A 54,752-nucleotide genomic window follows, 5' to 3' on the forward strand; every position below is an offset into this window, starting at 1 on the left:
CTCGGCATCGACGCTCGCGCACTCGCCGCGCCCGGCGCGCCGCAATGCGGCCTGCGCTGGCTGTTGCACCGCAGCAGCTAAAATCGCCGATTCCGCGCTCCGGGGCCGCGCGTCATCGTGCCTCGAATTTCTGTTCTCACATGGCACTGATCGTTCACAAGTACGGCGGTACTTCGATGGGCTCGCCCGAGCGCATCAAGAGCGTCGCCAAGCGCGTCGCCAAATGGGCCCGCGCAGGCCACCAGATGGTGGTCGTCCCGTCCGCGATGAGCGGCGAAACCAATCGCCTGCTCGGGCTGGCCAAGGAAGTGCAGCCGGCGACGATCGATGCCGCCGCGATGCGCGAGCTCGACATGATCGCCTCCACCGGCGAGCAGGTGTCGGTGGGCCTGCTGGCGCTGGCGCTGCAGTCCGAGGGCATGCCGGCGGTCAGCTACACCGGCTGGCAGGTGCCGGTGAAGACCGATTCGTCGTACACCAAGGCGCGCATCGAGAGCATCGACGACGCCCGCGTGCGCGCCGAACTGGCCGAGGGCAAGGTGGTCATCATCACCGGCTTCCAGGGCATCGACGACGAAGGCTCGATCACCACGCTCGGCCGCGGCGGCTCGGACACCTCGGCGGTGGCGGTGGCCGCGGCGCTGAAGGCGGCGGAGTGCCTGATCTACACCGACGTCGACGGCGTCTACACCACCGACCCGCGCGTGGTGCCGGAAGCCCAGCGGCTGCACACCATCAGCTTCGAAGAGATGCTGGAGATGGCCAGCCTGGGCTCGAAGGTGCTGCAGATCCGCTCGGTCGAATTCGCCGGCAAGTACCGCGTGCCGCTGCGCGTGCTGTCGAGCTTCACGCCGTGGGACATCAACATCGACGAAGAGGCCAAGTCCGGCACCCTGATCACCTTTGAGGAAGACGAAAAGATGGAACAAGCCGTCGTCTCGGGCATCGCGTTCAACCGCGACGAAGCCAAGTTCACCGTGGTCGGCGTGCCCGACAAGCCGGGCATCGCCTACCAGATCCTCGGCGCCGTCGCCGAGGCCAACATCGATGTCGACGTGATCGTGCAGAACATGTCGCACGACGGCCGCACCGACTTCTCGTTCACCGTGCACCGCAACGACTACCAGCGCACGCTGGACCTGCTGAAGGGCACGGTTGCGCCATCGACCGGCGCGACGCAGGTGCTCGGCGACCCGAAGATCTGCAAGGTCTCGATCGTCGGCATCGGCATGAAGAGCCACGTCGGCGTGGCGGCGAAGATGTTCCGCACGCTGAGCGAAGAGGGGATCAATATCCAGATGATCACCACCAGCGAGATCAAGACCTCGGTGGTGATCGACGAGAAGTACATGGAGCTCGCGGTGCGCGCGCTGCACAAGTCGTTCGGTCTGGATGCGGTCGACACGTCGAGCAACTGAAGTCGCGTCGGCGCGCTGCAAAACAGCGAAAACCCGCTGCTAGAATGCGCGCTGGCTTGGAGTCGTGACCGAGTGGCCGAAGGTGCTCCCCTGCTAAGGGAGTATGTGGGCAAAACCTGCATCGAGGGTTCGAATCCCTCCGACTCCGCCAGGACGATCCCTCACTGTGGTGCATCAAGGTGCAAGACAGTGAGGGATTTTTCATTTCTGGGTCGTTGATTTGAGGTTGGCCAGCGGCGGCGGCGTGGCGGTCGTGGGGGATGCCGGCGGCGGCCACGGCCTCTGCCGGCGCGCGGGTATGCTGGCCCGATGACCGACGAGAACCCTGCTGCGCCGGCCACGCCCGGCCGACACCGTATCGAAGCGACCGACGCCGCGCAAGCGCCGCCCGCTGACGCTCGTTTTCCGCGTTACTGGTGGGAAGACTTCCCCGCCGGCCATGTGCGCGACTTCGGCCACATGCCGGTGACCCGCGAGGCCGTGCTGGCTTTCGCCCGCGAGTTCGATCCGCAGCCCTTCCACCTGGACGACGCGGCCGCCGAGGCCTCGTTGTTCGGGCGCCTGGCCGCCAGCGGCTGGCACACCTGCGCGATGACGATGCGCATGATGTGCGACGACTACCTGCTGGACGCCGCCAGCCTCGGCAGCCCCGGCATCGACAGCCTGCGCTGGCTCAAGCCCGTATTCCCCGGCGACACGTTGCGCGCGCGCCTGACGGTGCTGCAGGCGCGGCCGATGAACAGCCGGCCCGGCGTCGGCCTGGTGCAGTCGCGTTGGGAGGTGTTCAACCAGCACGGCGACGCGGTGCTGTCGATGGAAGGCTGGGGCATGTTCCGCCGCCGGCCGGTCGATGCGGCCGGATCGCCTGACTAGGCGCGGAATCGGGCCGCTGTTCTCGGGTTCGGCCGGCGCCGCGGCTGGGGACACTGATCGCCTCCTGATGAGGTGCGAACATGACCCTGGCTGCTGTGACCCACGACGATGACAACCGTGTGCGCGCGCTGCGCAGCCTGCAGCTGCTGGACTCGCCGCCCGACGAGCGCTTCGACCGCATCACCCGGCTGGCGCAGGCGCTGTTCGGCACGCCGATGGCCGCCGTCACGCTGGTCGATGCCGAGCGCGTGTGGCACAAGTCCCGCATCGGCCTGAAGGATGCGGAGTCGCCGCGCGCCACCTCGTTCTGCGGCCACGTCGTGCACGATGCCCGGCCGCTGGTCGTCGAGGACGCGCTGCAGGACCCGCGCTTCCACGACAACCCGAACGTCACCGGCGATCCGCACGTGCGCTTCTACGCCGGCCACCCCGTTCACGCGATGGGGCACCTGCTGGGCTCGTTCGGTGTCGCCGACACGCAGCCGAGAGGCTTCACCGATGCCGACCGCAGCCACCTGGCCGACCTGGCGGCGCTGGTCGAGCGCGAGCTGGCGTGCGCCGAATCGGCGACCACCGATCCCTTGACCGGCCTGCTCAACCGCCGCGGCTTCGAGCTCGTCGCCAAGCAGTGCCTGAACCACATCGAGCGCGACCGCGAGGCCGCCTGCCTGCTGTCCATCGATCTCGACGGCTTCAGGCAGATCAACGATGCGCTTGGGCGCGAGCAGGGCGACGACGCGCTGCGCCAATTCGCCGGCTGCCTGACGCAGACCTTCCGCGTCTGCGATGTCGTCGCGCGGCTCGGCGGGGACGAGTTCGTGGTGCTGCTGAGCGCTGCGGGGCTGGCGGATGTGCCGCCGGCGCTGGCGCGCTTGCAGCGGCATGTGGATGGGGTGAACCGGCGGGCTGGGGTCGCGTATGGGCTGCGGTTCAGCGCTGGTTCCAGCGTGGTCATCAGCTCGGGCGCCGTGGGGTTGCGGGAGGCGCTGCAGCAGGCGGATGAGCAGCTGGTTGCAAGGAAGCGGGAGCGGGCGTAGCGCCGCCGCTGACCGTCGACAAGTCGTCGAATCGCGACAGCAAGCGCATCGAAGTACAGTGGCGCACTGCTTTCCGGCAGGAAGTCTAGTGAGCATTCGACGCGTCAAGCCGTGGCGTCACCCGGCCGAGCAGCGCTACCGGCTGCGCGGCTGGCGGCGCTGGCTGATGTGGTGGATGTTCGCGCCGCTGCTGTTCGGCGGGCTGTGGCTGGCGGGCAGCGCCGAGGCGGGCGCGGGTGCAGCCGGGGCGGTGCTGCTGCTCGTCGCCGGCACGGCGCTGGCCGGCTGGGAATGGGTCTGGCGCCGCACGACGCTCGAGCTGTCCGCCGCCGGGCTGCGCCTGCGCCAGGTCGGCTACACCCTCGAAACACCGTGGAGCAACGTGGCCGGCTTCCATGCCGAGCGCATGCACGAAGGCTTCGTGCTCGCGCAGCCGCTCGACACGCCCAGCGCGCGGCGGCTGGGCTTCTTCAGCGGCCTGTCCGGCCTGCACGATGGCGAGCAGGCCGGCTGGATCGCCGAGTGCCGCTTCATCCCGATCGAGGCTTTCGCCTGGCACCTGCGCAAAGGCACCTTGGTGGCCGATGTGTCGGCACGGGCGCCGCATCTCGCGGCGGCGATGAGCGCGGTGAATGCGCCGGCGCCGCCCGCGCCCCCGCCGGCGCCGGCACAGCGTCGTCGGGCCCTGGCGCTGGGGCTGTTCGTCGCTGCGGTCATCGTGCTGAGCGCAGTGCTCGGCTGGACGCAGCCCGCCGGGCTGAACCGCGTGCTCCAGATCGCCTATGCGGTGGTGGCCCCGCTGGTGGCGCTGCAGGCGGGCATCGGCACGTGGCAATTCGCCCGCGGGCGGCATTGGGGCATGGCGCTGTTGATGGCGGCGGTCACGCTGATGGCGCTGGGCTGGTGCGCGGTGGCCTGGCAGGCGGTGGGATAGGGTCGGCGTCGGACCGAGCTTGTCCAGACAAGCCGGCGCGGGCGTCGCGTCGGCGACGACGGCCCAGCCTGGGAACTGCTTCAATCGGCGCATTCCACGACGAAAGGGCCGCGATGTTCGCCAACCACTCGACGAAGACGCAGGAACTGCTGCAGCGCCTGGGCGCGTTCTTCGACCAGCACATCTATCCGAACGAAGGCCGCCACCACGCCGAGCTCGACGCATACCGGCGCGCCGGCAATCCCTGGCAGGTGCTGCCGCTGATCGACGAGCTGAAGGTCGTCGCACGCGCGGCCGGCCTGTGGAACATGTTCCTGCCGCACGCCTACAAGGGGCAGGGCGGGATCTCGAACCTGGACTACGCACCGCTGTGCGAGTTGATGGGACGGGTGTCGTGGTCCTCCGAGGTCTTCAACTGCTCGGCGCCCGACACCGGCAACATGGAAACGCTGGAGCGCTACGCCACCGATGCGCAGAAGCAGCGCTGGCTCGAACCGCTGCTCGACGGGCAGATCCGCTCCGGCTTCCTGATGACCGAGCCGGCGGTCGCGTCCTCGGACGCCACCAACATCCAGTGCAGCATCCGGCGCGAGGGTGACGAATACGTCATCAACGGCCGCAAGTGGTTCAGCTCCGGCGCGGGCAACCCGCGCTGCGCGATCTTCATCGTCATGGGCAAGACCGACGCCGACGCGCCGCGCCATGCGCAGCAGTCGATGGTGCTGGTGCCGCGCGATGCCAAGGGCGTCACCGTGCTGCGCCCGCTGACCGTCTTCGGCTACGACGACGCGCCGCACGGCCACATGGAGGTGGTGCTGGACAACGTGCGCGTGCCGGTCGACAACATCCTGCTGGGCGAAGGCCGCGGCTTCGAGATCGCCCAGGGCCGGCTCGGGCCGGGCCGCATCCACCACTGCATGCGATCGATCGGTGCCGCCGAACGCGCGCTGGAGATGATGGTCGACCGGCTGCAGGCGCGCGTGGCCTTCGGCAAGCCGCTGGCGGAGCAGTCGATCTGGCATGAGCGCATCGCCGAGTCGCGCTGCATGATCGACCAGGCGCGCCTGCTGACCTTGAATGCGGCGCACATGATGGACACCGTCGGCAACAAGGCCGCGAAGGCCGAGATCGCGATGATCAAGGTCGTCGCGCCCAACATGTCGTGCAAGGTGGTCGACTGGGCCATCCAGGCGCATGGCGCCGCCGGCGTCAGCCAGGACTTCTGGCTCGCCGAAGCCTACGCGCACCAGCGCACGGTGCGCATCGTCGACGGTCCGGACGAAGTGCACCGCAACGCGATCGCGAAGATCGAGCTGGCCAAGCGCGCGGCGACCCGACGCTAGCGGGGCAGGGGCGGGTCGCGCGGCCGCCGCGGACCCGTGTGGCACCATCCCCTTCGATGCCCACGCCTGCTGCGCTCGCGCCCCTGCACAACCCGGTGTTCCGTGGGCTGTGGTTCGCCTGGCTCGCGGCGAACCTGACGATGTGGATGAACGACGTCGCGGCCGCGTGGCTGATGACGTCGCTGACGACCAACCCGGTGATGGTCGCGCTGGTGCAGACGGCGTCGACGCTGCCGGTGTTCCTGCTCGGCATTCCGAGCGGCGCGATGTCCGACATCGTCGACCGGCGGCGCTACTTCGCGTCGACGCAGCTGTGGGTGCTGTTCGTCGCGCTGCTGCTGGCGCTGCTGTCGATCCTCGGCGCATTGAACGCGCCCTTGCTGCTCGCATTGACGGCGCTCAACGGCATCGGCCTCGCGATGCGCTGGCCGGTGTTCGCGGCGATCGTGCCGCAGGTCGTCGAACGCGAGCATCTGTCGGCGGCGCTGGCGCTCAACGGCATCTCGATGAACCTGTCGCGCGTGATCGGTCCGGTGGTCGCCGGTGCGCTGATCTCGCTGGTCAACCCGGCAGCGGTCTTCGTGCTCAATGCGCTGCTCGCCGCCGTCGCGATGCTGATGATCCTGCGCTGGCGCTCGGTGCAGGAGACCAGCCCGCTGCCCGGCGAGCGCTTCGTCGGCGCGATGCGCGCGGGCCTGGCGTTCACGATGCAGTCGCCGCGGCTGAAGGTCGTGCTGCTGCGCATCTTCGTGTTCTTCGTGCAGGCCTATGGGCTGGTCGCGCTGCTGCCCTTGGTGGCGCGGCAGCTGCACGGCGGCGGGCCGGCGACGTTCACGGTGATGCTGTCCTGCGTCGGCGGTGGCGCGATCGCCGCGGCGCTGTTCTTCCCGAACCTGCGCGCGCGTTTCAGCCGCGATCAGTTCATCCTCTACGGCACCCTCGTGCATGCCGCCTTCAGCGTGCTGATCGTCGTTGTGCCCGAGATCTGGGTGGCGCTGCCGGCGATGGTCATCGTCGGCATGGCGTGGATCTCGGTGGCCAACTCGCTGACGCTGTCGGCGCAGATGGCGCTGCCGGACTGGATTCGCGCGCGCGGCATGTCGATCTACCAGACCGCGCTGATGGGCGGCTCGGCCGCCGGCGCCTTGTTGTGGGGCCAGGTGGCCGACTGGACCAGCGTGCGCACCAGCGTGATCGCGGCGGCCGTCTTCGGCGTGGTGGCCTTGCTGCTGACGCTGCGGCTGCGCATCGAGAACGGGCCGGAGCTCGACTTCACGCCGGTGCCCACGCGCACGCTGCCCGAGCCGGCGGTGCCGATCGCGCCGCACGAAGGGCCGGTGATGGTGACGCTGGAGTACGTCATCGATCCGGCGCGCGCGGCCGAATTCGCCCAGGTGATGCAGGCCACGCGGCGCGCGCGGCTGCGCCAGGGCGCGCTGTCGTGGGGCCTGTTCCGCGACTCGGCGGAGGCCGGCCGCTACATCGAGTACTTCGTCGACGAGAACTGGGTCGAGCACCAGCGGCGGCTGGTGCGCTTCAGCGCCTCGGACGCGGCGCTGCGCGCGCAACGGCTCGAATTCCACCTCGGGCCGGAGCCGCCGCTGCTGCGCCGCTACATCGCCGAGACGCTGGACACGCGCACCGAGAGTGCCGATTGAGAATCCACGCGTGAACCTCAAGCAGCTCGAATACTTCGTGCACGTGGCCGAGCTCGGCAGCTTCAGCAAGGCCGCGCTGGTGCTGAACATCGCGCAGCCGGCGCTGAGCCGGCAGGTGCGTGCGCTGGAGACCGACCTGCGCGAGACGCTGCTGCTGCGCAACGGCCGCGGCGTCGTGCTGACCGAAGCGGGCCGGCGCCTCTTCGAGCATGGCATCTCGATCCTGCAGGCGGTGGCGCAGGCGCGCGAGGACATGGGCGCGTCGCGCGACGCGCCGGTCGGGCACATCAGCGTCGGCGTGCCGCCCACGATCGGCCGCCAGCTGACGCTGCCGCTGATCGACGCCTTCAAGCGCAAGCTGCCCGGCGCACGGCTGGCGATCGTCGAAGGGCTGTCGGCGCACATCGTCGAATGGATCATCACCGGCCGCGTCGACGTCGGCCTGCTCTACAACCCCGAGGCGCAGCCGTCGCTGGAGATCACGCCGGTGCTCGACGAGCCCCTGTGCCTGGTGGCGCGCGCCAGCACGGCCGATGCGGTGCGCGGCCCGCTGCCGATGCGCGAGCTGGCCCGGCTGCCGCTGATCATGCCGGAGCGCTCGCACGTGATCCGGCGGCTGCTCGAGACGCAGGCGGCACTGATCGGGCTGAAGCTGGAGATCGCCTGGGAGGTCTCGAGCATCGCCGCGATCATCGACCTGGTCTGCGCCGGTTATGGCCACGCGGTGCTCACCGCCAGTGCCGTCGCTGCCAGCGGGCGCGCTGACGAGCTGGTCGCCCGGCCGCTGAGCGATCCGCCGCTGACCAGCGTGCTGTGCCTGGCCGTTTCCGCGCACAAGCGGCCGAGCCCGTTGATGCGGCAGACGATCAAGCTGCTGGCCGAGCTCGCGCGCAGCCTGCCGCAGGGTACCGCCGCGCATTCCCAGCCCGGCTGACTCATTGCATCCTGCGATGGCCTGGCGGCAGCGGCCATGCCGCGCTGCGATAACTGCTATGGGAGCCAACGCCTAGTGCGGCGGGGGTCCGGCGCCCAGAATCGCGGCCCATGCAAGACCCCCTCCGCGGCATTTCTTCGATGGCCACCCGTCAGGTGCTGGCCGAGCTGACTGCCGCGTTCGCGCAGCGTGGCGGCGAGCCGGTGGCGATCGAATCGGTCGGTGGCGTGGACGCGGCCAAGCGCGTGCAGGGTGGCGAGCCGTTCGATCTGGTCGTGCTGGCATCGAACGCCATCGATGCGCTGATCGCTGCCGGCTGCCTCGTCGACGGCAGCAAGGTCGACCTGGTGCATTCGGGCGTCGCGATCGCGGTTCGAGCCGGTGCGGCGCAGCCCGACGTGACCTCGGAAGACGCCGTGCGGCAGGCCGTGCTCGCGGCGCGCAGCCTCAGCTACTCCACCGGCCCCAGCGGCGTGCACCTGGCGCGGCTGTTCGAGCGCTGGGGCATCGCCGACCTGATCCGCGACCGCATCGTCCAGGCGCCGCCCGGCGTGCCCGTCGGCACGCTGGTCGCGAACGGCGAGGTCGAGCTGGGCTTCCAGCAGCTGAGCGAGCTGATGCACCTCGGCGGCATCACCGTGCTCGGGCCGCTGCCGCCTGAGATCCAGGTCTTGACGACGTTCTCCGCCGGCATCGGCGCCAGCTCGCACCGCGCGGATGCCGTGCGGCGCCTGCTTCACTTCATGGCGTCCGCGGATGCCGCAGACACCAAACGCCGCCACGGCATGGAGCCGGCGTGAAGACCCCCAGAGGAGCCATCCGATGATCATCGACGTCCACGGCCACTACACGACGGCGCCCAAGGCGCTCGAAGCCTGGCGCAACCGGCAGATCGCCGGCATCACCGATCCGGCGCTGAGGCCTTCGGTCGCCGAGCTGAAGATCAGCGACGACGAGCTGCGCGAAACGATCGAGACCAACCAGCTCGCGAAGATGCGCGAGCGCGGCAGCGACCTGACGATCTTCAGCCCGCGCGCCAGCTTCATGGCGCACCACATCGGCGACTTCGAGGTGTCGTCGACCTGGGCGGCGATCTGCAACGAGCTCTGTTACCGCGTCAGCCAGCTGTTCCCCGACCACTTCATCGGCGCTGCGATGCTGCCGCAGTCGCCCGGCGTCGATCCGAAGACCTGCATCCCCGAGCTCGAGAAATGCGTCAAGGACTACGGCTTCGTCGGCATCAACCTGAACCCCGATCCGTCGGGCGGGCACTGGACCTCGCCGCCGCTGAGCGACCGCCAGTGGTACCCGATCTACGAAAAGATGGTCGAGCTGGACATCCCCGCGATGATCCACGTCTCGACCAGCTGCAATGCCTGCTTCCACACCACCGGTGCGCACTACCTGAATGCCGACACGACGGCATTCATGCAGTGCCTGACCTCGGACCTGTTCAAGGACTTCCCGACGCTGAAGTTCCTGATCCCTCACGGCGGCGGCGCGGTGCCCTACCACTGGGGCCGCTTCCGCGGCCTGGCGCAGGAGCTGAAGAAACCGCTGCTGCAGGAGCACCTGCTGAAGAACATCTTCTTCGACACCTGCGTCTACCACCAGCCCGGCATCGACCTGCTGACGACGGTGATCCCGGTCGACAACATCCTGTTCGCCAGCGAAATGATCGGCGCGGTGCGCGGCATCGACCCCGAGACCGGCCACTACTACGACGACACCAAGCGCTACATCGAGGCCTCGACGATCCTCAGTGCCGAAGACAAGCACAAGGTCTACGAAGGCAATGCGCGCCGCGTGTTCCCGCGCCTCGATGCGGCGCTCAAAGCCAAGGGGATCTGAGATGTACGAACTGGGTGTCGTGAAGCGCAACATCGTGCGCGCCGACCGCGCGGCGGCCGACGAGCTGGCCCGCTTCGGCTCGGCCACGGTGCACGAGGCGATGGGCCGCGTCGGCCTGCTCAAGCCCTACATGCGGCCGATCTACGCCGGCGCACGCATCTCCGGCACGGCAGTGACGGTGCTGCTGCAGCCGGGCGACAACTGGATGATGCACGTCGCCGCCGAGCAGATCCGCGACGGCGACATCGTCATCGCCGCGGTCACGGCCGAGTGCTTCGACGGTTATTTCGGCGACCTGCTGGCAACGTCCTTCAAGGCCCAGGGCGCACGCGGCCTGGTGATCGACGCCGGCGTGCGCGACGTGCGCGACCTGACCGAGATGGGCTTCCCGGTGTGGAGCCGGGCCATCAGCAGCAAGGGCACGATCAAGGCGACGCTCGGCTCGGTCAACGTGCCGCTGGTCTGCGCCGGCGCACTGGTGCACCCGGGCGACGTGATCGTCGCCGACGACGATGGCGTCGTGATCGTGCCGGCGGCGATGGCGATTGCCACCGCCGAGGCTGCCGCCAAGCGCGAGGCGAACGAGGCCGACAAGCGCGCGAAGCTCGCCTCCGGCGTGCTCGGCCTGGACATGTACAAGATGCGCGAGCCGCTGGAAAAAGCCGGCCTGCGCTACATCGATTGACGACGTCGTTGGAGACAAAACACGTGAAGCTGCTGAAGTCCCTTGTTGCGTTCGGCCTGACGGCTGCCGCGCTGCTCGCCACCCCGCTCGCGCAGGCGCAGGAGTTCCCGACCAAGCCGGTGCGCATCATCACCCCGTTCCCGGCCGGTGCCGGCCCCGAGGCTGTTCTGCGCATCCTGGCCGAGAAGCTGCAGAAGGCCTGGGGCAAGCCGGTGATCGTCGAGAACCGCCCCGGTGCCAACGGCTTCATCGCGATCGACGCCTGGAAGCGCGCGGCGACCGATGGCCACGAGCTGATCCAGCTCGACAACGTGCACCTGTCGGCTTATCCGCACCTGTTCAAGAAGCTGCCTTACGACCCGGTCAAGGACTTCGATCCGCTGCTGCCGCTGTTCCGCGCCTACTTCTTCGTCGCGGTCGGTGCCGACAGCAAGTACAAGACGGTCGGCGACATCCTGGCCGAGGCCAAGGCCAAGCCGGGTGCGCTGAACTACGGCTCGTGGTCGGTCGGCAACCCTGTGCACCTGGGCTCGGCGCTGCTCGAATCGATGACCAATACGCAGATGCAGCACGTGATCTACAAGGAGACGTCGATGCTGTACACCGGCGTGGCCAACGGCGAGCTGAACTTCGCGCTCGGCACGATGGCCACCGCCGGGCCGCTGCAGCGCGGCGGCAAGCTGAAGTTCATCGGCGTCACCGCGCCGAAGCGCCATGCGGCGTTCCCGGACGTGCCGACCGTCGCCGAGTCCGGTGGCCCCGCCGGCTACGAGGTCACCGGCTGGACGACGATCGCCGCGCCCAAGGGCCTGCCGAGGGCGGTCGCCGACAAGATCCAGCGCGACATCGAGAAGGCGCTGTCCGAGCCGGACATTAAGGAGCGCTACGCGACCTTCGGCTACGAGACCTTTCCGGCGACGCGCGAGCAGTTCAACACCTTCATCCAGAGCGAGTCGGCGCGTTATGCCGACGTGGTCAAGCGGGCCAAGGCCTCGCTCGACTGACATGCCAACGCCGGGGGACATCGACATGAGCTTTCAGAAGACCGCCGGCTGGCTCGACTGGTACGCCGGTCCGGCCAAGCCGACCTTCATCGTGCCGCCGGGCAGCGTCGATGCGCATTGCCACGTCTTCGGCCCGGGCGCCGAGTTCCCGTTCGCGCCGGAGCGCAAGTACACGCCGTGCGACGCGTCGAAGCAGCAGCTGTTCGCGCTGCGCGATCAGCTCGGCTTTGCACGCAATGTGATCGTCCAGGCCACCTGCCACGGCGCCGACAACCGCGCGATGGCCGATGCCTGCCGCGCGTCCGAGGGCAAGGCGCGCGGCATTGCCACCGTCAGGCGCAGCGTCAGCGACGACGAGCTGCAAGCGCTGCACGACGCCGGCGTGCGCGGCGTGCGCTTCAACTTCGTCAAGCGGCTGGTCGACTTCACGCCGAAGGACGAGCTGCTGGAGATCGCCGGCCGCATCGCGAAGCTCGGCTGGCACGTCGTTATCTATTTCGAGGCGCAGGACCTGCCCGAGCTGTGGGACTTCTTCACCGCGCTGCCGACGACGATCGTCGTCGACCACATGGGTCGGCCCGACGTGACCAAGCCCATCGACGGGCCGGAGTTCGAGCTGTTCGTGAAGTTCATGCGCGAGCATCCGAACGTCTGGAGCAAGGTCAGCTGCCCGGAGCGGCTGTCGGTGGCCGGTCCGCCGGCGCTGAACGGCGAGCAGGCCGCCTACCGCGATGTCGTGCCCTTCGCGCGCCGCATCGTCGAGACCTTTCCCGACCGCGTGTTGTGGGGCACCGACTGGCCGCATCCGAACCTGAAGGACCACATGCCCGACGACGGCCTGCTGGTCGACTTCATCCCGCACATCGCGACGACGCCCGAGCTGCAGAAGAAGCTGCTGGTGACGAACCCGATGCGGCTGTACTGGCCCGAGGAGGTCTGAGCATGTCGCTGAACAAACCCTATCTGGATGTGCCCGGCACGACCATCTTCGATGCCGAGATGTCGCGCCTGGGCTACCACCTGAACCAGTTCTGCATGTCGCTGATGAAGGCGCCGAACCGCGAGCGCTTCAAGGCCGACGAGCGCGCCTACCTCGACGAGTGGCCGATGACCGAGCAGCAGAAGCAGGCGGTGCTGGCGCGTGATCTCAACCGCTGCATCGAGCTCGGCGGCAACATCTACTTCCTCGCCAAGATCGGCGCCACCGACGGCAAGAGCTTCCAGTACATGGCAGCGACGATGACCGGCATGTCGCAGGAAGAGTACGCCGCGATGATGCTGGCCGGCGGCCGCCCGGCCGCGGGCAACCGCTTCATCGGCGAGCAGGTCGCATCGAAAAACACCAAGGAGGGCAGCTGATGGCCCGCATCACCGCGAGCGTCTACACCTCGCACGTGCCGGCGATCGGCGCCGCACTCGATCTCGGCAAGACGGCCGACCCGTATTGGCAACCCCTCTTCAAGGGCTACGAGCCGTCGAAGCAGTGGATGCGCGACAACAAGCCGGACGTGATCTTCCTGGTCTACAACGACCACGCCAGCGCCTTCAGCCTGGAGATGATCCCGACCTTCGCGATCGGCTGCGCGGAGCAGTTCAACCCGGCCGACGAGGGCTGGGGACCGCGCCCAGTGCCCAAAGTGATCGGCCATCCGCAGCTCGCGTCGCACATTGCGCAATCGGTGATCCAGGATGATTTCGATCTGACCATCGTCAACAGGATGGACGTCGACCATGGGCTCACGGTGCCGCTGTCGCTGATGTGCGGGCAACCCGACGCCTGGCCCTGCCCGGTGATCCCGTTTGCCGTCAACGTCGTTCAGTACCCGGTGCCGTCGGGGCGGCGCTGCTGGCTGCTCGGCCAGGCGATCCGCAAGGCGATCGAGTCCTACGACGAGGACTTGAACGTGCACATCTGGGGCACCGGCGGCATGAGCCACCAGCTGCAAGGTCCGCGTGCCGGCCTGATCAACCGCGAGTTCGACAACGCGTTCCTCGACCGGCTGATCGCTGATCCTGCCGGCCAAGCCGCGGTGCCGCACATCGACTACGTGCGTGAAGCGGGCAGTGAAGGTATCGAGCTCGTGATGTGGCTGATTGCGCGCGGCGCGATGGCCGAAGGGCGGGCGCCGAAAGTGGTGCACCGCTTCTACCATGTGCCGGCGTCGAACACCGCCGTCGGTCACCTGATCCTGGAGAACACCTGATGACGACAACGAAGACGATCAAGGTGGCGCTCGCCGGCGCCGGCGCGTTCGGCATCAAGCACCTCGACGCGATCAAGCTGATCGACGGCGTCGAGGTGGTCTCGCTGGTCAGCCGCGAGCTCGACAAGACGAAGGAAGTCGCCGCCAAGTACGGCATCGGGCATTGCACCACCGAGCTCGCCGACAGCCTGGCGCTGCCCGAGGTCGATGCGGTGATCCTGTGCACGCCGACGCAGATGCACGCGGCTCAGGCGATCGCCTGCCTGAAGGCGGGCAAGCACGTTCAGGTGGAGATCCCGCTGGCCGACAGCTGGAAGGATGCGCAGGCGGTCGTCGAGCTGCAGAAGAAGACCGGGCTGGTGGCGATGTGCGGCCACACGCGGCGCTTCAATCCGAGCCACCAGTGGGTGCACCGGAAGATCGCCGCCGGTGAGCTCCAGCTGCAGCAGATGGACGTGCAGACCTACTTCTTCCGCCGCACCAACATGAACGCGCTAGGCCAGCCGCGCAGCTGGACCGACCACCTGCTGTGGCACCACGCGGCGCACACGGTCGATCTGTTCGCCTACCAGACCGGCGGCACGATCGTGCAGGCCAATGCGGTCCAGGGGCCGATCCATCCCGCGCTCGGCATCGCGATGGACATGTCGATCCAGCTGAAGAGCTCGACCGGCGCGATCTGCACGCTGTCTTTGAGCTTCAACAACGACGGACCGATCGGCACCTTCTTCCGCTACATCGGCGACACCGGCACGTACATTGCGCGTTATGACGATCTGGTCGACGGCAAGGATCAGAAGATCGACGTCTCCAAGGTCGATGTGTCGATGAACGGCATTGAGTTGCAGGACCGCGAGCTCTTCGCCGCGATCCGCGAGGGGCGCGAGCCGAACGCCAGCGTCGCGCAGGTGCTGCCGTGCTACCAGGTGCTGCACCGGCTCGAGGAACAGCTCCAGAGCGCTTGACCGGCTCATCCATTATGGTGGACACTTTCGTCCATCATGAAGGATGAATCACCCGACGACCGCGACGTCCATCGCCGCATCGCCCGCCGCGTGCGGGACCTGCGCGCCGAGCGTGGCCAATCGCTCGACGCGCTGGCCGCCCATTGCGGCGTCAGCCGCTCGATGATCTCGCTGATCGAGCGCGGCGAGGCGAGCCCGACTGCGGTGGTGCTCGAGAAGCTGGCGACGGGCCTGGGCGTGATGCTGGCCGACCTGTTCGCCGCGCCGCACGGCGAGCCGACGCCGCTGGCGCCGCGCCGCGAGCAGGCCGAGTGGCGCGATCCGCAATCGGGTTACCTGCGTCGCAATCTCTCACCGCCGGCGTTCCCGTCACCGATCCAACTGGTCGAGGTCGAGTTTCCGGCCGGGGCTCGTGTCGCCTACGAGAGCGGTCCGCGCGACGTCGCCGTTCATCAGCAGATCTGGTTGATCGCGGGTTCGCTCGAGATCACGCTCGGCGACGCGGTGCACGCGCTGGCCGTCGGCGACTGCCTGGCGATGCGCCTGGACCGCCCGATCGTCTTCGCCAATCCGGGGCGGCAGGCCGCCCGCTACCTCGTTGCCATCACCGCCGAGAACCACGCTCCGGCCACCAGGAGAACAGCATGAGCCCGCCTTCGATCAGTCGCCTCGAACCCTCGCCGGACGACACGTCGGCGATCGATCAGCTCAGCGACGTGCTGATCGATTGCGTCGAAGCCGGCGCTTCGGTGTCCTTCATGTGGCCGCTGCCGCGGGAACGGGCGCGCAGCTTCTGGCAAGGCGTATTGCGCAGCGCGGCGGCGGGCGAGCGCATCGTGCTCGTCGCGCGGGATGCCGACGGCATCATCGAAGGCACGGTGCAGGTGGTGCTGGCGCAGCCGGACAACCAGCCGCACCGCGGTGACATCGCGAAGATGCTGGTGCATCGCCGCGGGCGCAAGCGCGGGCTCGGCGCGGCGCTGATGACGGCCGCCGAACGGGCGGCGCGTGATGCAGGAAAGGAGCTGCTGGTGCTCGACACCGTCACCGGCGGCGATGCCGAGCGGCTGTACGCGCGCCTGGGATGGCAGCGGGTCGGTGAGATTCCCGCCTACGCGTTGTGGCCGCGCGGCGGGTTCTGCGGCACGACGGTGTTCTACAAGGCGCTGGGGGCGCCGGCCGTCTAGGTTCAGGCCTTGGTGGGGTTGTCAGCTTCCTTGCAGCTGGGTGAGCAGACGAATTGCGCCTTGCCGAGCAAGCGGCGCGACTTCAATGCGCTGCGCGGACGGTGCTTGCCGCAGAGAAAGCACGACATCGTCGCGGCCCCGAAGGCGCCGGCGGCGGTGAACGGAGAACCCGGGGTCTTGCTGCGGTAGCGCAGGCCGTCGGCATCGATGGAGGTCTTGGTATCGGCTTTGCTCATGAGGGTGCGGGGGCTGGGGGCGCGGCATGACTGAAGCGGGGCACTTCAAAGAAAGCAAGAACCGTCCCGGCCAGCATTGTGCCATGGCAGGCAAAATTTGACATAACGACAACCCCGCGGCCGGCCGGCCAACCGACGCGGCGCGCCACGTCAAGCGACGTAGGGCAGGTAGGGCAGGCCGGTTTCCGCAAGCCCCGCCAAGTCGATGCGCGCCGCCGCTTCACTTGTTTGCAGCGCCAACAGCGCCAGGCTGGTTGGGGACCAGTCGCCGCGGTCCAGCGACCCGACAAAGTACTGCAGCGTCGGCTCGTCGGGCGTGCCGCCGATGACGTTGCGCCACAGTTGTCCGACCAGTTCACGATGACCGCTGCCACCGGCGAGCCCGACGAAGAAGTCAGTGCCGAGCGCGAGCTCGGTGAGCGCCATCATCGACATGCCTTCGTCGAGAAATGCCAGGCCGATACCCACCAGCCCTGCATCGGCCACGTAGCTCGGCCCGAACAGCGCACCGATCAGCCGGGCGACGTCGCCCGCATGGCCGGCGAGGTCCAACGCCAGGTGCGTGTCGGCGAACGCCAGGCGCTCGACTTCGGCCACCGTGTCGGTGCCCTCGCCGCCGCTCATCGCCTTGACCTGCCATTGCCCGGCCTGCAGCGGCACGAGCTGGTAGCTCGTGCGAGCGAGCGCGAACGCCGCCAGATCGATGCCATCGGCGCCGCGCAGCGTGTCGTTGCCGGCGCCGCCGTTGAGGCGGTCGTCGCCCGCGGCGCCGTCGAGCTTGTCGTTGCCGGCACCGCCGTCGAGGCGATCGTCCCCGGTGCCGCCGCGCAGGTCGAGCGCAGCGACCGGTGCGGTGGCATTGAACTGCAGCTGCTGGGCCGTGTAGATGGTGTTGCCGGCCAGGTCCTTCACGGTGCCGGCAGCGATCTCGAGCCGATAGCTCGTGCCGGCGCGCAGGTCGGCCGTCGGATCGATGCTCAAGGTGTCGCCGTCGAAGCGCACACGGCTGCTGAACTTCACGCTGAACTGTTCGACCAGCTGGCCGTCGGCCGTGCGCAGGTTGATGAAGCCACTGCCGGCCACCACCGGCTCGCTGAAGCGAAGCGTCAGCGGCGCGGCGAGGTCCGACGTGCTGCCGCCATTCCCCGGCGTGGCACCGAGCAGCGTCGGTGTCGTGAGGTCCGGTGGCGCGCTCGTCGTGAAATTGTGGGTGACCGAGCCGGCGAAGGCATTGCCCGCGAGATCGACCACGCTGCCGGCCGGCAGCTCCAGCCGGTAGCCGGTGGAGTAGTCCAGCGGCGCGGTCGGGTCGATGGTCACGGTGTTGCCGAAGAACAGCACGCCCGCGCCGGCCCCGACGTCGAAGGCCTGCACCAGCGTACCGCTGGCGGTCCTCAGCTCAATGCGGCCGCTGCCGGCCCGCACCGATTCATTGAAGGTGATCTGCAGGTTGCTGGTGACTGCGATGCCCGTCGCCCCGGTGCTCGGCGTGGCGGCCTGCACGACCGGGGGGATGAGGTCGGGCGGCCCCAGCGTCGTGAAGTCGTAGCTGCCGATGCCGGCGTAGGCGTTGCCCGCGGTGTCGAGGATGGCGCCGAGCGGCACGTTGAGGCGATAGCCTTCACCGGAGGACAACTGTGAGCTCGGCGTGATCGTCAACGTCATGCCGGAGTAGCTCAAGGCGCTGCTCGTCGGCGCGAAGCTCTGCACGACCGTACCCTCGTCCGTCGTCAGGACGATCGCGCCGCTGCCCGCACGGACCGTCTCGTTGAAGCGCAGCACGATGGTCGTGCCGAGCGCGACATTGATCGCGCCGTCGCCTGGCGTCAGCGCCACCAGCTCCGGCGCTGTGGTGTCCTGCGGCGCTGGTGCGGGTGAGGGCGAAGGCGCGGGCGAAGGGCTGGGGGATGGTGAAGGCGATGGAGATGGCGACGGTGAGGGCGCAGGCGCCGGCGCCCCCGGCAGGCTAGGGCCCTGCGTGCTGTTGTAGCCGGAGGTGCCGCCGAGCCCGTCGCCGCCATAGATCCAGGCCAGCGCCAGCAGGTCGTAGGCCTGGAATGCACTCTTGATGGCCCCGACATGGGTGTACGACATCACCGTGTTGCCGGTGTTGTCCTCGGCGGCCGGCAAGGTGGTGGCGCCGGAGAACGGGTGGTCGAGGCCGAGCGCATGCCCGATCTCGTGCAGCAGGTATTCGTAGGCCGCATCGCCGGGATCGGGGTCGACGTTGCTCGCCCCCCACTCGACGTCGTCGAGGTAGATGTAGGCCTCGGCGCTGTAGGAGGTCAGCGTGGCGCCGCTGCTGCCGTAGCTCCAGGTGCTCTGGCACAGGCCGACGGTCGACGCACCGCTCAAGTCTGCGTTCGCGAAGTGGAAGTCGGCTTGCGTCGCATCGGTCGTCTCGACGAACTGGATGCCGGTGACGCCGGCGCAATAGGCCAGGATCGCGCGCGCGGCGCTCTGCTGGTCGGCGTTGAAGGCCAGCGGCGAGCCGTCCGGCGCATTGCCGCCGATCTGCCCACCGATCGCGAACGTGAAATAGATCGTGTTCGCTGCCGGCGTGATGTCCGGCGTGAGGTAATTCCAGTTCGCAAACGCGTGCATCAGCGCGTCCGCGCGGTAGTCGCCGGAGTACTGGACGGTGAGGGCTTCGTTGACGGTGGTCATGTGCGGCGGGGTCGGACGACGGGATTGTTCGTCGTATCGGCCCCGCCGTGGCGGACTTGAAGGTCATCGAGCGTCCGCAGCGTGGCGGACGGCCGCGACTTATGTCTCGTTCTGGATGGTCGGATCCCCGTCGATGCATTCGCCGGTCTCGCAGCGCACGACCGACACGTTGTACGAGTAGCTGCCGACTTTTCCGTCGAGATCGAGCAAGGTCGCCAGTTGCGGCTTGACGGTCCAGGAGGGGTAAGGGAAGTCGCTGCCTGGGTTGTCGACGGTGATGGCGTTGCGTTCGGCAAACGCGTAGCCGTCGGTCTTCAGCTTGAATGCGAGCAGGACGTTCGGGCCCTTGACGATGACCGGGTCGGGACTGCAGAGGATCGTGCCGCTCGAGTCGACGGTGACGGTGACGGGCTGGACAGGAACGCCGGACATGGGACCTCTTTTAAGGGTTCACCGGTCCGACGGCACCCCTTTCGCCAGCCTCTGGCGCAAGTCGATGTAGTCGGGATGCCGGTAGGTTGTTGGTTCCACTCTATCGGCCCAAGTACGCGCATCTTGAGTTGCACCGGTTCGCCACAGCGCGCGGCCCAGCAGTGCGACCGCCGGCAATTCCCCGCGTGCGGCTCCCGGCTGCAGGCGTTGCGTCGCGGACTGCCACTGCGCGTGTGCGTCATCGCGGCGTCCTTGACGCGCCAGCAGATCGCCGTAGGCGACGGCCGCGGCGGCAACGATTCGCCGCTGCTCGGCGTCCAGCGTCTTGCCGGCGGCCTCGAAGCGGTGCAAGTCGGCGAAGTACTCGGCCAGGTCTGCGCTGGCAGCGGCAGTCGCCGCCGCGTTGTCGGCCAGGCCGGCCTGCAGCAGCAGGACACGTCCTCTCAGGTTGACTTCCCATCGAGCCTTGCGATCCGGCTTGGACAGCAGGCGGATCAAGCCCTGGCGCAGCGGCCCCAGCTGCGCTCGGGCGGCGGCCGGTTGGTCGAGTGCGAGGCGCGCTTCGGCGACATAGGTGCGCGCCATGCCGAGCTGAGCCAGCCAGTCCAGGTTGTTCGTCTCGGCGGTTACCAGCACCTCGAAGGCGGCCACCGACTGCTCGGCCGACGCAGCGGCTTCGTCGTTGCGACCAAGGCTCAATTGCAGCCGCCCGATCTCGTTGTGGCCGGTGGCATGCAGATACTGCGCCGGTCGATCCTTGGCGGCGTCGGTCGAGCGCACGAGCAGCGCCAGCTTGGCCCGCTGGGCGGCGATCGCGCCGGCGTACTCGTGCAGCCCCTCACGCGCCTTCGCGATCCAGCCCAGGGTATTGGCGAACTGGCTGTTCAGCTCGGGCTGCTGTTCGACCAGGGTCTGCCAGATCGCCTGTGTGCGCTCGAAGGCCTGCAGCGCTTCGGCCGGGCGCGCGTTCTCGAGCAGCAATACGCCGATGTTCTGCCGCGCATAGGCTTCCTCGACGCGCCAATCGGGCTTCACCGGATCGAGCTTGACGAGACGCTGCGCAAGCTCGAGGTAGCGCCCGAAGGCTGCTTCCGCGTCACGCGGCAAGCCGCGTCGACGGGCGATGAAACCGACCCAGTATTCGCTCTGCGCATGATCGAAGATGCGCTGGGCGTCGTGGGGATAGCGCGTCAACAGCTCGGCCGTCGACTCGGCCGCCTGGCCGAAGCGCCGCGCCGCCTCGTCGAGCTGGCCGCGCTGCTCGGCGATCTCGCCGATCAGGTGCAGGGCGCGCGCGCGGCGGCCGAGGGAGTCGGCATCCAGCCGCCCGGCGTCTTGCGCCGCGTAATGGCCGAGCGCGCGCTCGCCGACTGCGTCGAGCACGTCGAGCCGGCCGACCGGCTGCAGCTTCTTGCGCAGGTCGCCGAGCATGAACTCGATCAGGCCCTCGGCCTGAACGCGCTGCGCCCGGGCCTGGCGCGCCTCGTTCAGCGCGACCGCCGCGGCGCCGACCAGCGCCAGCGTCGTCGCCGCACCGGCCAGCACCGCGACGCGGTTGCGGCGCAGGAACTTCACCGCCCGGTAGCGCCAGGCATCCGGCCGCGCGGCGATCGGCTGGTGATCGAGATAACGCTTCAAGTCATCGGCCAGCTCGCCGGCATTGGCGTAGCGCTCGGCCGGCGCCTTCTTCAGCGCGCGGGCGACGATGGTGTCCAGGTCGCCGCGCAGCTCGCGGGCGCGCCGCACGGCGGCCGGGCCCGCTTCGCGCAGCACCGCGTCGGACAGCCGCGGCGGCTCGAGCTCGACCAGCGCCTGCAGGCGCTGCAGCGGCGCGTCGGTCTCGTGGCCGGTCGGGTGGCGGCCGCCGAGCAGCAGGTACAGCAGCACGCCGAGCGCGTAGACGTCGGTGGCGGTCGTCACGTCGCCCGCCTGCAGCTGCTCGGGCGCCGCGTACTGCGGCGTGAAGGCGTGGCCGCCGTGCTGCGTCAGCTCGCTGGCGCCGGCCGGCTGGTCGGCAGCGTCGAGCAGTTTGGCGATGCCGAAGTCGAGCAGCTTCACGTCGCCGCCGGCGGTGACGAGGATGTTCGACGGCTTCAGGTCGCGGTGCAGGATCAGCCGGTTGTGCGCATGGCCGACCGCGTCCAGCACGTCGAGGAAGAGGCGCAGCCGCGCCGCCAGGTCGAGCGCGTGCTCGTCGCAGTGGCGGTCGATCGGCAGCCCTTCGACGTACTCGAGCACCAGGTAGGGCTGGCTCGGGCCCGGTGCCGGCAGATCGAGGTGGCCGGCATCGAGCAGGCGCGCGATGTGCGGATGCGCGAGCTTGGCGAGGATGCTGCCCTCGCGCGCGAAGCGGGCGGCGTCGCCGCGGCCGAACAGCCCGGCCTGCAGGAACTTGATCGCCACCTGGCCTTCGTAGCGGCCATCGGTGCGGCGGGCGAGCCAGACGCTGCCCATGCCGCCGCGGCCGAGCTCGCGCTCCAGCGTGTAGGCGCCGACGCGCTGGCCGGCCAGGCCTGGCGGGGGCGGCAGCGCCGGTGTTTCGAGGAAGCCGTCGTGCTCGGTGGCTTCGAGCCGGGCGAGCAGGGTGTCCAGGTCCGCGGCCAGCGCCGGATCGCTGTCGCGCAGCGCGCGCAGGCGCTCGGCCCGCGCAGTCGTGCCGAGCTCGAGCAGTTCGTCGAGCAGCGGCGACAGCTGCGGCCAGCGCGCCTTGTCGATGTCCTGAAACGCCATGCCGGCTATTTCAGCGCCAGTGACAGGAACAGCCGCGCCTTCTGCCAGTCGCGCTGCACGGTGCGGTCGGTGACGCCCAGGCTGGCGGCGATCTCGGTCTCCGACAGGCCGCCGAAGTAGCGCAGCTCGACCACCTGCGCGAGCCGCGGCTCCATCGCCGCCAGCTCGTCCAGTGCCTCGTGCACGCGCAGCACCTCGCCGTCGTGGCGGCTGGCCGACTCGCCGACCGCCGTGTTCAGCGTCACGTGCTCGGCATCGCCGCCGCGCCGCTCGGCATGGCGTGCGCGCACGACGTCGACGACGACGGCGCGCATCACCTTGGCCGCATAGCCGAGAAAGTGCTCGCGGTTCGGAAAGTCCAGTTCGCCGCCGCCACCTTGGAGGCGCAGGAACGACTCGTGGACCAGCGCGGTGGTGTCCAGCAGCGTCAGCTCGCTCGAGCGGCGCAGCCGACTGTGCGCCAGCCGCTGCAGGTCGGCGTACAGCAGCGCAAACACGCGGTCGGCGGCCTGGCGGTCGCCGGCGCTGGCTGCGCGCAGCAAGGTGGTGATCTCGGTCATGCCGGCATCGGCGTCTTCGGCGCCCCAACGGTGGCTTGTTTTCGAGCGACTGTATCCGGCCGTGTCGGGTTTCGACCCCGGATTGCGTTTCTGATCAGTGAGGGGGCGGGAGTTTGCGACGACCAAGGGAGGCGCCAAGTCGGCCGCCGCGAGCTTCCGTCACCCTCACCCGATGCGCTCACGACGGCAGAACTCCGATGCAGCAGTCTCTTGCAAGCACGACAACGACACCGGAATCTGCCGAGGATGACGGGCCACCTGGGCCGCGCCGGGCGCTGCGCCACCGCTCGACCGACCAGGCGCTGCAACTCGAAGCCCCGGCGCAGTTCGAGGCCATCGTCGACAGCCATTTGGCGCGCAGCCGGCGCCAGGGCGCGCCGCTCGTGGTGCTGCGCCTGACGGTGGACAGCGTGCAAGGCCCGGGCGGCTATGCCGCCGGGCACGAGGTGGAGCAGCGCGTGCTCGCCGAATGCGCGCACCGCCTGTGCAGTCGCGTGCGCTCGGTCGATCAGGTGGTGCGCATCGGCGGACGCGGCTTTGGGGTCGTGCTCGTCGGTGCCAACGAAGCCGCGGGGCGCGCGGTCAGCCTGCGCCTGGCGCTGGCCGGTGGCGGGCTCTACCGCCTGGGCAATCAGTTGCTCGACCTGCGCCTGCGCGTCGGCCATGCCGCCTTCCCCGAAGCCGGCGCCGGCGGCGCGGCCCTGGTGCGGGCGGCGACGTTCTGAGCGTCAGGCGCCGAGCCGGCGCAGGGCTTGCGCCACCGTGTCGAGCAGCGCCGGCGTATTCGCCCGGGTAACGATGCGCGCGATCGCGCTGTCGCCCGCCGCCGCGGCGGCATCGTCGACCAGCAGGCGGCCCTCGCGCTCGCGGTCGCGCCACTCGACAGCCACGCGGTGTGCGGCGCTGTCGAACAGCTCCGGCGCGAACACCGCGGCCACCGGGCAGACGTCGTGCAGCAGCGGGTCGACGCCGCTGTACGCACGCAGCATCGCCTGCGCCGCCGCCGCTGCCGGGCCCGGCAGCGCGGCCAGCGAGGCAATCCAGTCATCGCTCATGCGGGCCTGTTCCGTGACGTCGAGGCCGAACAGCTGCAGCTGCGCGCCGGCGCTCAGCACGATCTGCGCCGCCAGCGGGTCGGCGTAGAAGTTGAACTCCGCATGCGGATTGACGTTGCCGGGGCAGAAGGCCGCACCGCCCATCACGTCGATCTGCGCGGCGCGGCGCAGCAGGCCGGGTGAACGCAGCTCGGCGCAGGCCAGGTTGGTCAGCGGGCCGAGCGCGACGAGGCGCAGCGTGCCGGGTGCGGCCGCCAGCAGCAGCTCGACCAAGACGTCGATCGCGTGGCCCGCGGCGACGGCGCCCCGCAAGGGCAGCGCGACGCCGCCGAGGCCATCGGCGCCGTGCACCAGGTTGCTGCGCGGCTCGGCCTGGGTGAGTGGTCGTGCGCAGCCGGCATGCACCGGCACCGCATCGGCGCCGGCCAGGTCGAGCACGCGGCGCGCATTCAGGCTGGTCTGCTCGACCGGCCGGTTGCCGGCGACGCAGGTCACCGCGCGGATGTCCAACGCCGGCGATCCGGCGGCCAGCAGCAGCGCGAGCGCATCGTCGATGCCGGGATCGCAGTCGATCAGCAGGGGAAGAGGTGAGGTACTGGACATCGCAGGGGCCATCGGTCAATGAGTGGAAGAGCGCAGCGCGGCGCGGGTGGCATCGATCTCGCGCCGCAGCGGTTGCGCGGCCTGGGCGCCGCGCGCCGTGCAGGCGAGGCTGGCCGCGACGACCGCCCATTCGAGCGCAGCGGCGTCGTCGGCGCCCTGGCTGAGCGCCGCGGCGAAGACGCCGGCGCAAGTGTCGCCGGCGCCGGTGGTGTCGATCACGTCGAGCGCCGGCGCTGCGCGGCGATGGCGCACACCGTCGGCGTCGGCGATCAAGGCGCCGGCGCGGCCCAGCGTCAGCAGCACGCGCGCGCCGAGCGCCGCGGCGAGGCCGCGCGCCTGCACGGCGGGGTCGCCGTCGCCGAGGCCTTGTTGCAGGCAGGCGGCGCGCAGCTCGCCGGCGTTGACGATCAGCCAGTCGAACAGCCCATGCGGCAGCGGCGTGCCGGTCCAGGGCGCGGCGTTCAGCACCGTCCGGCAGCCGAGCCGGCGGGCGCGGCGCGCCAGCGCGAGGCACTCCGCGGCCGGCAGCTCGAGCTGCATCAGCAGGCTGTGGCAAGCCCCGAGCATCTCGTCGTCGACCCAGTCGGCACGCATCAGCGCATTGGCGCCGGGCGCGACGACGATGCTGTTCTCGCCGCCGGCGGCGACGTTGATGCTGGCCAGCCCGGTCGTGCACCCAGGCAGCCAGCGCACGGCGCTCAGGTCGACGCCGGCGAGCTGCAGCCGTTCGAGCGCCGGTGCCGCGAAGCCGTCGTCGCCGACCGCGCCGATCAGCTGCGTCGGCACGCCGAAGCGTTGCGCCGCATGCGCCTGGTTCGCGCCCTTGCCGCCGGGGGACTGCAGCAGCGCGCCGCCGAGCACCGTCTCGCCGGGCCGCGGCAGCGCCGGGACCGCGATCGACAGGTCGAGGTTGATCGAGCCGAAGACGAGCAACATCTAGCGTTCTCCCGCGGCCTCGGCATGGCCGGGTTGCAGCTCGTGCAGTGCGGTGCGGGCACCCAGGCGCCCGACGATGCGGGCGGCGACACCACTGGCCTGCGCCAGTGCCGCGGGCAGCCCGGCGCCGCGGTCACGCGCGACGAGGAAGCTGGCGTTGAAGCCATCGCCGGCGCCGGTGGTGTCGACCGGTGTCGCCGCGGCGGCTTCGCAGCGCGCGAAGCCGTCGTCGCGGTCGAAGGCCAGCGCACCGTCGCCGCCGAGCGTGACGACGACGGTCCGCGCGCGGCCGGTGCGGCACAGCGCCTGCAAGCGCTGCGCGTCCGGCGCCGCCCCGGCAGCGGCCTCGAAGCCGTTGCGGTTGAAGAAGGCGATGTCGCAGTGCTGCAACCAGGCCTCGGCCGGCTGGCTGCGCGCGCCTTCGGCTTCGAGGTCGACGGCGATGCGCGTGCCGCTCGGGGCCGCGTCGGCCGCCAGCGTGGCCAGCGCGTCGAGCGCGTAGGGCATCGTGTAGGCCCAGCGGCTGTCGGCCAGCGCGATCGTGCGACGACGCCCGGTGTCCTGCGCCGGCGCGGCGGCCGGTGGCAGCCACAGCACCGCGCGCTCGCCCTGCGGCGACACCGCGACGATGGCCAGCGACGACGCGGCGCGCACCTCGCGCTGCAGGTGGTCCGTGTGCACGCCGTGGCGATGCAGGTCCTGCACGATGAAGTCGGCGTAGACGTCGTCGCCGACGCGGCCGAACAGCGCCACGCGCCAGCCGAGCCGGGCGGCGACGCAGGCCGCGTTGGCCTCGGTGCCGCCGCCGAAGAGGCCGAGCGACTCGCCGCGCGTCTTGTCGTCCCAGCCGGGCAGGCGCTCGGCGCGCAGCACCAGGTCGGCGCAGGGGTCGCCGATTGCCAACAAATCGTAGGACGCTCTCATGATGCGTTAGCGCGATCGGCCAAGACGCTCAGCTGCGCTGCCAGCTCGGTGAGGCGGTACTCCGCCTCGTTGACCGCCAGGAACTCGTCGCACAAGACCGCCGGCAGCGCGCGCGCTCCGCGCAGGCCGCCGCACAGCGCGCCGGCCATCGCGGCGATCGTGTCGGTGTCGTTGCCCATCGATGCGCCGATGCTCACGGTGCGCAAGGGATCGCCCTTCGCGTAAGCGAGCAGGCCGATCGCCGCCGCCACCGATTCGCAGGCCAGCACGCCGTTGCCGACCTCGGCCTCGGTGCGGCGCATGAACTCGAGGTCGTCACGCGCCTCCTCGGCGATGCGCAGCGCCATGTCCAGCCGCGCCGGCAGCCGCGGCCCGGCGACGGCGCGGGCGCGCTCGCGGCCGAGCCGTTCGCCGATCGCCGCGCCTTCGACGCAGGCGCCGATCACCGCGTCGAGCCGGTCGCTGACCAGCGCCTGCGCCGCGCCGGCGGCGATCGCGCAGGCGGCCGAGATCGCCACGTCGGTTTCGTGCGAGGGCAGGCAGGTGATGAAGGCCTGCTCGCAGGCGGCGCCGATGTCGCCCGGATGCACCCAGCCGCAGGGCGCGACGCGCATCGCCGCGCCGTTGGTGATGCCGGTCGTCGTCAGCTTGCGCAGCGAGCGTCCGATCGTGCCGACGCGCGCCAGGTCGCGCCCTTCGCGCAGCGCGGCGACGAAAAGCGCGGTACTCGGACCCATGAAGGTCGCCTTCGGGCTGTGCTCGGCCCAGTCGAGCAGGCAGCGCAGCCAGCCATCGGCGGCGAGCCGACCGCCGCCGGCGACCAGCGCGCGCGCCAGCCACACCAGCTGGCTGGTGTCGTCGGTGACCTCGCCGCGGCGGCCGCCCAGCGCGCCGGCGAAAGTGTCCTCGGTCGGCGCGACGAAGCGCGTGACGAGGCCGCCATGGCAGGCGCGGATCTCGTCGATCGTCCATTGTTCGGTCGGCGCGCCGAGCGCGTCGCCGATGCCGGCGAGGCACAGCGCGCCGAGGATGCGGTCATTCAAGTCGGGGTGGTTCATCGGGGGACTTCTGCGGAAGGCTCGGCGAGGCTGGATCGCCAACGCTTGAAAGACGCGGCCAGGCGGCGCCGCTCGCGCCGGCGCTCGTGCAACGCGAACAGCACCAGCGCGGCCAGCGTCGCCAGCGCCGGCAGCATCTGCACCGCCTGCGGCGGCAGCTCGAAGCGGCCGAGCTGCGTCGCCGCCACCATGCAAGCGCCGAACAGCAGCGCGGCCAGCAGCACGCCCAGCGGCGCGCGGCGACCGAGAAAGACGGCTGCCAGCGCCATGAAGCCGCGGCCCCCGGTCATGTCGGCCTGGAACAGCGTCAGGTGGCCCATGCCCAGGTACAGGCCGCCGAGGCCGGCGAGCAGGCCGGAGCCGGCCAGCGCGGCGTAGCGCATCCCTTCGACGCCGATGCCGGCGGCGCGTGCGGCATCGGGGTGCTCGCCGACCGCGCGCAGCCGCAGGCCGAAGCGGGTGTGCATCAGCAGGCCGTGCAGCAGCGGCACCGCCAGCAGCGCGGCGATCACCAGCAGGTGGTGGCCGCGCCGGTCGTCGCCGTTGAGCAGCGCATCGAGCAGCGGCCAGACATCGAGCCCGGGCACGTGCAGCGCCGGCAGCGCCAGGCTGACCAACTGCGCGGTCGAGCCCTTGTCGCCCGTCCACAGCACCATCAGGAAGACGGTCGCGCCGGCGGCGAGCAGGTTGATGCCGATGCCGGCGACGATCAGGTCGGCGCCGAAGCGCAGGTGGCACACGCCGAGCAGCAGCGCCAGCGCGACCGAGGCCGAGAGCCCGAGCAGCGCGGCGAAGAGCAGCTGCGTGCCGATCGGCCAGGCCGGGAACCACGCCGGCGCCCAGACCGAGCCCATCACGCCGAAGAAGGCTGCCACGAGCATCAGGCCTTCGAGGCCGATGTTGATGACGCCGGCGCGCTCGCTCAGCATGCCGGCCAGCGCGGCGAACAGGATCGGCGCCGTCGCCCGCAGCAGCGCGGCGAAGAGGGCGGCGATGACGAGGCCGTCGATCACGGCGCTGCCTTGTGCGTCGCCTTGCGCGCCGGCAGCAGCCGCTCGCAGACCACCAGCAGCACCACCACCGCCTGCACCACCAGCACCATCTCGCGCGGTACGTCGGACGCACGCTCCATCGCCTGCGCGCCGCCTTCGAGCAGCGCGTAGCCGAAGGCGGCCAGCGGCACGCGCTGCGGCTGGTTGCCGGCCAGCAGCGCGATCACCAGGCCCTGGTAGCCGATGCCCGGCGGCAGGTCGGCCGGCAGGCGGCCGAGCAGACCGTGCGAGACCTGCAGCCCGGCCAGACCCGCGAAGACGCCGCCGAGCGCCATCGACAACACGATCGTGCGAGCGACCGGCAGTCCGGCCTGGGCGGCGAAGGGCGCCGAATCACCGACGACGCGTATTTCGTAGCCTAGGGTCGTGCGCTGCAGCAGCCAGCCGGCGGCCAGCGGCGCCAGCACGATCAGCAGCAGCAGCACGCTCGCCTCGCTGCCGGGCAGCCGCGGCGGCAGTGCGGCAACGGCGAGCGCCGGCGTCGCCAGGAAGCCGGCGGCCGGGTCGTTGAAGCCCTGCGTGACGATCCAGCGGAACAGCTGCAGCGCGACGATGTTCAGCATCAGCGTGGTGACGATCTCGTTGGCGGCGAAGCGCGCCTTCAGCAGCCCCGGCAGCAGGCCCCAGGCGAAGCCGACCAATGCCGCGGCGGCGGCCGCGACCAGCCACGACAGCCCGCCCAGCGGCGGCAGCCACACGCCGACCGCCAGCGCCGCCAGCGCGGCCAGCATCCATTGACCGTCTGCCCCCATCGAGAACTGGCGCGCGCGCAGGCCGATCAGCATCGCGAGGCCCAGCAGCGTCAGCGTCGTCGTCTGCTGCAGCACCGCACCGAAGCGGCCGAGCCGGCGCCAGCTCAAGCCGCCATCGGCCGACCAGTGCGGCTCGGGCAGCGCGCCGGTCAGCAGTTGGCGCAGCGCGCTGACCGGCTCGGCGCTGACCAGGCACAGCAGGCCGAAGGCGAACAGCAGCGCGATGCCGATCGCCGCCAGTGGCCGCGTGGCGCCCGGTGCCGCCGAGGTCGCAAGGCTCATGCCGGGTTTCCGTGCGGCGGCAAGCCGGGCGTGAACGGCGCACCGAGCCGCGCATTCACCGGTCCGCGCCCCAGCGCGCCGGTCATGCACAGCCCGAGCGTGCGCGGCGACACGGCATCGGCTGCGAAGTGCGCGACCAGCCGGCCTTCGAACAGCACGACCAGGCGGTCGGACAGCGCCAGCAGCTCGTCGAGGTCGGCGCTCAGCAGCAGCACCGCGGCGCCGGCATCGCGCAGCGCGAGCAGTGCGCGGTGCAGGCGCTGTGCGGCACCGACGTCGACGCCGCGGGTCGGCTGGTTGGCGACCAGGCAGCGCGGCTGCGCGGCGAGCTCGCGCGCCAGCACCAGCTTCTGCATGTTGCCGCCGCTCAGGCCATCGATCGGCGACGCGGCGCCCGGCGCCACGACACCGAAGTCCTGCAGCGTCTCGCGCGCCCGTTGCAACAGGGCGGGGCGGTCGAGCAGGCCACGCCGCGACATCGGCGGCGCACGGTAGTCGAGCGCCGCGAGGTTGTCGGCGATCGACAGCCCGGGCGCGACGCCGTCGTGCAGCCGGTCCTCGCCGATGCGCCCGAGGCCCTGGCGGCGCACGGCGCGCGGGTTGCCGGCCGCCAGCGGCGCGCCGTCGAGCATCAGCGCGCCGTGCGAGGGCCGGCGCAGGCCGCCCAGCACGTCGGCCAGCTCGGCCTGGCCATTGCCCTCGATGCCGGCAATGCCGAGGATCTCGCCGCCCGCGATGTCCAGCGTCACGCGGTCGAGCGCGGGCCGGCCGCTGGCGCGCAGCACGGTCAGCTCGCGCAGTGCCAGCCGTGCCGGCCGGCCGCGCGCATCGACGCGCGGCGCCTGCAGCGGCTCGATCTCGCGGCCCATCATCAGCGCCGCCAATGCCGGCGCCGACATGCCGCGCGATACGCCCTGGCCCGCCACCCGGCCGGCGCGCAGCACGGTGAAGCGATCCGACACGTCGCGCACCTCGGCCATCTTGTGGCTGATCATCAGGATCGAGAGCCCTTCGCGCACCAGCGAGCGCAGCGAGTTGAACAAGGCCTCGGCCTCGACCGGCGTCAGCAGCGCCGTCGGCTCGTCGAGCAGCAGCAGCCGGGCGCGGCGGTGCAAGGCCTTGAGGATCGCGACGCGCTGCTGCTCGCCGGCCGACAGCTCGCCGACGCGCGAGCGCACCGGCACGCCCAGCGCATGGCGCTGCATCGCGTGCTCGGCCACCTGGATCGCCGCCGCGCGGTCGAACAGTGGCCCGCGTTGCGGCTCGGCGCCGAGCACCAGGTTCTCGGCCACCGTCAGCGACGGGACCAGCTGCAGGTGTTGCGGCACCAGGCCGATGCCGGCCGCCAGCGCCTCGGCCGGCGAGCGGAAGTCGCGCGGCCGCCCTTCGAACAGCAGGCTGCCGCTGTCGGGCCGCTCGAGGCCATACAGCAGCTTCAACAGCGATGTCTTGCCGGCACCGTTCTCGCCGAGCACCGCGTGGATCTCGCCGCGCTGCACGCTGATCGAGACGTCGTCGCAGGCCAGCACGCCGTTCGGGTAGCGCTTGCTCAGGCCGCGGGCGTCGAGCAGTGGACGCAGCGGTGCGGCGTCGGGGCTCGCCGGAGCAGCGGCGTCGGAGAGCGAAACGCTCATCGGGCATCTCCTGATGCGATCGAAGCGGGATCGGCGGCCAGCCGGCGCGCGAGGGCGGCGAGCTCGGTAACTTCAGCGGCCGGCAGCTTGCCCCAAGCCGGCGCACTGGTGGCGAGCGAGACGCCGCCTTCGGCGAGCCCGAGCGAGCTGCGTTCGCCGAAGCGCAAGCGCCCGGCGCGGTGTTCGCGCAGCGCCTTCACGATCGCCACATCGACGTGCTTCATCACCGAGCTCAGGATCCATGCGGCGCGCTGTGGATGGCTGTCTCGGTACAGCAGGTGCTGGTCGGCATCGACGCCGATGACCCAGCGCCCGGCTTCGGCCGCGGCCTCGATCACGCCCTGGCCCGAGCCGCCGGCGACCTGGAAGACGAGGCCGGCGCCCTGGGCGTACATCGCCTTGGCGATGTCCTTGGCGGTGGCCGGATCGCTGAACGAGTCGGCGTACTGGCGCAGCACGCGCAGGCGCGGCTCGGCGTCGCGGGCACCGGCGATGAAGCCGTCGATGAAATCGTCGACGACCGGGATCGGCAGGCCGCCGATCGCCCCTAACACCGGATCGGCGCGGCGCTCGCGCACGACGACGCGCGCCGCGAGGTGACCGGCGAGGAAGGCCGCTTCGCGCGGGCGGAAGACGATCGAGTGCACGTTGCCGCAGCGGCAGGCCAGCGGGTCGACGGCCGCGTCGAAGACGATGAAGCGGGCCTGCGGGAAACGCCCGGCGGTGCGCTGCACCACGCCGACCATCGCGAAGCTGCCGGCGATGATCAGGTCGAAGTCACCGCTGTCGGCGAGGTCGGCGAAGGCCGCTTCCCAGCGCGTCGGGTCGCGGCCGCCTTCGACGATGCGCACGCGCAGGCCGAGCTCGTCGCGCGCCTGGCGCAGGCCGCGCGCGGCACCGTCGAAGAAGCTCTTGTCGCCGAGGGTGCCGTTGACGAACAGCGCGATGCGCGGCGAGTCGCCGGCGTTCTCCGTTCGATCGATGCGGCCGGTCCACGCGAAGATGAAGAGTGCCGCGACGATCGCCACCGTGATCAGGACCTGGCGCAGCAGCGGCTTCATCGCGTGCCGGCCTCGAAATCGGCGGCGGCCAGCACGCCGCGGCGCTCGAACGCTGCGCGCAGCAGCGCGACATCGGTGCGGCCGGTGTCGACGTAGCCGGGGTGCCGCCGCAGGTCCGGGTAGCCGTCGCCGCCGGCGGCGACGAAGCTGCTGAGCGCGAGGCGGTAGCGGCGTGCGGGCTCGATCGGCGCGCCGCCGATGTGCAGCTCGTGCAGCGCCGCGCCGTCGAAGCGGAAGCGCGCACCGCTGAACTGCGGGTAGGCCCCGGAGCCGGGTGTCTTGCGCGCGGCGGCGAGCAGGTAGTCGGCCAGCTCGCGGCCGTCGAGCGTGACGATCACCAGCCGGTTGCCGAAGGGCAGCACCTGCAGCAGGTCACGCAGCCGCACCTCGCCCTCGCGCAGCGAGTCGCGGATGCCGCCCGAGCTGACCAGCGCGACGTCGGCCTCGGCGGCTTGCTGCATCAGCTGCGTGATCAAACGGCCGAGGTTGGTCGGGCGATGGCGCACGCTGGCGCGTTCACCGTCGAAATGGCCGGTGACGCGGCCGATCGGCACGGACAGCGTCGTGCGGCCGCTGTCGGCGAACGGGGTCAGCAGCGCGAGCATCTGCGGATCTTCCGCCACCGGCGGCGCACCGCGCAGGTTCACCGGCAGCAGCGCGTAGTTCAGCAGCTCGAGCCGGCCGTCGCGCCATTCGAAGTCGGCGCGGCCGATGAAGCGGCCGCGGTCGCCGGACTGCACGATCCAGGCGCCGTTCTGGCGATCGGGCCGGCAGGCCTCGCCCGGTCGGTGCGGCTCGGCGCGAGCGCCATCGTCACGCATGCAGACGGCGCTGTGGCTGTGGCCGCCGACGATCAGGTGAATGCCGCTCACTTCGCGCGCCAGCTCGACGTCGCCCGGCGCGCTGCTGCCGTGGCGGCCGTCCGGATAGTGGCCGAGGTGGCTCAGCACGATGATCACGTCGGCCTCGGACTTCAGCCGCGGCAGCCAGCGTTGCGCGCTCGCCGCCGGGCGCTCGAACTGCAGGCCCGGATGGCGCGCGCCGAGGTCCATGCGCGCGCTGTCCTCGGTCGTCAGGCCGAGCACCGCGATGCGCAGCGGCCCGCGCTGGAAGATCCGGTAGGGCTCGAAGGCCGGCTGCCCGCTGCGGCTGACGTTGGCGGCAAGCCAGGGAAAGCTCGACCATTCGCGGCGCTGGCGTTCGAGCACCGCCTGGGTCTTGTCGAACTCGTGGTTGCCGACCGCCATCGCATCGACGCCGAGTGCCGACATGCCGCGGAAATCCGGCTCGGCATCGAGCAGATCGGATTCCGGCGTGCCGGTGTTGACGTCTCCGGCATCGAGCAGCAGCACCGCGCCGCCGTGCGCGGCGAGCTCGGCGCGCACGCCATCGACGATCGTCTTGCGCGCCGCCAGGCCATGCTCGCCGTCGGCGCTGCGCCAGAAACGGCCGTGGTGGTCGTTGGTGTGCAGGACGGTCAGGCGGACCGGCGGCGGGGCCTGCAGCGGAGTCTGCAGCGGGGTCTGCAGCGTGTGGCAGCCAGCGCCGAGCAGCGCGGCGACGGTGATCAGGACGAAGCGGCGGCCGATCATCGTTCGCTCACCGCGAACCAGCGCAGCATCGTCGGCTGGTGCGGCGCGAAGTTGTCGTCCGACACCAGCAGCAGGGTCGCGCGGCCGTCGGGCAGCCGCGGGCCCCAGGCAGCGGCCTCGATGTTCTCCGTCGCGCCGAGGTCGAGCAGCAGGCGCTTGCGCAGCGGCGTGAAGCGCGCGCCGGCCAGCGTCTCGAAGCCGCCGACGTCGTCGGCGCCGGCGAGCTCGGCGATGTAGAGCCGCGCCCGGAATCCGAACCGGCCATCCGCCACCTCGTGGCCGGCTCGCTCGATCACGAGCAAGGTCTTCGCATCGATCGGCAGCAGCTCGCTGACGCCGTTGTCAGCGCGGCCACCGCCACCGCTGCCGGTGCGCGGCAGCGCGTCGACCGGATAGGCGAACTGCCCCGCCGGCACGAGCGGCGCATCGGCCCTTGGCCGCTCGAAGCGGGTGAAGCGCAGCATCGCGCCGGCGCCGGTCGTCGGCAGCGGGCCGTCTTCCAGCAGCGGCGATTCGAGCGCCAGCCAGAGCGTGCGGCCATCGGGCGTGAATCCCAGGCCCTCGAACGAACGATTCGGCCGCGGCCCGCGGCGGCTGCCCGGCGGCGTGTTCAGGTTCGGCGGCAGCGATAACTCGCCAAGAAAGCGGCCGTCGGGTGCTGCGCGGCGAACGAACGGCGCCGCGCCATGGGCCGGATCACCTTCGCTGGCCCACAGCAGCTCGCCGCGGCAGGGGTCGAAGCGCAGCGCTTCGCCGTCGGCGCCGAAGCGCGCGAACGGCTGGCCGTCGGGGCGCTTCAGCGTCACGACGCCGAGCACCTGCGGCGTGCCGGCGCCGTCGGCGGCAATCGGCAGCCGCAGCTCGTAGGCGCGCACCGGCGCATGCTCGCCGCGGTCGTCGCTCAACAACCACCAGCGGCCGCTGGCCGGATCGAAGTCGGCCCCGGAAATGCCGCCCAGGTGCCGCGCGGGGCCATCAGCACTGCGCGGCAGCACCACCGCGCCGAGCGGCTGCAGCGCCTGGACCGCGCGCGGCCAGTGCGGCTGCGGTGCGCTGCAGGCGAGGGCGGCGGCAGCGCCCGCCAGGCGCAGCGTGACGCCAAAGCGCACCAGGCGCGCGATCGCTCGACGGGCAGGGCGCGGGCAGGGCATCTCGGCTCCGGCATTCAGATCTCGGCGCGCAAGGTGACGAAGAAGGTGCGCGGGCCGCCCAGGAAGTATCGCCCCGAGGTCAGCGGGTTCGAGGTCGTCAGCTCCATGCCGACGCCGCCGAGGTAGCGCTTGTCGGTCAGGTTGTCGACGTTGAACGACAGCTCGGCCTGCTTCAGCGGCCCGCTCCAGGCGCGCGGCAGCTTCCACTTCGCCGACAGGCCGACCAGCGTGTAGGCGGGCAGGTACTCACGCGCATAGGTCACGCCGCCGCTCGAATACTCGTGGTACGTGCCGGCGGCCTTGCCGACGTGCTTGGCGTTCAGCGTCACGCGGGTCGCGTCGCTGGGCTTGAGGGCGAGCTCGACGAAGGCGTTGTGCCGCGCGGCGCCGAGCACCGGGTCACCCTTGCGGATGCCTTCGAAGGCGGTGTCCTCGACGTAATAGGCGTCGTTGAACGCGTAGTTGGCGTACAGCGTCCACGGCCCCCATTGCGTGCGGCCGGTGACCTCGAAACCCTTCGAGCGGATGCCGCCCTGGTTCAGGAACGAGGTCGTCGCGTCGCGCCCGAAGATGTCGCCGTCGGGGTTGCCGTTCTGGATCGAGATGCGATTGCGGTAGTCGATCGAGTAGACCTGGAACGACGCGCCGTGCGGCCCGCGCGACCAGCGCAGGCCGGCGTCGACGTTGACCGAGGTTTCCGGCTCGACGCCCTTCTTCGAGCCGACCGCCGCGGTGCCTTCGAACACGCTGTCGGGCAGGGCGCTGAAGTTCTTCGAGGCGCTGGCAAAGACTTCCAGGTCGTCGTTGAAGCGGTACAGCGCGGCGACCTTCGGCAGCACGCCCGAGCTCACCGCCAGCGCGCGCTGGCCGTTGAACTCGACCGGCGAGCGGTAGGTCTCGCTGAAGCGCTGCGCGGTCAGTCCGAGGTCGAGCTCGGCGGCCTCGTCGAGCAGGCTGATCTTGTCCTGCAGGTAGGCCATGGTCGTCGTCGAGGCGTACTGCCGGTCCTGCGTGGTCGAGTACAGCGCCGATGCCTCGAAGTCCGGTCCGGCCTTCGGGTCGGTTGCCAGGTACCAGTTGCGGCCCTTGGTGCGCTCGATCTTCTCGACCCAGCCGCCGGCGCGCATTGCATGGCGCTCGCCGAGCCGCCATTGCAGCTCGCCCAAAGCGCCATGGCGCCGCGTGTAGTAGATGCCAAGTCGCGCGGTGGCCTCGCGTGCGCCCCATGACGCCTGCGGATTCATCTGGAAGCGCGCGGCCGCCGGGCAGCCGGCGGCGGCCAGCGACGCGGCGGTCACGCCGGCCGGGAAGACCACGGCCGAGGTCGGGATCAGCGCGCCGCTGGCCGTGCGCGCGTACTGGTTCGCATAACACTCCTGAACGGTGGCCACCGGGCGACCGCCCGGTGGCACCGCGCTGTACAACTGGCCGTCGACCGGCAGTTGCTTGTAGGGCACGTAGAAATTGCCCTCCCCCTCCTGGCGATGCAAATAGGGCTTCAGCTCGAGCCGCGTCGTGTCGCCGAGCTTGATCGAGGCGTTGAGGTGCGTGAACAGCTCGCGGCTGGCGATGCCGCGGGTCCGACGGTTGTTCTGGTCGATGGCCGGGTTGCCGGTCCAGGCATCCGTCAGCGCGTCGGTGTTCGGGTTCTTCTCGAACACCGCCTTGAAGGTCGACGCGGCGCGCAATGCCAGCGCGTCGTAGTCGTTGTCGGCCATGTTGTTGTAGCTCGCGGTCCAGCGCAGCTTGTGGCCGCCGGCGAATTCGGTCAGCGTCTTCAGGTCGAAGTGATCACGCCGGCTGCGGCCCGAATGCTCGCCGGGCCAGGTCTCGACGTAGTTGTGCGAGGCGCTGAAGAAGGCGCGCGTGCCGAAGCCGATGTCGCCGGTGTCGTAGCGCACGAACTGGCGCTGGTAGTCGTAGCTGCCGGCGCTGAGCTCGGCCAGCGCGCCGGCTTGGCGCGCCGGGTCGCGCGTCTTGAATTCGATGAAGCCGCCGAGCGCCTGGTTGGACGGCGTGCCGATGTCGCCGGCGGTCTGCGAGACCTCGATCCAGAACAGGTTCGACGGGTCGAGCAGCCGGTTCGGCATCGTGCCGCCGTTGGACAGCGTCGAGCCGTTCGGGATGCCGTCGATCGAGACGCCGATCTGTTCCTTGTTCAGCCCGCGCATCGACAGGCGCATCGAGAAGCTGCCGGTCAGTGAATCGCTGGAGCCGACCTGCAGGCCGGGCACGCGGGCGACGAGCTTCAGCGGGTCGAGGCCGGCGGGTTGGTCCTGGATCGTTTCGATGCTGACGACGCTGTTGGCACGCGCCTCGCCCTTGCCGAGGGCCTTCGCGGTGACGACGATGGTGGAGGTGGCGGCGTCGGCCGGTGCGTCGCTCGACGTGGCGGGTGGCGCGGCCGGTGCCTGGGCGCGGGCGCCGGCGCAGGCCAGCGAAGCGGCGGTGGCGAGCAGGCCGAGGGTCATTCGCATGGGGATCTCCGGTCCGGTGATCGGTTGAGTGAAACGTTTCACTGAAGTCTAGGCCCAGTTTCACTCCTTGTCGAGCAGAATTTCATCTAGACTTTCACTGAAATGTCATCCCGCACTGCGCCGCCCAACGATCCGGCCGACGATGCCAGGCCGGCACGCGTCACGCTGAAACAGGTCGCCGAGGCGGCCGGCGTCTCGCTGGCCACCGCTTCTTACTCACTGAACAACGGCGGTTCGGTCGGGCAGGAGACCCGCGATCGGGTGATCGCCGTCGCCGAGCAGCTCGGTTACCGGCCGAACCTGGCGGCCAAGGCCATGCGCACCGGTCGCACCGGCACGCTGGGCTTCGTGCTGCCCGACCTGACGAACCCCTTCTTCCCGTTGCTCGCGCAGACGGTGATCCATGCCGCGCGCGGGGAGGGCTATGGCGTCTTCCTCACCGACAGCCAGGGTTCGAAGGAAGCCGAGGCCCAATCGATCGATGCGCTGGTGCGGCGTGGCGTCGACGGCGTGATCTGGTTCCCGATCGACGACCTGCCGGACCGGCAGCCGAACCTCAACGGCGTGCCGACCGTGGTGCTCGATCGCAGCCTCGGCGGCTTCGATTGCGTGCTGGCGGATTTCGCCGCCGGCGGGCGGCTCGCCGCCGAATGCCTGCTGGCGGCCGGCCACCGGCGCATCGGGCTGATCACCGGGCCGCTGGCGGCCTCGAGTGCGCGCGAGCGCGCCGACGGGGCCCGTGAAACGATTCTTGCGCGGGGTGAGCTGGCCTGGGAAGTCGAAGCGGCGTTCTCGGCCGATCTGGAATCGAGTGTCGTCGGGCTCCTGAATCAACGCAGCGCGACCGCGGTGATTGCCGGCGCCGACCTGATCGCGATCGGCGTGATCCGTGCACTGCGTTCAGCGGGCCTGCGCGTGCCGCAGGACGTCTCGGTGATCGGCTTCGACAACATCCCGTGGACCGACCTGTGTGCGCCACCGCTGACGACGATCGAGCTGCCGGTGCCGGAAATGGGCGTCGAGGCGGTGCAGCAGCTGCTGCGCCGGTTGCGCACGCCGGAAGAGCCGCGGCGGCGCATCGTCTTCGATGTCGGGCTGGTCGAGCGGGCATCCGTCGCGGCGCCGTCGACCGATGCCGACAAGCCGCCCGCGAAGGCGCGGCGCCGGTGGTTCCGCGCCGGCCAGGGGTGATGCGGGCGGGCTCCGGAACCAGATCTAGCGCTTGAGCTGCGTGATGCTCGCGGCCACCGCGCCGAGTTGTACGACATTGATCAGCATGTTTGAGTTTACATAACAATCATTGTCGATCGTCACATCCACCTGCGTGGGGAGAGCGGATCAGTACTCCCAGAAGATCCGCTGCAGCTCCTTGGGATCCGCCGTCTTCGTCAACGCCACCGCGGCCAGGATCTTCGCCTTCTGCGGGTTCAGGTCATGCGCGACGACCCAGTCGTACTTGTCGTCCGGCTGCTCGGAGTTGCGCAGCACGAAGCCGTCACCGACCCGCGACGAGCGGATCACCTGCAGGCCCTGGCTGCGCAGGCTGCGCAGCTTGTCGACCGCGTAGTTGGCGACCGAGCCGTTGCCGGTGCCGGCATGCACGATGGCCTTCGCGCCGCTGCGCTGGACCGCGTCGTACAGCTCCAGCGACATGTTGCCGCTGCCGTAGACGACCTGCACCTCAGGCAGGCTGTCGATCTTGTCGATGTCGAACTCGCTGCCCGCGGTGTGGCGCTTGGCCGGCAGCCGGAACCAGTAGGTGCGGCCTTCGACCACCATGCCCAGCGGGCCCCATTGGCTGGTGAACGCGCTGGTCTTGATGTTCACGCGCTTGGCGACGTCGCGCCCGCTGTGGATCTCGTCGTTCATCGCCACCAGCACGCCCTTGCCGCGTGCCTGCGCGCTGCCGGCGACGACGACCGCGTTGTACAGGTTCAGCATGCCGTCGGCCGACATCGACGTGCCTGGCCGCATCGAGCCGACGATCACCACCGGCTTGTCGTTCTGGACGACGAGGTTCAGGAAGAACGAGGTTTCCTCCAGCGTGTCGGTGCCGTGGGTAATGACGATGCCGTCGACCGCCGGATCCTTCAGCAGCGTGGACACGCGCTTGCCGAGCTGCAGCAGCTTGTCGTTGGTGAAGCTTTCGCTGGCGATCTGGAACACCTGTTCGCCGCGCACCTGCGCGACGTCGGCCAGCTCGGGTACGCCGGCGATGAGCTTGTCGACCGGCACCTTGGCGGCCTGGTAGGTGGCACTGTTGGCGACCGAAGCGCCGGCGCCGGCGATCGTGCCGCCGGTGGCCAGCACGACCACGCGCGGCTTGGCCGCCGGGCTCTGCGCGGCAACCAGCGTTGCCGACAGGGCCAGCACCATGGCAGCCGCACCGCGGGCGAACAGGGAACGCAACTCGAACATGAGGTCTCCTTGGATGGGGACCTTCGAGGTGCATGGAGCATGCCAGGCGAGGCGCCAAGCGCCTTCACAGGCAGAAACCGGCGCCGAGTGGCCGGCCTTGGCGGAAATCCGCCAAGAGCGCGGATCCGCATGGGTGGAAAGCTACACACCCCGGCGTGCGCGGCCGGGCCGGCCGCGACGCGCTCAGTCAGCTCAGTTCAGGCCGTCGCCGACTTCGGGCTCGTCGTCGTCCGCATCGATCGCGTCGTCGAAGTCGGCCAGCGCACGGCCACGTGACGGTTTGGCGGTCGGGATCATCGGCTTGTCCAGCGGCCGGCAGATGCGGCGCTGCAGGCGATCCAGGCGATCCGAATGCTCGATGCTGGCAAAGACCTGTTGCGGGTCCAGCAGCAGAGCAAACGGGTTGGCAATCGGTTGCAGCGTCGACATGGCGGAGCTCCTTGCTCGGTGTGACCAAACTTTAGGAGCTGTCGCCCAGAAACGTTAGTGGGCCCCGGCCCATGATCCGTGTCGGATTTCCGCTGACAGCGGCGTCGGCGCCGCCGAATGACTTTCGTCAGCGCGCCGCTTGGGCGAGCTGCGCGGCGAGCCGGTCGCGGCCGGCCAGGCGCGCGAAGTCCGCCGCCGTCAGCTCGCGCTGGTTGCGCAGCTTCGGATCCGCACCGCGCTGCAGCAGCATTTGAGCCGACTGCTCGTTGCCGTAGCGCGCGGCCATCATCAGCGGCGTCGTGGCGTTCGGCGACCGGGCATCGATCTGCGCGCCACGCTCGAGCAGCCAGGCCACCGCCTTCGGCTCGGGACCGGTCGCCGCGTAATGCAGCGGCGTCCAGCCCTCGCGGTTGATCTGCGCGCCGCGCTCGACCAGCCGGGGCAGCCAGTCGGTGAGGCCTTTCAGTGCCGCCATCATCAGCGGCGTCTCGCCGGCGGCATTCGCGGCGTCGACCTGCAGCTGCGGTGAGCTCAGCAGCAGCTCGGCCACCTTCATCGCGTCGTCGCGCAGGCACAGGGTCAGCGCGACCTGGCCTTCTTCGCTGCGCGAGTTCGGATCGAAGCCGCGCTGCAGCAGCGCCTGCACGCCGGCCGCATTGTCGACCGACACGGCCTTGAAGAAGTCCTCGTACGAGCCGGCCCGTGCCCAGCCACCGGCGCTCAGCGCGGCCAGCCCGATCAGCAAGGCACGGCGATGTTTCATGCAACGGTCTCCAGGCGCGGCAGCCTGAACAGGCGCTCGAAGTTGCGGCTCGTCGCGTCGGCGATGGTCTCGACGTCGAGGCCCTTGACCGCCGCGACCTGCTTCGCGACATGCGGCACGTAGGCCGGCGAGTTGGTCTTGCCGCGGTACGGCACCGGCGCCAGGTACGGGCTGTCGGTCTCGATCAGGCAGCGATCGAGCGGCACGAAGCGCGCGACCTCGCGCAGGTCTTCGGCATTGCGGAAGGTCAGGATGCCGGAGAACGAGATGTGAAAGCCGAGGTCGAGTGCCGCGCGCGCGACCTCGGCCGTTTCGGTGAAGCAGTGGAAGACGCCGCCGGGACCGCCATCGGCCGCACCGCCCTGCTCTTCGCGCAGGACCGCCAGCGTGTCGGCCGACGCGCTGCGGGTATGGATGATCAGCGGCAGCCCGCTCGTGCGCGCGGCGCGGATGTGCACCCGGAAGCGCTCGCGCTGCCAGGCCATGTCCTCGATGCTGCGGCCGTTGAGGCGGTAGTAGTCGAGCCCGGTCTCGCCGATCGCGATCACGCGTTCCTTGCGCGCCAGCTCGAGCAGCCGCTCGAGCGTCGGCTCCTCGATGTCTTCGTTGTCCGGATGCACGCCGGCGGAGGCCCAGAAGTTGTCGTAGCGCAGCGCGAGGCCGTGCACGGTCGGGAACTCCTCGAGCGTCGTGCAGATGACCAGCGCGCGGTCGACCTGCGCGGCCGCCATGTCGGCACGGATCTGATCGATGCGACCCTGAAGTTCAGGGAAGCTCAGGTGGCAATGGGAGTCGACGAACATGCGGGGATCAGAAGGGATGCGCTCGTGGCGGCTGCGCGGGCAGCGGCGGCGCGGATCAGACGGTCTGCGTCGGCTTCGACGAAGAGATCGAGGTGCCGAGGATCTCTTCGATCTTCAGCTTCAGCAGGCGCGTCTTCTCGTCGGCCGGGAAGCGCACGCCGACGCCCTGCGTGCGGCCGCCGGAGGCATTCGCCGGCGTGATCCACGCGACCTTGCCGGCGACCGGATAACGCTGCGGATCGTCGGGCAGCGACAGCAGCAGGTAGATGTCTTCGCCGAGCCGGTACTCGCGCGTCGTCGGCACGAACAGCCCACCGTCGCTGAGCAGCGGGATGTACGCCGCGTAGAGCGCGCCCTTCTCGCGGAACACCAGCTGGATGACGCTCGGCCGCCCGGCCGCGGCCGCGGTGGGCGGTACGGGAGGACGGCCGGGGGTGATGCTCATCGTGCCGAGTTTAGGGCACGTGTCGTGCCCGCGGCCGGCCACAGCGCTGCCGCCTGCGTGACCAAGGACTCGACCAGCAGCGCGGCGTTCCACGGATGCTCGTCGTGGCGTGCCGCCTGCAGCAGCGCCTTCTGCCAGGCCACCAGCGCGGCCATCGACGGCGCGGCCGGCCACTGGCTGTCGACGAAGAAGCGCGGCGCGCCGCCGGCAGCGCGTGCCTGCAGGTCGTGCGCCAGCTTCAGCAGCAGCTCGATGACGCGCGGCAGCGGGCGACCGGCCAGCGGCGAGACATCACCGGCCGCGACGCGCAGCGGCAGCCCGGACAGCAGGCCGGCATCGAAGCCCTCGGCGCCCAGGTCCAGCGCTTCGAGCGGCGTGCCGCCGGCCAGTGCCAGCAGCGTCTGCGGATCGTCGATGCCCTGCGCCGCGAGCCAGCGCGCCGCCTCGTCCGCGGGCGGCGCCGACAAGCGCACGCGCTGGCAGCGGCTGCGGATCGTCGGCAGCAGGCGTTCCGGATCGGTGCTCGTCAGCAGGATGCGCAGCCCGGCGGCGGGCTCCTCCAGCGTCTTCAGCAAGGCGTTCGCCGACGGCCCGTTCAGCGCGTCGGCCGGATGCAGCAGCAGCAGCTTGCCGCGCCCGCGGCCGCTGGTTTGGTGCGTCCAGTCGATCGCCTGCCGTACCTGCTCGATGCGGATGTCCTTGCTCGGCTTGGCGTCGGACTTCGAACCGGCTTCGTCGTCGCCGAGCCAGCCCAGGCGCACGCGCCAGGCCTCCGGCACGACGGCCAGCAGGTCCGGATGCGCGCGCCGGCGCACGAGATGGCACGCGGCGCAGCGGCCACACGGGCCGGACGGACCGGGCGACCCGGATGGCCCGCGCGGCCTTGGGTCTTCGCACAGGTGGGCCTGCGCCAGCAGCCCGGCGAATTCGAGCTGGCCGACGCCGGCCGGACCGACCAGCAACAGCGCATGCGCGCGTTCGAGCGCCTGCGCCTGCGCCATCGGCCCGGCGAGCCACGGCAGGGGCCAGGCGCCCTGCTCGTCGGCACCGAGCATCAGCGTTTCCGCGCGCTTGATCGAGGTCGCCACCGGGCTCACCACCAGCTGTGCGCGACCAGTGCCGCTTCGACCTGCTGCCAGACCGCTTCGCGCGGCCGCTCGGCATTGATGCGCACGAAGCGCTGCGGCGCCTGCGCCGCGCGCGCTGCGTAACCGTCGCGTACGCGCTCGAAAAAGTCCTCGGTCTCGCGCTCCAGCCGATCGGCATCCCGCGCCGCGCCGCGCCGCGCCGCGGCGACCTCGGCGGGCAGGTCGAACCACAGCGTCAGGTCGGGCTGGCGGCCTTCCTGCACCCAGTGTTCGAGCTGGCTCAGCACCTGCAGCTCGAAGCCCCGGCCGGCGCCCTGGTAGGCGAAGGTGGCGTCGGTGAAGCGGTCGCAGACGACCACCGCGCCGCGCGCCAGCGCCGGCTCGATGACCTGGCGCAGGTGGTCGCGCCGGCCGGCGAAGACCAGCAGCGCCTCGGTCAGCGCATCCATGTCGTCGCGGTGCAGGAACAGCTCGCGCACCGATTCGGCGAGCCGCGTGCCACCGGGCTCGCGCGTCAGCACCACCTCGCGCTGCTGCTGGCGGATCCAGTGCGCCAGCGCCGCGATGTGCGAGGACTTGCCGGCACCGTCGATGCCTTCGATCGTGATGAAGCGGCCGCGTCTCATGGGCTTATCGGCTCTTGCGCTGGTACTCGTTCACCGCGCGATTGTGCGCGGCCAGGTCGTCGCTGAAGACGCTGCTGCCGTCGCCGCGGGCGACGAAGTACAGCGCCTTGCCGCCTTCGGGTTGCACCGTGGCACGCAGTGCGGCGAGGCCGGGCATCGCGATCGGCGTCGGCGGCAGGCCGGCGCGCAAATAGGTGTTGAACGGGTGGTCGGCCTGCAGGTCGCGCTTGCGCAGGTTGCCGTCGAAGTTGTCGCCGAGGCCGTAGATCACGCTCGGGTCGGTCTGCAGCGGCATGCCGATGCGCAGGCGGTTGACGAATACGCCGGCGATGCGTGCGCGGTCCTCGCCGCGACCGGTTTCCTTCTCGACGATCGAGGCCAGCACCAGCGCTTCGTCGGCGGTCTTCAGCGGCAGGCCCGCTGCGCGTTCGGCCCACACCGCGCCGAGGCGCTGCTGCATCGCGCTGAAGGCGCGGCGCAGCACGGTGACATCGCTGACGCCGCGGCTGTAGATGTAGGTATCCGGAAAGAATCGCCCTTCCGGCGCCACGCCCGGGTGGCCCAGCGCAGCCATCAGTTGCGCGTCGCTCATGCCGGCGCTGGCGGCTTTCAGGTGCGGGGCCTGCGCCAGCGCGGCGCGGAACTGGCGGAAGGTCCAGCCTTCGATCAGGCGCACGCGTTCGTAGGCCTCGTCGCCCTGCACCATCTTCGCGAGCAGCTGGCGCGGCGTTGCGCCGGTGCCGACCTGGTAGCTGCCGGCGCGGATGCGGCGCGCATCGCCGGACCAGCGAAACCATTCGTAGAGCAGCCAGGCGGGTGCCTGCACGCCGGCGGCGACCCAGTCGCGGGCGATCTCGCGCGGCGTGTTGCCGGCTTCGATCGACAGCTCGACCGACGGTGTGGCGAGCGCCAGCGGACGATTCAGCCACCACGCCGCGGCCGCGCCGGCCGCGACGGCGAGCACGACGAGCAACAGAAGAAGACGGCGCAAGAACTTCATGGGAGCTGCGCTGTGGCGACTGCGGAAGGCCGCCCCGGGTGAACGGACATGGGGGCGTGGGACATGGGGGCGTGATGATAATCGCCGCATGACCGACATTCCCGCGATCTCCGGCGCCCTGCGCCTGGCCGACTGGGGCGTGATCCGCGCCCGCGGCGCCGATGCCGCGAAGTTCCTGCACAGCCAATTGACGCAGGACATCGAGGGCCTGCCACAACACGAGGCCGGCCTCGCCGGCTACTGCACGGCCAAGGGCAGATTGCTGGCCAGCTTCATCGTCTGGCGGCAGCGTCCGGACGAGATCCTGCTGGCCTGCAGCGCCGACCTGCTGGCGCCGACCTTGAAGCGCCTGTCGATGTTCGTGCTGCGCGCGCAGTGCAAGCTGAGCGATGCCAGCGGCGAGCTGGCGCTGCACGGCCTGGCGGGTGAAGCGGCCGGTGCGTGGCTCGGCGACGCCGCACCGACGACCGCCTGGGGCGTTGCCGGCCGCGACGGCAGCAGCGTCATTCGCCTGCCCGAGGCCGAGGCGATTGCACGTTATCTGCTCGTGCAGCCGATCGATGCCGCCGCGCCGGACCTGCCGCCGCTCGACGCGGCGACCTGGAACTGGCTCGAGGTGCGCAGCGGCATCCCGCGCATCGTCGCCAGCACGGTCGAGCAGTTCGTGCCGCAGATGATCAACCTGGAGCTGGTCGGTGGCGTGAACTTCCAGAAGGGCTGCTACCCGGGCCAGGAGATCGTCGCGCGCAGCCAGTACCGCGGCACGCTGAAGCGCCGCGCCTGGCTGTTCGACAGCGAAACCGAGCTGCATCCCGGCCAGGAGGTGTTCCACAGCGCCGATCCGGGCCAGCCGGCCGGCCACGTGGCGAACGCCGCGCGCGGCCCCGCCGGTTCGAGCAGCGCACTGGTGGAAGTCAAGCTGGCAGCGCTGGGCGAGGGCAGCTGGCACGCCGGCAGTGCCGACGGCCCGCTGCTGCGGCCGGGCACGCTGCCCTATCCGGTGCCGGCGCAGGACGCGTGAGCCAGCAGCGGCTGTACGTCTACTACCGCATCGACGCGGCCGATTTCGACGCGGTGTGCAGCGCCGTGCAGGTGATGCAGGCAGAGCTGCGCCACGCGCATCCCGGCCTCGACGCTGCGCTGCTGCGGCGGCCGGTGTCCGAGCAAGGCCAGCTGACCTTGATGGAAACCTATGCCGCGCCGCAGGGTGTCGATGCGGCCTTGCAGGCACGCATCGAAGCGGCGGCGAGCGCCCTCTCCCGCTGGCTGCGTGGCGCCCGCCACTCGGAAGTCTTCGAGCCGATCGGCTGATCGCTACAGCGCCCGCACCATCTCGACGTGCGGGATCCCGGCCTCCTCGAACACCGGCCCGCGCGTCGTGAACCCGGCGCGCAGGTAGAACGGCGCGGCCGACATCTGCGCATGCAGCAGCGCTTCGCGATCGCCGCGCTCGCGCGCTGCCTGCATCAGCGCATCGAGCACCGCGCGGCCGATGCGGCTGCCCCGCATCGACGACAGCACCGCCATGCGGCCGATCTTGGCGACGCCGGGCACGTGCTCGAGCAGCCGGCCGGTCGCCAGCGGCGCACCGAAGCGGTTGCAGGCCACCGCATGCACGCAGCTGGCGTCGGCGGCGTCCCATTCCATCTCGGCCGGGATCTTCTGCTCCTCGACGAAGACCTGCGCGCGGATCGCGCCGGCCTGCGCGCCGAGCTCATCCCAGCCGCCGACGCGCACCTCGACCATCGGCTTGCCGGCCTCGAAGTCCTGCAGCACCTCGCGCAGCTGCTGCGGCACCGGCTGGCTGGTCTGCGTCTGCGGATCGGCGAAGACGTAGACCAGCTCGGCACCGACCAGCGGCTCGTCGCCGCGGAAGACACAGGCCTCCAGCACCATCGACGAGTTGCCGATGCGCGCGGTGCGCACACCGATGTCGAGCAGGTCGTCGTAGCGCGCCGACGCGTGATATTCGAGCGTGGACTTGCGCATGTAGAGGTCGCCGCTCAGGTACGCCATCGTTGCCTGGTACGGCAGCGCCATCGCGCGCCAGTAGCCGCCCACCGCGGTGTCGAAGTACGTCAGGTAGTGGCCGTTGAAGACGATCTTCTGCATGTCCACTTCGGCCCAGCGCACGCGCAGGCGCTCGGCGAAGCGGAAATCTTCTCGTTTGCTCATGGGTTCCAGGCTTTCTGCAATGCCGCCCCGGCGATGGTCTGCGCCTTGCCGGCTTCCTTCAGTGCGCGACCCATCTTGATGAAGTCGTGCGTCAATCCGCGGTACAGCTCCAGCTCGACCGCGACGCCGGCCGCGCGCAGCTTGTCGGCATAGGCCAGGCCTTCGTCGACCAGCGGATCGCACTCGGCGAGGATCACGCAGGCCGGCGCGACGCCGTCGACGTCGTCGGCCTCGAGCGGCGCGAAGCGCCAGTCGCGCCGGTGGTGGCGGTCGATGTAGTGGTCGAAGAACCAGCCGATGTCGGCCGCTTCGAGCAGGAAGCCGTTGGCGAACAGCTTGTGCGACGCGGTGTCGGCATGCGCCGCGGTGCCGGGCGTGATCAGCAGCTGCAGCGCCAGCGGCAGGCCGATGTCGCGGGCGTGCAGCGCACAGGTCGCGGCCAAGGTGCCGCCAGCGCTGTCGCCACCAACGGCGATGCGCTTCGGGTCGATGCCCAGCGTGCCGCCCTGCGACGCCAGCCAGCGCATCACCGCCCAGGCGTCGTCGACGGCGGTCGGGAAGCGGTGCTCGGGCGCGAGGCGGTAGTCGAGCGCGAGCACCGCGCCGCCGGAGCGCAGCGCGAGCTGGCGGCACAGGCTGTCGTGCGTCTCCAGGCCGCCGATCACGAACCCGCCGCCATGCAGGTACAGCAGCACCGGCGGCGTGCCCGGCGCGTTGCAATAGAGCCGCGCCGCCAGCGCGTGGCCGTCGGCGCCGCGCACGGTCAGGTCCTCGACCCGCGCCAGCGGCGCGCGCGGCGGTTCCAGCACCTCGGCGCTCACGGCGTACAGTGCGCGCGCTTCGGCCGGCGGCATCGCGTGGAAGGGCATCCGCTTCGCACGCTGGATGCGCTGCAGCAGGCCGGCCATCTGGGGCGTCAACAGGCGAACGGTGGACATCGGTCGCGAAGGATACTGTGCCCCTCCTCCGACCCTTCGAGCCCGCCCCACCATGGCCCGCATCCTCTACCTGACCCAGATCGAGATCGACCACGGCGCGATAGCGCTGCTGCCGCAGGAATGCGAGCGCATCGGCATGCGCCGCCCGCTGGTGGTGACCGATGCCGGCGTGCGCGCGGCCGGCGTGCTGGCGCAGGCGCTGGCGCCGCTGGGCGCTCTGCCCCATGCGGTGTTCGACGGCACGCCGAGCAACCCGACCGAGGCGGCGGTGCGCGCGGCGGTCGAGGTCTACCGCGCCAACGATTGCGACGGGCTGATCGCCGTCGGCGGCGGCTCGAGCATCGACCTGGCGAAAGGCGTCGCGATCCTCGCCACCCATCCCGGCGCGCTGAAGACCTACGCGACGATCGAAGGCGGCAGCCCGAAGATCAGCGAGGCGGTGGCGCCGCTGATCGCCGTGCCGACGACCGCCGGCACCGGCAGCGAGGTGGCGCGTGGCGCGATCGTCATCGTCGACGACGGCCGCAAGCTCGGCTTCCACAGCTGGCACCTGATGCCCAAGGCCGCGATCCTGGATCCCGCGCTGACCGCCGGCCTGCCGCCGTTTCTGACCGCCGCAACCGGCATGGACGCGATCGCCCATTGCCTGGAGACCTTCATGGCCCCGGCGATCAACCCGCCGGCCGACGGCATCGCGCTCGACGGCCTGGCGCGCGGCTGGGCGCACATCGAACGTGCGACGCGCGATGGGCAGGACCGCGAAGCGCGCTGGAACATGATGAGCGCGAGCATGCAGGGCGCGCTGGCCTTCCAGAAGGGGCTGGGCTGCGTGCATTCGCTGAGCCACAGCCTGGGCGGCGTCAATCCGAAGCTGCACCATGGCACGTTGAACGCGGTGTTCCTGCCGGCGGTGGTCCGCTTCAACGCGGCAGCCGAGTCGATCCAGCGCGAGCGCCGGTTGCAGCGCATCGCGCAGGCCATCGGCTTGGGCCGTTGCGACGAGCACGGCAGCGAAGTGGCCGACGCGATCCGGGACCTGAACGAGCGCCTCGGCCTGCCCGCCGGACTGGCGGCGATGGGCGTCACGCCCGAGCTCTTCGAGCGCATCATCGACGGCGCGATGGCCGACCACTGCCACAAGACCAACCCGCGCATCGCCACCCGCGACGACTACCGGCAGATGCTTCAAGCGTCGCTGTAGCGCCGCGGGCTCGACGCATCGATGTAGTCGCCGGCGCAATTCGTCGGCCGGTGCGGCAGTTGGTCGCAGCGGACGCGCCGGGGGCCGGCGGGCTTGATATGGTGTGCTACATCAGCAACACACCGGATCCGCCCATGCAGACCTGGGATCACAAGCTGCCGATCTACCAGCAGTTGGCCGACCAGTTGGCCGCGCAGCTGCTGGACGGCGACCCGGCCGAGGGCCAACCGCTGCCGTCGGTGCGCGCGCTGGCCAGCCGCTACATGATCAATCCGCTGACCGTCAGCCGCGCGCTGCAGGCGCTGGGCGACGAAGGCCTGGTCGAGACGCGGCGCGGCCTCGGCATCTACGTGCGCCCCGGTGCGCGCGAGCGCCTGCGCAGCGTCGAGCGCGAGCGTTTCCTGAACGACGAATGGCCTCAGCTGCGTGCCCGCCTGCGCCGTCTGGGCATCACGGCCGAACAACTGAAATGGGGGGACAACTGATGGAACCGCTGATCAAGGCCGAAGGCCTGACGCTGCGCTACGGCAAGAAGGTGGCGATCGACGAGCTGAGCTTCGCGATCCCGAAGGGCCGCGTCGTCGGCCTGCTCGGCCACAACGGCGCCGGCAAGACGACGCTGATGAAGGCGCTGGTGGGGCTGAAGCCGGCCGAGGGCCAGCTCAGCGTGCTGGGCATGAATCCGTCGAAGCAGCGCGTGGCGCTGCTCGAACGCCTGTCCTACATCCCCGACGTCGCGATCCTGCCGCGCTGGGCGCGCGTCGAGGAGCTGATCACTCTGATGAGCGGCCTGCATCCGCGCTTCTCGGCCGAGCGCGCGCGCACGCTGCTCAAGCGCACCAGCGTCGGCCTGAGGGACAAGGTCAAGGCGCTGTCCAAGGGCATGGTGGTGCAGGTGCACCTGGCGCTGATCGCGTCGATCGACGCGCAGGTGATGATCCTCGACGAGCCGACGCTCGGCCTCGACGTGCTGTCGCGCAAGGCCTTCTACGAGATGCTGATCGACGAATGGTGCGACGGCGAGCGCAGCGTGCTGATCTCGACCCACCAGGTCGAGGAGATCGAGACGCTGCTGTCCGACGTGATGATGCTCAACGAGGGCAAGCTGGTGCTGTCGATCAGCCTCGAGGAGATGGACCGCCGCTTCGTGGCCTTGAGCCACGACCCGGCGCAGGCCGAGGCGATTGCCGCCGCGCATCCGTTGCTGCGCTACCGCGTGCAAGGCGGCTCGGCGGCGCTGTTCGACGGGCCACTGCCCGAAGCCGTGCAAGGCCTGGGCCAGCGCGTGCGGCCGAGCCTGGTCGACCTGTTCGTCGCGCTGACGCGGGCACCCGAGATGAACCGCACCCAGGGCTAGAGAGGGAGAACATTCGATGAACCGCTTCAACACGCTCTTGCAGCGCGAATGGATGCAGCACCAGCGCGGCTGGCTGGCGCTGATGCTGGTGCCGGTGGCGCTGATCCTGGTGGCCGCCGTGTTCGGCACGGTGATCTTCGACGTCGAGTCCGACGGCGACACGATGATCCAGCACGTGCCCGATCCGCTGCTGATCGCCGCCGGCGCCATTGGCGCGGTGGCGATCGGCACGCTGGCGCTGAGCTGGGCCAGCGCGCTGTTCCTGGCGCCCGGGCTGTCCCGGCGTGATCACCAGGACCGCTCGATCGAGTTCTGGCTGTCGCTGCCGATCGGCCATGCGCAGAGCCTGGCGACGATGCTGCTCGCGCACCTGGTGCTGGTGCCGGTGCTGGCGCTGGTCGCCGGTGCCGCCGGCGGCTTCCTGGTCGCGCTGGTGCTGGTGGTCAAGGAATGGGGCCTCGCGGCCTGGATGTCATTGCCGTGGAACGCCTTGCTGAGCGCCGCCGGCGCGATGGCGCTGCGGCTGGGCGCGGGCGTGGTGCTCGCCACGCTGTGGCTGTCGCCGCTGATCCTGATCGCGATGGCGGCTTCGGCTTGGTTCAAGCGTTGGGGCGTGCCGGCGCTGATTGCCGCGGTCGTGCTGCTCGGCGTCGTGATGGAGAAGCTGTTCGACAGCGAAGCGGTCACGCAGGTGCTGCGCGGCCTGCTGCGCCGGGCCGGCCAGGCGTTCATCGGCATCGATCGCGACAGCCCGATCCAGATCAAGCTGAAGTCCGTCGAGGACGCCCTGCCCCTGATGCAGAACCTGCCGGCGATGGTGCTGGGTGATTTCGGCGCGGCGCTGCAGGACCTGCTGTCGCCGGCGTTCGTCGCGGCGATGATCGTCGCCGCCGCGGGCTTCGCGCTGCTGGTGCTGCGGCGCGCGCGCGGCGCTTGAGGCTCAGGCCGCCAGGCGCAGGATCAGGCTGCTGAGCTCCTGCACCGAGTGCACGTCGAGGCGGCTGTAGATCTTGCGCACATGATCGGCGACGGTGGTCGCCGACACACCCAGCAGCGCGGCGATCTCGGCCTGCGAATGGCCGGTGCGCAGCAGCAGGCAGACCTCTTTCTGCGCCGGCGTCAGCGCCAGCCCATCGAGCGCGCGGCGCAGTGCCACGTCCATCGGCTCGTGATGCTGCACCGTCACGTGCAGCATCGCTCGCGCATCGGGGCCGCGCGCCAGCGATTTCAGCGCGCAGCTCTCGAACGTGAAACGCCCCCACGCGTTGTCGACCGTCAACATCGGGCCTTGCGGGCTCGAACCCGCCGCACGCTGGTGCTGCTGCCAAAGCGCCGTGAGCGTCGGAAAGTCCTCGCGCTGCGGCACGCGCGCCGCGCTGTCGGGGGTGACGCCGCCGTGCGCCAGCAGCAGGATCTTCAGGGCCTCGGGTGACAGGTGCACCAGCGTGCCGGCGTCGTCCAGGCAGACGATGGCGCGGCGGCCGCGCCGCGGTACGTACTCGGCCTGCGCGAACTCGGCGCTCGGCGCCTGCAGGCCGCGCGCGACATAGGGTGCGATCTGTGCCAGCAGCGCCTCCTCGGCGCGCGTGAACTTGCGCTCGCCCGGTCCGCGGTACAACACCAGCGAGCCCAGCGGCTCGCCGCGCGCGCCGCGCACGATCGCCTCGGTGCGGGTGTGCAGGCGCTGCGGCCGCCAGATCTCGTTGTACAGCGCGGAGCGAAAGAACTCCGGCCGGTCCAGCTGATCGGCGCTGTGCACCATCGCGCGGCCCATCACCGCGTCGTGGAAGGCCGGCATGACCTCGGCCTCGCGCGTGTTGTGGAAGTTCTCGAAGTAGTGCTGGTTGATCTCGTGATCGACCGTGCCTTCGAAGTAGTAGCGGATCAGCTGGCCTTGCGCATCGGTCCAGTCGAACAGGTTGCGATCGGACGGGATGATGTCGTGCAGCGCTTCGAGCAGTGCCGGGATGAAGGCCTCGGCGGTCAGCCCCATCGACGCGAGGGTTCTCAGGCGAGCGAGGTCCGCGGCGCGCTTCATCGGGCTGCATCTTGGCACGCCGCACACCCTTCGTCACCCTCTGCGGGGAGGGCGACACCACGGCCTTCGGTGCCTAGAGTCGCGTCGGCAACCACAAGGAGGACGCACCGACCCGGGCGGGTACGGTGCGGGTTCAGATGACGACGAGCAGCCCCGATCGCGTGGCCGCGCTGCCACGGGCCTTGCCCGACTGGCTGGACCCAGCGGCCGACTTCGACCGGCCCCCGCCGATCCTCGACGCGCCGCGCGATGGCCTGGCGCCGGTGCTGGACCAGATCGACTACGGGCTGGTGCTGCTCGGGGCCGGGCTCGAGGTCTTGCACGCGAACGCAGCGGCCCGCGCGACTTTCGCTGATGGGCATCCGCTGTTGCTACGGCACGAGGTGCTGATCGCCGGCAGCGACGACACCGTCGTGCTGGCGCAGGCGGTGCGCGACGCCATCCGGCGCGCGAAGCGCAGCTGCCTGGCCTTGCAGCACGAAGGCCGGCGCGCGGTGGTGGCCATCGTGCCGGTCGAGCTGGCGCGCGGCCGCGCCGCCTTGCTGCTGATGGAGCGCCGCAGCGTCTGTGCGCCGCTGTCGATCCAGTGCTTCTCCAGCGCTCACGGGCTGACGCCGACCGAGTCGCGCCTGCTGGCGCTGCTGTGTGACGGCAGCACGCCGGCGCAGATGGCGCGCATCCAGGGTGTCGCGGTGTCGACGATCCGCACCCAGACCGCCAGCCTGCGCGCCAAGACCGGCGCCACCAGCTTGCGCGACCTGCTGCGCCGCGTCGCGGCGCTGCCGCCCATGCTGCCGCTGCAGCTGCAGTGGCTGGCGAACTGAGTCCGGGTCGGGCCCGCCTGAGCGGGCGGGCCCGCTCGGATCAGCCGTGCTTCTTGTCGAAGAACTGCTCGTCTTCGGTCGAGCCCTTCAGCGCGGCGGTCGAGGCTTGCGCTTCGATCGTCGTCGTCACCGCATCGAAGTAGCCGGTGCCGACCTCGCGCTGGTGCTTCACCGCGGTGAAGCCACGTTCGGCGGCGGCGAACTCCTTCTCCTGCAGCTCGACGAAGGCGCTCATGTTGTTGCGTGCATAGCCGTAGGCCAGCTCGAACATCGAGTAGTTCAGGCTGTGGAAGCCGGCCAGCGTGATGAACTGGAACTTGTAGCCCATCGCGCCCAGCTCGCGCTGGAACTTGGCGATCGTCGCGTCGTCGAGGTTCTTCTTCCAGTTGAACGACGGCGAGCAGTTGTAGGCCAGCAGCTTGCCCGGGAACTTGGCGTGGATCGCGTCGGCGAACTTCTTCGCGAAGGCCAGGTCCGGCGTGCCGGTCTCGCACCAGATCAGGTCGGCGTACTCGGCATAGGCCAGGCCGCGGCTGATCGCCTGGTCGACACCGTTGCGGCTGCGGTAGAAGCCCTCGATCGTGCGCTCGCCGGTGAAGAACGGCTTGTCGTTCTCGTCGACATCGCTGGTCACCAGGTCGGCCGCTTCGGCATCGGTGCGGGCCAGCAGGATGGTCGGCGTGCCCATCACGTCGGCGGCCAGGCGCGCGGCGACCAGCTTGCTCACCGCCTCACGCGTCGGCACCAGCACCTTGCCGCCCATGTGGCCGCACTTCTTCGCGGCGGCCAGCTGGTCTTCGAAGTGCACGCCGGCGGCGCCGGCTTCGATCATCGCCTTCATCAGCTCGAAGGCGTTCAGCACGCCGCCGAAGCCGGCTTCGGCATCGGCCACGATCGGCGCGAAGAAGTCGGTGTCGTTCTTGCCTTCGCTCCACTGGATCTGGTCGGCACGCTGGAACGTGGCGTTGATCTTCTTGACCACCTTCGGCACCGAGTCCACCGAGTACAGCGACTGGTCGGGGTACATCTCGCCGTTGCTGTTGGCGTCGCCCGCAACCTGCCAGCCCGACAGGTAGATCGCCTTCAGGCCGGCCTTGACCTGCTGCATCGCCTGGTTGCCGGTCAACGCGCCGAGCGAGTTGACGAAGGGCTCGGTGTTGACCAGGTTCCACAGCTTCTCGGCGCCGCGCTTGGCCAGCGTGTGCTCGATCTGCAGCGAGCCGCGCAGGCGCACCACGTCGGCGGCGGTGTAGCCGCGCTTGATGCCCTTCCAGCGCGGGTTCTCGGCCCAGTCCTTCTCGAGGGCGGCGATCTGTTGTTCGCGGGTCAGTTGGCTCATGGAAGCTCCTTGC

General features: G+C 70.4%; 55 protein-coding genes and 1 tRNA gene (1 of these 56 only partly in view). 28 read left to right on the plus strand and 28 right to left on the minus strand.

Annotation, left to right across the window (positions count from 1 at the left end):
• The 19 genes from tilS to HLB44_RS22440 form a co-directional block, all read left to right on the plus strand.
• A protein-coding gene (tilS, locus tag HLB44_RS22350; protein WP_246312412.1) for a tRNA lysidine(34) synthetase TilS crosses the window boundary here: on the plus strand, positions 1–81 show its end. Its footprint begins 1,218 nt before the window's first position; the window shows 81 of its 1,299 coding nt (coding positions 1,219–1,299); its start codon lies beyond the left edge, outside the window; the stop codon is at positions 79–81.
• Between the two features lie 59 nt (positions 82–140).
• Positions 141–1,418: an aspartate kinase gene (locus tag HLB44_RS22355; RefSeq protein ID WP_173127316.1), complete on the plus strand. Its 1,278-nt coding sequence runs from the start codon at positions 141–143 to the stop codon at positions 1,416–1,418.
• 58 nt (positions 1,419–1,476) lie between these two features.
• Positions 1,477–1,569, plus strand: a tRNA-Ser gene (locus HLB44_RS22360).
• A 308-nt stretch (positions 1,570–1,877) separates the two neighbouring features.
• Entirely contained in the window at positions 1,878–2,291 is a 414-nt protein-coding gene (locus HLB44_RS22365; RefSeq protein ID WP_246312434.1) for a MaoC family dehydratase, read from the plus strand.
• A gap of 80 nt (positions 2,292–2,371) precedes the next feature.
• A complete protein-coding gene (locus HLB44_RS22370) occupies positions 2,372–3,328 on the plus strand; it encodes a GGDEF domain-containing protein (RefSeq protein WP_173127322.1) in 957 nt (318 codons plus the stop codon).
• Positions 3,329–3,416: 88 nt separating this feature from the next.
• Entirely contained in the window at positions 3,417–4,262 is an 846-nt protein-coding gene (locus HLB44_RS22375) for a hypothetical protein (protein WP_173127325.1), read from the plus strand.
• Positions 4,263–4,375: 113 nt separating this feature from the next.
• The gene (locus HLB44_RS22380) at positions 4,376–5,605 is read left to right on the plus strand and encodes an acyl-CoA dehydrogenase family protein (protein ID WP_173127328.1); all 1,230 of its coding nucleotides are present in this window, start codon (positions 4,376–4,378) and stop codon (positions 5,603–5,605) included.
• Between the two features lie 56 nt (positions 5,606–5,661).
• A complete protein-coding gene (locus HLB44_RS22385) occupies positions 5,662–7,263 on the plus strand; it encodes an MFS transporter (protein WP_173127331.1) in 1,602 nt (533 codons plus the stop codon).
• A 10-nt stretch (positions 7,264–7,273) separates the two neighbouring features.
• Positions 7,274–8,197 carry a LysR substrate-binding domain-containing protein gene (locus HLB44_RS22390; protein WP_173127335.1) on the plus strand — a complete coding sequence of 308 codons (924 nt, stop codon included), beginning with the start codon at positions 7,274–7,276 and terminating at the stop codon, positions 8,195–8,197.
• A gap of 110 nt (positions 8,198–8,307) precedes the next feature.
• Positions 8,308–8,997, plus strand: a complete 690-nt coding sequence (locus HLB44_RS22395) for a substrate-binding domain-containing protein (protein ID WP_173127338.1) — start codon at positions 8,308–8,310, stop codon at positions 8,995–8,997.
• A 22-nt stretch (positions 8,998–9,019) separates the two neighbouring features.
• The gene (locus tag HLB44_RS22400) at positions 9,020–10,048 is read left to right on the plus strand and encodes an amidohydrolase family protein (RefSeq protein WP_173127341.1); all 1,029 of its coding nucleotides are present in this window, start codon (positions 9,020–9,022) and stop codon (positions 10,046–10,048) included.
• Between the two features lies 1 nt (position 10,049).
• Positions 10,050–10,733: a 4-carboxy-4-hydroxy-2-oxoadipate aldolase/oxaloacetate decarboxylase gene (ligK, locus tag HLB44_RS22405; protein ID WP_173127344.1), complete on the plus strand. Its 684-nt coding sequence runs from the start codon at positions 10,050–10,052 to the stop codon at positions 10,731–10,733.
• A gap of 29 nt (positions 10,734–10,762) precedes the next feature.
• Positions 10,763–11,737 (plus strand): Bug family tripartite tricarboxylate transporter substrate binding protein, encoded by a 975-nt coding sequence (locus HLB44_RS22410; protein WP_246312435.1) that lies wholly within the window; start codon positions 10,763–10,765, stop codon positions 11,735–11,737.
• Between the two features lie 25 nt (positions 11,738–11,762).
• Complete coding sequence (locus HLB44_RS22415) at positions 11,763–12,677, plus strand: amidohydrolase family protein (protein WP_173127350.1); 915 nt, start codon at positions 11,763–11,765, stop codon at positions 12,675–12,677.
• Positions 12,678–12,679: 2 nt separating this feature from the next.
• Complete coding sequence (gene ligA, locus HLB44_RS22420; RefSeq protein ID WP_173127353.1) at positions 12,680–13,096, plus strand: protocatechuate 4,5-dioxygenase subunit alpha; 417 nt, start codon at positions 12,680–12,682, stop codon at positions 13,094–13,096.
• Positions 13,096–13,941: a class III extradiol dioxygenase subunit beta gene (locus HLB44_RS22425; protein WP_173127356.1), complete on the plus strand. Its 846-nt coding sequence runs from the start codon at positions 13,096–13,098 to the stop codon at positions 13,939–13,941. The genes ligA and HLB44_RS22425 overlap by 1 nt, the downstream gene beginning before the upstream one ends.
• Entirely contained in the window at positions 13,941–14,906 is a 966-nt protein-coding gene (locus HLB44_RS22430) for a Gfo/Idh/MocA family oxidoreductase (protein WP_173127359.1), read from the plus strand. Before HLB44_RS22425 ends, HLB44_RS22430 begins: the two co-directional genes overlap by 1 nt.
• A gap of 36 nt (positions 14,907–14,942) precedes the next feature.
• Positions 14,943–15,554: a helix-turn-helix domain-containing protein gene (locus HLB44_RS22435; protein ID WP_173127362.1), complete on the plus strand. Its 612-nt coding sequence runs from the start codon at positions 14,943–14,945 to the stop codon at positions 15,552–15,554.
• Complete coding sequence (locus HLB44_RS22440; RefSeq protein WP_173127364.1) at positions 15,551–16,093, plus strand: GNAT family N-acetyltransferase; 543 nt, start codon at positions 15,551–15,553, stop codon at positions 16,091–16,093. The genes HLB44_RS22435 and HLB44_RS22440 overlap by 4 nt, the downstream gene beginning before the upstream one ends.
• A 2-nt stretch (positions 16,094–16,095) precedes the next feature.
• Here HLB44_RS22440 and HLB44_RS22445 read toward each other — a convergent pair whose 3' ends face one another.
• The 5 genes from HLB44_RS22445 to HLB44_RS22465 form a co-directional block, all read right to left on the minus strand.
• Positions 16,096–16,329: a hypothetical protein gene (locus tag HLB44_RS22445; RefSeq protein WP_173127367.1), complete on the minus strand. Its 234-nt coding sequence runs from the start codon at positions 16,327–16,329 to the stop codon at positions 16,096–16,098.
• A 150-nt stretch (positions 16,330–16,479) separates the two neighbouring features.
• Entirely contained in the window at positions 16,480–18,996 is a 2,517-nt protein-coding gene (locus tag HLB44_RS22450; protein ID WP_173127370.1) for an Ig-like domain-containing protein, read from the minus strand.
• 99 nt (positions 18,997–19,095) lie between these two features.
• Positions 19,096–19,428 carry a hypothetical protein gene (locus HLB44_RS22455; RefSeq protein WP_173127373.1) on the minus strand — a complete coding sequence of 111 codons (333 nt, stop codon included), beginning with the start codon at positions 19,426–19,428 and terminating at the stop codon, positions 19,096–19,098.
• Between the two features lie 18 nt (positions 19,429–19,446).
• The gene (locus tag HLB44_RS22460; protein ID WP_173127376.1) at positions 19,447–22,158 is read right to left on the minus strand and encodes a serine/threonine protein kinase; all 2,712 of its coding nucleotides are present in this window, start codon (positions 22,156–22,158) and stop codon (positions 19,447–19,449) included.
• 5 nt (positions 22,159–22,163) lie between these two features.
• Positions 22,164–22,718 (minus strand): ECF-type sigma factor, encoded by a 555-nt coding sequence (locus tag HLB44_RS22465; protein ID WP_173127379.1) that lies wholly within the window; start codon positions 22,716–22,718, stop codon positions 22,164–22,166.
• 197 nt (positions 22,719–22,915) lie between these two features.
• Here HLB44_RS22465 and HLB44_RS22470 point away from each other — a divergent pair, with 197 nt between their 5' ends.
• Positions 22,916–23,443, plus strand: a complete 528-nt coding sequence (locus HLB44_RS22470) for a diguanylate cyclase (protein ID WP_173127382.1) — start codon at positions 22,916–22,918, stop codon at positions 23,441–23,443.
• Between the two features lie 3 nt (positions 23,444–23,446).
• On the opposite strand, the gene HLB44_RS22475 is transcribed toward HLB44_RS22470, so the two are convergent.
• From HLB44_RS22475 to HLB44_RS22525, 11 genes are read right to left on the minus strand one after another with little or no spacing between them, the layout of a single operon-like run.
• On the minus strand, positions 23,447–24,376 hold the full coding sequence (locus HLB44_RS22475; RefSeq protein WP_173127385.1) for a nucleoside hydrolase: 930 nt from the start codon (positions 24,374–24,376) through the stop codon (positions 23,447–23,449).
• Between the two features lie 15 nt (positions 24,377–24,391).
• Positions 24,392–25,312, minus strand: coding sequence for a ribokinase (locus HLB44_RS22480; RefSeq protein ID WP_173127388.1), 921 nt, complete (start codon positions 25,310–25,312; stop codon positions 24,392–24,394).
• The gene (locus HLB44_RS22485; protein WP_173127391.1) at positions 25,313–26,236 is read right to left on the minus strand and encodes a carbohydrate kinase family protein; all 924 of its coding nucleotides are present in this window, start codon (positions 26,234–26,236) and stop codon (positions 25,313–25,315) included.
• Positions 26,233–27,294: an ADP-ribosylglycohydrolase family protein gene (locus tag HLB44_RS22490; protein ID WP_173127394.1), complete on the minus strand. Its 1,062-nt coding sequence runs from the start codon at positions 27,292–27,294 to the stop codon at positions 26,233–26,235. The genes HLB44_RS22485 and HLB44_RS22490 overlap by 4 nt, the downstream gene beginning before the upstream one ends.
• Positions 27,291–28,307: an ABC transporter permease subunit gene (locus tag HLB44_RS22495; protein ID WP_173127397.1), complete on the minus strand. Its 1,017-nt coding sequence runs from the start codon at positions 28,305–28,307 to the stop codon at positions 27,291–27,293. Before HLB44_RS22495 ends, HLB44_RS22490 begins: the two co-directional genes overlap by 4 nt.
• Positions 28,304–29,380 carry an ABC transporter permease gene (locus HLB44_RS22500; RefSeq protein ID WP_173127399.1) on the minus strand — a complete coding sequence of 359 codons (1,077 nt, stop codon included), beginning with the start codon at positions 29,378–29,380 and terminating at the stop codon, positions 28,304–28,306. Before HLB44_RS22500 ends, HLB44_RS22495 begins: the two co-directional genes overlap by 4 nt.
• The gene (locus HLB44_RS22505; protein WP_173127402.1) at positions 29,377–31,014 is read right to left on the minus strand and encodes an ABC transporter ATP-binding protein; all 1,638 of its coding nucleotides are present in this window, start codon (positions 31,012–31,014) and stop codon (positions 29,377–29,379) included. The genes HLB44_RS22500 and HLB44_RS22505 overlap by 4 nt, the downstream gene beginning before the upstream one ends.
• Positions 31,011–32,075, minus strand: a complete 1,065-nt coding sequence (locus HLB44_RS22510) for a BMP family lipoprotein (protein WP_173127405.1) — start codon at positions 32,073–32,075, stop codon at positions 31,011–31,013. Before HLB44_RS22510 ends, HLB44_RS22505 begins: the two co-directional genes overlap by 4 nt.
• Positions 32,072–33,667, minus strand: coding sequence for a bifunctional UDP-sugar hydrolase/5'-nucleotidase (locus HLB44_RS22515; protein WP_173127409.1), 1,596 nt, complete (start codon positions 33,665–33,667; stop codon positions 32,072–32,074). Before HLB44_RS22515 ends, HLB44_RS22510 begins: the two co-directional genes overlap by 4 nt.
• The gene (locus HLB44_RS22520; protein ID WP_173127412.1) at positions 33,664–34,818 is read right to left on the minus strand and encodes an esterase-like activity of phytase family protein; all 1,155 of its coding nucleotides are present in this window, start codon (positions 34,816–34,818) and stop codon (positions 33,664–33,666) included. The genes HLB44_RS22515 and HLB44_RS22520 overlap by 4 nt, the downstream gene beginning before the upstream one ends.
• A 14-nt stretch (positions 34,819–34,832) precedes the next feature.
• Positions 34,833–37,295 (minus strand): TonB-dependent receptor domain-containing protein, encoded by a 2,463-nt coding sequence (locus HLB44_RS22525; RefSeq protein WP_173127414.1) that lies wholly within the window; start codon positions 37,293–37,295, stop codon positions 34,833–34,835.
• A 102-nt stretch (positions 37,296–37,397) separates the two neighbouring features.
• Here HLB44_RS22525 and HLB44_RS22530 point away from each other — a divergent pair, with 102 nt between their 5' ends.
• Positions 37,398–38,486: a LacI family DNA-binding transcriptional regulator gene (locus tag HLB44_RS22530; protein ID WP_173127417.1), complete on the plus strand. Its 1,089-nt coding sequence runs from the start codon at positions 37,398–37,400 to the stop codon at positions 38,484–38,486.
• A gap of 147 nt (positions 38,487–38,633) precedes the next feature.
• Here the strand turns inward: HLB44_RS22530 and HLB44_RS22535 are convergent, their stop codons facing one another.
• The 8 genes from HLB44_RS22535 to mltG form a co-directional block, all read right to left on the minus strand.
• Positions 38,634–39,671, minus strand: coding sequence for an asparaginase (locus HLB44_RS22535; protein ID WP_246312437.1), 1,038 nt, complete (start codon positions 39,669–39,671; stop codon positions 38,634–38,636).
• 234 nt (positions 39,672–39,905) lie between these two features.
• Positions 39,906–40,142 (minus strand): hypothetical protein, encoded by a 237-nt coding sequence (locus HLB44_RS22540; protein WP_173127423.1) that lies wholly within the window; start codon positions 40,140–40,142, stop codon positions 39,906–39,908.
• 127 nt (positions 40,143–40,269) lie between these two features.
• The gene (locus tag HLB44_RS22545; protein WP_173127426.1) at positions 40,270–40,905 is read right to left on the minus strand and encodes an ankyrin repeat domain-containing protein; all 636 of its coding nucleotides are present in this window, start codon (positions 40,903–40,905) and stop codon (positions 40,270–40,272) included.
• The gene (locus HLB44_RS22550; RefSeq protein WP_173127429.1) at positions 40,902–41,708 is read right to left on the minus strand and encodes a TatD family hydrolase; all 807 of its coding nucleotides are present in this window, start codon (positions 41,706–41,708) and stop codon (positions 40,902–40,904) included. Before HLB44_RS22550 ends, HLB44_RS22545 begins: the two co-directional genes overlap by 4 nt.
• 55 nt (positions 41,709–41,763) lie before the next feature.
• The gene (locus HLB44_RS22555) at positions 41,764–42,153 is read right to left on the minus strand and encodes a PilZ domain-containing protein (protein WP_173127432.1); all 390 of its coding nucleotides are present in this window, start codon (positions 42,151–42,153) and stop codon (positions 41,764–41,766) included.
• Positions 42,150–43,241, minus strand: coding sequence for a DNA polymerase III subunit delta' (locus HLB44_RS22560; protein ID WP_343051480.1), 1,092 nt, complete (start codon positions 43,239–43,241; stop codon positions 42,150–42,152). Before HLB44_RS22560 ends, HLB44_RS22555 begins: the two co-directional genes overlap by 4 nt.
• A 5-nt stretch (positions 43,242–43,246) precedes the next feature.
• Entirely contained in the window at positions 43,247–43,867 is a 621-nt protein-coding gene (gene tmk, locus HLB44_RS22565) for a dTMP kinase (protein WP_173127435.1), read from the minus strand.
• A gap of 4 nt (positions 43,868–43,871) precedes the next feature.
• The gene (mltG, locus tag HLB44_RS22570; protein WP_173127438.1) at positions 43,872–44,867 is read right to left on the minus strand and encodes an endolytic transglycosylase MltG; all 996 of its coding nucleotides are present in this window, start codon (positions 44,865–44,867) and stop codon (positions 43,872–43,874) included.
• 88 nt (positions 44,868–44,955) lie between these two features.
• Between mltG and ygfZ the strand changes: the two genes are divergently transcribed.
• Both ygfZ and HLB44_RS22580 read left to right on the plus strand, forming a co-directional pair.
• Positions 44,956–45,888: a CAF17-like 4Fe-4S cluster assembly/insertion protein YgfZ gene (ygfZ, locus tag HLB44_RS22575; RefSeq protein ID WP_173127441.1), complete on the plus strand. Its 933-nt coding sequence runs from the start codon at positions 44,956–44,958 to the stop codon at positions 45,886–45,888.
• Positions 45,885–46,178, plus strand: coding sequence for a DUF4936 family protein (locus HLB44_RS22580; RefSeq protein ID WP_173127444.1), 294 nt, complete (start codon positions 45,885–45,887; stop codon positions 46,176–46,178). Before ygfZ ends, HLB44_RS22580 begins: the two co-directional genes overlap by 4 nt.
• Before the next feature lie 3 nt (positions 46,179–46,181).
• On the opposite strand, the gene HLB44_RS22585 is transcribed toward HLB44_RS22580, so the two are convergent.
• Entirely contained in the window at positions 46,182–47,042 is an 861-nt protein-coding gene (locus HLB44_RS22585; RefSeq protein ID WP_173127447.1) for a YbgC/FadM family acyl-CoA thioesterase, read from the minus strand.
• On the minus strand, positions 47,039–47,980 hold the full coding sequence (locus HLB44_RS22590; protein ID WP_246312413.1) for an alpha/beta hydrolase: 942 nt from the start codon (positions 47,978–47,980) through the stop codon (positions 47,039–47,041). Before HLB44_RS22590 ends, HLB44_RS22585 begins: the two co-directional genes overlap by 4 nt.
• Positions 47,981–48,032: 52 nt before the next feature.
• Between HLB44_RS22590 and HLB44_RS22595 the strand changes: the two genes are divergently transcribed.
• The 4 genes from HLB44_RS22595 to HLB44_RS22610 all read left to right on the plus strand — a co-directional run bounded on the left by HLB44_RS22595 (position 48,033) and on the right by HLB44_RS22610 (position 51,475).
• The gene (locus HLB44_RS22595; protein WP_173127450.1) at positions 48,033–49,181 is read left to right on the plus strand and encodes an iron-containing alcohol dehydrogenase; all 1,149 of its coding nucleotides are present in this window, start codon (positions 48,033–48,035) and stop codon (positions 49,179–49,181) included.
• Between the two features lie 134 nt (positions 49,182–49,315).
• A complete protein-coding gene (locus HLB44_RS22600; RefSeq protein WP_173127453.1) occupies positions 49,316–49,666 on the plus strand; it encodes a GntR family transcriptional regulator in 351 nt (116 codons plus the stop codon).
• Entirely contained in the window at positions 49,666–50,538 is an 873-nt protein-coding gene (locus HLB44_RS22605) for an ABC transporter ATP-binding protein (RefSeq protein WP_173127456.1), read from the plus strand. Before HLB44_RS22600 ends, HLB44_RS22605 begins: the two co-directional genes overlap by 1 nt.
• Before the next feature lie 16 nt (positions 50,539–50,554).
• A complete protein-coding gene (locus HLB44_RS22610; RefSeq protein ID WP_173127459.1) occupies positions 50,555–51,475 on the plus strand; it encodes a hypothetical protein in 921 nt (306 codons plus the stop codon).
• 3 nt (positions 51,476–51,478) lie between these two features.
• On the opposite strand, the gene HLB44_RS22615 is transcribed toward HLB44_RS22610, so the two are convergent.
• On the minus strand, positions 51,479–52,576 hold the full coding sequence (locus HLB44_RS22615; RefSeq protein WP_173127462.1) for a response regulator transcription factor: 1,098 nt from the start codon (positions 52,574–52,576) through the stop codon (positions 51,479–51,481).
• A 137-nt stretch (positions 52,577–52,713) separates the two neighbouring features.
• Between HLB44_RS22615 and HLB44_RS22620 the strand changes: the two genes are divergently transcribed.
• Complete coding sequence (locus HLB44_RS22620; RefSeq protein WP_173127465.1) at positions 52,714–53,400, plus strand: helix-turn-helix transcriptional regulator; 687 nt, start codon at positions 52,714–52,716, stop codon at positions 53,398–53,400.
• A 40-nt stretch (positions 53,401–53,440) separates the two neighbouring features.
• Here the strand turns inward: HLB44_RS22620 and aceA are convergent, their stop codons facing one another.
• Positions 53,441–54,739, minus strand: a complete 1,299-nt coding sequence (gene aceA / locus HLB44_RS22625) for an isocitrate lyase (protein WP_425500846.1) — start codon at positions 54,737–54,739, stop codon at positions 53,441–53,443.
• Positions 54,740–54,752 lie beyond the last annotated feature (13 nt).

Source organism: Pseudaquabacterium terrae, assembly GCF_013266755.1.
Classification (GTDB): Bacteria; Pseudomonadota; Gammaproteobacteria; order Burkholderiales; family Burkholderiaceae_C; genus Pseudaquabacterium; species Pseudaquabacterium terrae.

What these genes read in the sequence shown, in the direction of transcription:
- HLB44_RS22465 (WP_173127379.1), bottom strand. Translation starts at nt 22,718, where the DNA reads ATGACCGAGATCACCACCTTGCTGCGCGCAGCCAGCGCCGGCGACCGC.
- HLB44_RS22430 (WP_173127359.1), top strand. Translation starts at nt 13,941, where the DNA reads ATGACGACAACGAAGACGATCAAGGTGGCGCTCGCCGGCGCCGGCGCG.
- ligA (WP_173127353.1), top strand. Translation starts at nt 12,680, where the DNA reads ATGTCGCTGAACAAACCCTATCTGGATGTGCCCGGCACGACCATCTTC.
- HLB44_RS22515 (WP_173127409.1), bottom strand. Translation starts at nt 33,667, where the DNA reads ATGATCGGCCGCCGCTTCGTCCTGATCACCGTCGCCGCGCTGCTCGGC.
- HLB44_RS22620 (WP_173127465.1), top strand. Translation starts at nt 52,714, where the DNA reads ATGACGACGAGCAGCCCCGATCGCGTGGCCGCGCTGCCACGGGCCTTG.
- HLB44_RS22385 (WP_173127331.1), top strand. Translation starts at nt 5,662, where the DNA reads ATGCCCACGCCTGCTGCGCTCGCGCCCCTGCACAACCCGGTGTTCCGT.
- HLB44_RS22550 (WP_173127429.1), bottom strand. Translation starts at nt 41,708, where the DNA reads ATGTTCGTCGACTCCCATTGCCACCTGAGCTTCCCTGAACTTCAGGGT.
- HLB44_RS22400 (WP_173127341.1), top strand. Translation starts at nt 9,020, where the DNA reads ATGATCATCGACGTCCACGGCCACTACACGACGGCGCCCAAGGCGCTC.
- HLB44_RS22545 (WP_173127426.1), bottom strand. Translation starts at nt 40,905, where the DNA reads ATGAAACATCGCCGTGCCTTGCTGATCGGGCTGGCCGCGCTGAGCGCC.
- HLB44_RS22505 (WP_173127402.1), bottom strand. Translation starts at nt 31,014, where the DNA reads ATGAGCGTTTCGCTCTCCGACGCCGCTGCTCCGGCGAGCCCCGACGCC.
- tmk (WP_173127435.1), bottom strand. Translation starts at nt 43,867, where the DNA reads ATGAGACGCGGCCGCTTCATCACGATCGAAGGCATCGACGGTGCCGGC.
- aceA (WP_425500846.1), bottom strand. Translation starts at nt 54,739, where the DNA reads ATGAGCCAACTGACCCGCGAACAACAGATCGCCGCCCTCGAGAAGGAC.
- HLB44_RS22475 (WP_173127385.1), bottom strand. Translation starts at nt 24,376, where the DNA reads ATGTCCAGTACCTCACCTCTTCCCCTGCTGATCGACTGCGATCCCGGC.
- HLB44_RS22480 (WP_173127388.1), bottom strand. Translation starts at nt 25,312, where the DNA reads ATGTTGCTCGTCTTCGGCTCGATCAACCTCGACCTGTCGATCGCGGTC.
- HLB44_RS22485 (WP_173127391.1), bottom strand. Translation starts at nt 26,236, where the DNA reads ATGAGAGCGTCCTACGATTTGTTGGCAATCGGCGACCCCTGCGCCGAC.
- HLB44_RS22415 (WP_173127350.1), top strand. Translation starts at nt 11,763, where the DNA reads ATGAGCTTTCAGAAGACCGCCGGCTGGCTCGACTGGTACGCCGGTCCG.
- HLB44_RS22355 (WP_173127316.1), top strand. Translation starts at nt 141, where the DNA reads ATGGCACTGATCGTTCACAAGTACGGCGGTACTTCGATGGGCTCGCCC.
- HLB44_RS22470 (WP_173127382.1), top strand. Translation starts at nt 22,916, where the DNA reads ATGCAGCAGTCTCTTGCAAGCACGACAACGACACCGGAATCTGCCGAG.
- HLB44_RS22585 (WP_173127447.1), bottom strand. Translation starts at nt 47,042, where the DNA reads ATGAGCAAACGAGAAGATTTCCGCTTCGCCGAGCGCCTGCGCGTGCGC.
- HLB44_RS22450 (WP_173127370.1), bottom strand. Translation starts at nt 18,996, where the DNA reads ATGACCACCGTCAACGAAGCCCTCACCGTCCAGTACTCCGGCGACTAC.
- ygfZ (WP_173127441.1), top strand. Translation starts at nt 44,956, where the DNA reads ATGACCGACATTCCCGCGATCTCCGGCGCCCTGCGCCTGGCCGACTGG.
- mltG (WP_173127438.1), bottom strand. Translation starts at nt 44,867, where the DNA reads ATGAAGTTCTTGCGCCGTCTTCTTCTGTTGCTCGTCGTGCTCGCCGTC.
- HLB44_RS22605 (WP_173127456.1), top strand. Translation starts at nt 49,666, where the DNA reads ATGGAACCGCTGATCAAGGCCGAAGGCCTGACGCTGCGCTACGGCAAG.
- HLB44_RS22445 (WP_173127367.1), bottom strand. Translation starts at nt 16,329, where the DNA reads ATGAGCAAAGCCGATACCAAGACCTCCATCGATGCCGACGGCCTGCGC.
- HLB44_RS22520 (WP_173127412.1), bottom strand. Translation starts at nt 34,818, where the DNA reads ATGCCCTGCCCGCGCCCTGCCCGTCGAGCGATCGCGCGCCTGGTGCGC.
- HLB44_RS22610 (WP_173127459.1), top strand. Translation starts at nt 50,555, where the DNA reads ATGAACCGCTTCAACACGCTCTTGCAGCGCGAATGGATGCAGCACCAG.
- HLB44_RS22555 (WP_173127432.1), bottom strand. Translation starts at nt 42,153, where the DNA reads ATGAGCATCACCCCCGGCCGTCCTCCCGTACCGCCCACCGCGGCCGCG.
- HLB44_RS22615 (WP_173127462.1), bottom strand. Translation starts at nt 52,576, where the DNA reads ATGAAGCGCGCCGCGGACCTCGCTCGCCTGAGAACCCTCGCGTCGATG.
- HLB44_RS22365 (WP_246312434.1), top strand. Translation starts at nt 1,878, where the DNA reads ATGCCGGTGACCCGCGAGGCCGTGCTGGCTTTCGCCCGCGAGTTCGAT.
- HLB44_RS22440 (WP_173127364.1), top strand. Translation starts at nt 15,551, where the DNA reads ATGAGCCCGCCTTCGATCAGTCGCCTCGAACCCTCGCCGGACGACACG.
- HLB44_RS22380 (WP_173127328.1), top strand. Translation starts at nt 4,376, where the DNA reads ATGTTCGCCAACCACTCGACGAAGACGCAGGAACTGCTGCAGCGCCTG.
- HLB44_RS22425 (WP_173127356.1), top strand. Translation starts at nt 13,096, where the DNA reads ATGGCCCGCATCACCGCGAGCGTCTACACCTCGCACGTGCCGGCGATC.
- HLB44_RS22590 (WP_246312413.1), bottom strand. Translation starts at nt 47,980, where the DNA reads ATGTCCACCGTTCGCCTGTTGACGCCCCAGATGGCCGGCCTGCTGCAG.
- HLB44_RS22395 (WP_173127338.1), top strand. Translation starts at nt 8,308, where the DNA reads ATGCAAGACCCCCTCCGCGGCATTTCTTCGATGGCCACCCGTCAGGTG.
- HLB44_RS22370 (WP_173127322.1), top strand. Translation starts at nt 2,372, where the DNA reads ATGACCCTGGCTGCTGTGACCCACGACGATGACAACCGTGTGCGCGCG.
- HLB44_RS22455 (WP_173127373.1), bottom strand. Translation starts at nt 19,428, where the DNA reads ATGTCCGGCGTTCCTGTCCAGCCCGTCACCGTCACCGTCGACTCGAGC.
- HLB44_RS22490 (WP_173127394.1), bottom strand. Translation starts at nt 27,294, where the DNA reads ATGAACCACCCCGACTTGAATGACCGCATCCTCGGCGCGCTGTGCCTC.
- HLB44_RS22510 (WP_173127405.1), bottom strand. Translation starts at nt 32,075, where the DNA reads ATGAAGCCGCTGCTGCGCCAGGTCCTGATCACGGTGGCGATCGTCGCG.
- HLB44_RS22435 (WP_173127362.1), top strand. Translation starts at nt 14,943, where the DNA reads ATGAAGGATGAATCACCCGACGACCGCGACGTCCATCGCCGCATCGCC.
- HLB44_RS22540 (WP_173127423.1), bottom strand. Translation starts at nt 40,142, where the DNA reads ATGTCGACGCTGCAACCGATTGCCAACCCGTTTGCTCTGCTGCTGGAC.
- HLB44_RS22600 (WP_173127453.1), top strand. Translation starts at nt 49,316, where the DNA reads ATGCAGACCTGGGATCACAAGCTGCCGATCTACCAGCAGTTGGCCGAC.
- HLB44_RS22595 (WP_173127450.1), top strand. Translation starts at nt 48,033, where the DNA reads ATGGCCCGCATCCTCTACCTGACCCAGATCGAGATCGACCACGGCGCG.
- HLB44_RS22525 (WP_173127414.1), bottom strand. Translation starts at nt 37,295, where the DNA reads ATGCGAATGACCCTCGGCCTGCTCGCCACCGCCGCTTCGCTGGCCTGC.
- HLB44_RS22460 (WP_173127376.1), bottom strand. Translation starts at nt 22,158, where the DNA reads ATGGCGTTTCAGGACATCGACAAGGCGCGCTGGCCGCAGCTGTCGCCG.
- HLB44_RS22535 (WP_246312437.1), bottom strand. Translation starts at nt 39,671, where the DNA reads ATGGTGCTGGCCCTGTCGGCAACGCTGGTTGCCGCGCAGAGCCCGGCG.
- ligK (WP_173127344.1), top strand. Translation starts at nt 10,050, where the DNA reads ATGTACGAACTGGGTGTCGTGAAGCGCAACATCGTGCGCGCCGACCGC.
- HLB44_RS22500 (WP_173127399.1), bottom strand. Translation starts at nt 29,380, where the DNA reads ATGAGCCTTGCGACCTCGGCGGCACCGGGCGCCACGCGGCCACTGGCG.
- HLB44_RS22530 (WP_173127417.1), top strand. Translation starts at nt 37,398, where the DNA reads ATGTCATCCCGCACTGCGCCGCCCAACGATCCGGCCGACGATGCCAGG.